A 57,671-nucleotide genomic window follows, 5' to 3' on the forward strand; every position below is an offset into this window, starting at 1 on the left:
GAGCAGCCTGCCTTTCTTTTTCTTCTTCTGGCATCAGTTGCTTATCTCATCGGAGTTTTTGGAGTAACAGTTGCCGGAAATGTCCCTATGAATGACATGCTTGATAAGTTTGATGTCAATGGTTCCACTGCAGATGCAATCAGTGAGATGCGAGGTAATTTTGAAAACCGGTGGAATTTTTTAAATAACATCAGAACAGTATTTTCGGTAATCAGTATTGTTCTGGTGATCTGTGCGTGTATCTGGAACAGATATATTCCGGAATAATCCGGCTATCCGTATAAACACTGAATCGAAAATTCAGTATTTCTACGGATGTGCCATATAGGATTTTATTTGGAAATTTACATCAGTAATTGCACAATGGAATCTTAAGCATTAAAGTCTTACGACAAAAAACTAATAACCACATAAGCTCAAATTCCGCAAGAAGAAAGGTAGTCTCCCAAGGGCTGCCTTTTTCTTTATCGTTGTTTTAATAATTTTCTGATAAATATCTACTTTAATTTTTCTAGGCTGACAGAACCAATATTTTTTAAAGAGGAAAGGCAGCCTTTGGCTGCCTTTCCGTATAGATGTTTAAAATTTCAGATTTTTAAATCTTGAGTAATTCGATTGTTCTTTCCGGGTTTTCTGCAGAAAAAACTGCATTTCCCGCGACAAGAACGTCTGCTCCTGCTTCGAAAAGCTTAGAAGCATTGTCAAGATTTACTCCACCGTCAATTTCAATAAGTGCTGTGGAATTATTGCTTAAAATAAGATCCTTGGTTTCTGCAATCTTTTTATACGTATTTTCAATGAATTTCTGGCCTCCGAATCCGGGGTTTACACTCATTAAAAGAACAAGATCAACATCGGCAATAATATCTTCAAGCATCAGTACCGGAGTAGAGGGATTTAAAACAACACCGGCCTTTGCCCCTTTGCTCTGAATATGATGAATAGTTCTGTGAAGATGCGTGCAGGCCTCATAATGCACAGAAATAAGATCTGCTCCGTGATCGATGAATTCATCTACATACTTTTCCGGCTCTACAATCATCAGGTGGACATCAACAAATTTTTTGGCATGTTGCTGTACCGTTTTCATGACTGGAAAGCCAAATGAAATGTTAGGTACAAATCTCCCGTCCATCACATCGATGTGGAACCAGTCTGCCTGTGAATTGTTCAGCATTTCAATGTCTCTTTGCAGATTCCCGAAGTCTGCGGATAACAGGGATGGAGCAATAAGCTTCGTTTTCATTTTTACTTTTTATACTTTACTTAGATTTTCAGATATCAGATTTCAGACATCAGATTTTACAAAAGATAACAAATACAGTCATTAAAGTCTAATATCTGATGTCTGAAATCTGGAGTCTGAATTGGAATTAATGATACTTCAGTTTCATTTCCGGTTTGATCTTGAGAAGAGTTTCATAGATCAGCTGGATTACATTACCTACATCTTCCTTAGATACCATTTCCACCGTTGTGTGCATGTAGCGCAAAGGTAAGGAAATTAAAGCACTTGGAACTCCGCCGTTGGAATGGGCAAAAGCATCTGTGTCCGTTCCTGTAGCCCTGCTTGCTGCAGCTCTTTGAAACGGAATTTTTTTGCTTTTTGCTGTATCAATGATTAGCTCTCTGATGGTGTGATGAATGCTTGGCGCAAAGAAAACGACAGGCCCGTCACCACATTTCTGGTCACCCTCTTTTTTCTTTTCGATCATTGGGGTGGATGTATCGTGGGTAACGTCGGTTACAATGGCGATATTGGGTTTAATGGTATCAGCGATCATGTCTGCACCATACAGTCCTACTTCTTCCTGCACGGAGTTGGTGATGTACAGCCCAAATGGTATTGTTTTTTTGTTCTCTTTTAAAAGTCTTGCCACTTCTGCAATCATAAAACCACCGATTCTGTTGTCTAAGGCTCTGCATACAAAATACCGATCGTTCATTTCAAAGAATTCATCAGGGTAGGTGATCATGCATCCGACATAAATTCCCATTTCTTCAACTTCTTTTTTGGAAATCGCTCCGCAGTCGATGAATATATTTTCAATTTTCGGAGTCGGTTCATTTTGATTGGTTCTTGTGTGAATGGCTGGCCATCCGAATACTCCTTTTACGATTCCTTTTTCTCCGTGAATATGAACCACTTTTGAAGGAGCAATGGTCTGATCCGAGCCTCCGTTTCTGATAACGTAGATTAATCCGTCATCAGTAATGTAATTCACATACCATGAGATTTCATCTGCATGAGCTTCAATTACTACTTTAAATTCAGCATCGGGATTCACTATCCCATAGCACGTTCCATAATGATCTACTTCTATTTTGTCTACATACGGTCTGATGTAATCCATCCAGATTTCCTGGCCTTTATGTTCGTAACCTGTTGGTGAAGAGGTGTTTAGGTATTTCTCTAAAAATTTCAAAGATTTCTTTTCAAATTTCATAAAAGGGAATGATTTTTGCGGGTAATTTTTGTTATTAGAAGTGTAAAAATAATGAATTTTAGTAAGATTGTCTGTCTTTTCATCCTCTTTTTTGGAATCAGTGTTTTTGGTCAGAAGGATTCTATCATTGCAAAACCCCTCAATCAATACCCCGCTGAATCTTTAAAAACAGATGAGTTCGGTAATAGATACTATTACGATGAGCGTCAGAAGATGAAGGTTTATGAAATTAACGGAGAACCTGTGGTTGTACTGGATGAGCTGGTTCTGGTGAATAAGCCGCGGTTCAATAATCAACTGGACAAAAACTACTACTACTTTCTTAATAAAAAGCTGAACAGGGTATATCCGTTATTTTTAACTGCCCTTCAGCAATACCGAGACATTCAGGCTGATATGACGGATATGGACAGCAAAGCCAAAAGAAAATTTATAAAAGACAGGCAAACTATACTTGCAGATCAATACGAAAAACAGCTTAGAGATCTTACAACAACTGAAGGCCAGGTTTTTGCCAAGCTGATGAACAGGGCAACCGGAAAAAATGTTTATGAAATCATAAAAGAAATGAGAGGCGGGTGGAGCGCTTTTTGGTGGAATGTAAAAGGTAAAATGGCAGACATTGATCTGAAGGACCAATACAATCCCCACAAGAACAGAACGGATGAGTTTATAGAATCCCTTCTTCAGTCCAACTGGAATTCCGGCTACCTGCAGCCTTATCCCGGAGCCGCCGATTTTAAAGTCAGAAAATAAATATAAAATTCCTGTAAGCCAGCTTACAGGAATTTTTCTTTTAATTTATCAAATACAATTTTATCTATCGGCAGGGGAAAAGGATTGTCGGGTCTGTCGATGTCAATCCATTCCGTTTTTTCGATGCAGGGATCAAGGATCAGGAAATCTTCTTCAGTAATAATGTTTACTATATAATATATGGTAAGAAGCTGCTCATTTTCTCTGAAACGTGAAACCAGAAAATCTTCCTGCGTATAAAAGTGCTCTACAATTTCTATTTTTACATTCAGTTCTTCATCGAATTCCCGGTGAAGGCATTCCAAAAGTCCTTCCCCGAATTCCAGTCCTCCTCCCGGAAATTTCATTAAAGGTTCACCGGCATATTCTTCAAACAGGGTCAGTACTTTTTTGTCTTTTACTGCACATGCATATACTCTGATGTTGATCTTATCAATCATATATAATATTTTGTATAGCTAAAATAAGGAAATAAGTGGAATGGGCAAAAGGGCTAAAGAGCAAAAAGGCGAATTGCTGAAAGGCGAAAAGGAGTAAGGAAGAAAGCCAAGAAGGCTAAAAGGCAGATAAAGCTGATAGCGTAAATTAGTGAATAGAGTTTTAATTTACTCTTTAATTATAGCAGTTTTTACTTCTCCCAGTTTTATGTATTCCTAATGCCTTAACTTCTTTGCCTTTTAGCCCTTCCTCTCAATTACTGCTTCACCGCATTAATCATTTCCCGTTTTCCCGGAGGGCCCTGTTTTTTTTCCACTTTAAAATTCAGTTCCTGGAGAATTCTTCTTACGCTTCCTTTGGAAGAGTAGGTTGTTAATAATCCGTTAACGGACATTTTGTCGGAAACCATCTCAAACAGTGGCTTTTCCCACAGGTCCGGCTGTACTCTCGCCCCGAAGCAGTCATAATAAACAAGGTTGATTTCCGGTAAGTCTATGTCTTTCAGGTCAAAGAAGTCGCATTCAATCTTTTTCAGATTAAAGCCTGTAAGAATTTCTGTTGATTTTCCCCAGTCTGCCTGATGAATTTTTTGATAAATATTTTTGAATTCCGGGTTATCAAAATGCTCAAAATAGGCAAGATCATTAATTTCGGATTCATTTATCGGGTATTTTTCAAGGGAAAAGTAATTAATGACATGATTTTTGTCAGTTTTTAAATATTCATTAATTGTCACCAAAACATTCAAACCTGTTCCAAAACCGAGTTCTAAAATATTAATTTCGTAATCATTTATCTGATTTAGTCCATTTTTGATAAACACGTGTTCTGCTTCCTGAAGTGCTCCGTGATGAGAATGGTAGTTTTCATTTAAATCATTGATAAACAATGTTTTACTTCCGTCTTTTGTGGTCTTAATTTCTCTTTTCAAGCTATTTTTTTGTCAAATTTACTCTAAAATTTTTATATTTAGAAAATTATGTTAAATTTGTAGAACATCGTAAAAATTTTAAAAAATGATAATTCAAAAAACCGAGAACTCCAGACTTCCGGACTTCGATCCGAACAATTTTTCATTTGGAAATACTTTTATCGACCATATGGTGATATGTGAGTATGAAAATGGAAAGTGGGGGGATGTAAAATTGGTTCCTTACGGCCCAATACCATTTACACCAGCCATGATGGGTGTAAACTATGGACAAGCTTGTTTTGAAGGTATGAAAGCTTATAAAGACAAAGACGGGCAGGTTTTCCTTTTCAGGCCGGAAAAGAATTTTGAACGTATCAACAAATCAGCGAAGCGTCTGGCAATGCCGGAAGTAACTGAAGAAATGTTTTTGGACGGATTAAAAGCATTAGTGGATATCGACAGAAACTGGATCCCGCAGGGAGAAGGTATGTCATTGTATATCAGACCATTGATTTTTGCTACAGAGGAAGCTCTGAAAGCAAGAGTAGCCAATAAATATATGTTTGCCATCGTTGCAACACCAGCAAAAAGCTATTATTCAGAACCTGTTTCTGTGAAAATTTCAGACCATTATTCAAGAGCAGCCAACGGAGGGGTAGGTTCTGCTAAGGCAGCAGGTAACTATGCTGCTTCTTTCTATCCTACACAGCTTGCTATCGAAGAAGGCTATGAGCAAATTATCTGGACAGATGATGCTACTCACGAATATTTTGAAGAAAGTGGAACAATGAACGTATTTGTAAGAATTAACGATACCATTTATACACCACCTACTTCTGAAAAAATCCTTGACGGGGTAACGAGAGACAGCTTCATCCAGCTTGCTAAAAAGAGAGGAATTGAAGTGAAAATAGAGCCTGTAGCAGTAAAAACTGTTATAGAAGCTCAAAAGAACGGAACCCTGAAAGAAGTTTGGGGAGTAGGTACAGCTGTTGTAACTACTGTATTCCAGGCCTTAGGATACCAGGGCGAGAAGCTTGAACTTCCAAAACTGTCTGATGAGGAAAGCTTTGCAGCAATTCTTAAAAAGGATCTTACAGATCTTCAGAACAACCTTAGCGAAGATCCTTTCGGATGGAGAGTTATGGTTGAAAAAGACGTTCTGGAAACTGTTTAATGTAAGATTATTTCATTCAATAATAGAACCGGCGGAATAAATTTCTGCCGGTTTTTTTATTTTCTCGTTAAATATTGGTAATTTTTCAGAAAATTTAGAATATATGCAATTCGTGAAGTTCAAATTACCTCTTGGCCTGCTTTCTATGATCAGTGTTTTGGCGGTCTCCTCATGCAGCAAAGACGATGACGGAGAAATGCTGGTAAATGATACAGCTACCATAACTGTAGAAAATGTAATTGAAAGTAAACCACTGACACAGTTTGGGACCTTCCAGAACACTGGTTCGTCACCTGTTATTAATCCGGGGGAATCGGCGTCTTTTACTTTTTATGCAGGAAAAGGACAGGCGGTGAGTTTTGCAGCGATGTACGGAAACAGCAACGACCTGTTTTTTGCACCCGCCAATCCGGGAATCAAGCTCTATCAGGATAACGGAAGTCCGGTAACGGGAGATGTATCTTCACAAATCAAGCTCTGGGACAATGGAACACGTGTGAATCAAGTTCCTGGATCTGCAGTTACCCATCCCGGTACAGCAGAAACCAATGTAAAAAATGTTGCTGAAGTTGCAGGAACCGATGATCAGGGACATGCTTATCTGCCTGCTTCACAGTTATTAAAAGCGGAAATAACTCATGAAGGAGGAACAAAATTCACATTAAAATTAACCAATATTTCAGGTGGCACAGCCAATGAAACCCCAATCAGTGCCGGAATCTGGGCCGTTTCCCATATCTCAGGAACAACACTTCTGAAACAGGATCCTATTTTTTCTCCTGGGAAACCTTCTGCCAATGGCTTGACGGATCTTGCTGAAACCGGAAAAACAACACCATTAGAACAATACCTTACGGGCATTACAGGTTCTAATTCTGCATTCTCACCAGTATTAGTCGTAGTATACAGCGGTAATGATAATCCTATATTTAAAACCGGTGAAAATGATCGGGGTGAAGGTTTAAAGGAGCTTTCACAGCAGGGCAATGCCGATGTTCTGGCTGCTTTTCTGAAAACAAAGCCCGGTGTAAAACAAGTATTCGTTCTTAAAGATCCGGCTACAAGTATTTTACAGCCCAGAATAAACGGTAACGATGGCGGTAAAGCCTCACAGGTAATATCTGCCCATAAAGGAGATCGTATTGCTTTGGCAACCATGTATGCACAATCCAATGACTGGTTCATCGCAGCTACAAATAATGGGGTAGATGGTTCCACCAGAGGTGATATCTCTTCCATCATGGCACTTTTTGACAGCGGAACCCTGGAAAGTTCTTTTCCCGGAGCTCATATAGGAGCGGCGCCGGCGCAGGCTGAAAGCCAGCCGGTACAGCAGCTTGCCAACCCGAACCAGTTCAATACACTTCCTTCACTTCCGCAGATGATTAAAGTGACCATTCAATAAGACGGTTATTTAAATATAAAACGTTATATCACTTCGTTATGGGGTGATATTTTATTTTTAGCTGCAAATATTTCTCCAATTGGAAGGATGATGGGTGTAATGATTTAAATAATCTTAAGCACTTAATTAATTCTTGATGGTTAAAAAATTAAAGTTTAAAGTGTCCCCAATTTATCAGTCACCGGGTCGTTCATTTTTAAATATTTAATCTTCCGATTTTTCAATCTTTTTTTCAACCTATTGAACAATATTTCTCCGAAATGCGTATTTTCGCAAAAGTTTATGAAAAAATTACTCTTCATATCAGCAATAACCCTCTTAAGCTGCAACAGAAAAGCTCCTGTGGCCCATCCTCCTGTAGGCGGAGTGTTGAGTCAGAAAGATCTGGATGTTTCCAAGGAAAGGATGAGAAATCTGAATACTATAGAACGGGGCCAGATTCAGAACTGGATCAGCGGTCAGCCCGTAAAGTATTATCCTACACAGCTTAATTACTGGGTAAGTGTTGAAGGTTTTGATCAGAGAGAAAGAAGAGCGGATAATACCCCGATTTCTTATTCTTATGATCTGTATGATTTTGATGAAACCAAGATCTACGACAAACCTTTTGAAAGAAGAGATGCCAGATTCGGACATTTTGATGAACTGAAAGCGGTAGAGAATGCCTTGCGTTTTATGCATGATGGAGAGGAAGTAACGCTTTTGGTCCCTTCTTCACTGGCCTACGGAACCTATGGAGACGAAAAGAATATAGACAACGATATCCCACTAATCATAAAATTAAAAGCGCTATAAATAATGAAATTGTTTAACAAGCATATAATTCTGGCAGCGGCAAGTATTTCGCTGATGAGTTGTACCCCAATCTATAAAAAAATGAACGTAGACAAAGAAACTTACGAAGGTCTTCATGACGGACTTTATGCAAATCTTCAGACTTCCAAAGGAAACCTGATCGTGCAGTTCGAAGACAAAAAAGCACCGGTAACTGTAGCCAATTTTATTGGTCTTGCAGAAGGAAAGATAGACAACAAAGCAAAGGCTAAAGGAGTTCCTTTTTATGACGGAACTATTTTCCACAGAGTGATCAAAGATTTCATGATTCAGGGAGGTGATCCTCAGGGGACAGGAATGGGAGATCCTGGATATAAATTTGAGGACGAGAAAAACGACCTTAAGCATACAGGTAAGGGAATTCTTTCTATGGCTAACTCAGGACCAAACACCAACGGTTCTCAGTTTTTCATCACTGAAGTGGCTACTCCGTGGTTAGACGGAAGACACACGATCTTCGGAAAAGTGGTAAAAGGTAACGATGTGATTGACGCGATTGCTAACGTAGAAAAAGGTGCTCAGGACAAACCTAAAACAGATGTTGTTTTAGAAAAAGTATCTGTATTCAGTAAAGGAGACGAATACAAAAACTACGATGCAGCAAAAACTTTCGCAGAAGGAAAAGCTAAAATTGCAGAAAACAACAAAGCTTATATCGCTAAAGAAGAAGCTGAGAGAAAGAAAAAAGAAGAAGAATTCAAAGCTAACCAGGAAAAAATGGTGGAAAACCTTAAATCTGGAATGCAGAAAACTGAATCCGGATTATATTACAAAATCACTAAAACAGTTGCAGGAGGAAAAGCTCCTAAAGCCGGTGACAATGTATCTGTACACTATGCAGGTAAATTAATCGACGGGACAGAATTCGATTCTTCATTCAAAAGAAACGAGCCTATCGAAATTCCAATCGGAATGGGAAGAGTGATCAAAGGATGGGATGAAGGTATCCTGTTATTAAAAGAAGGTGAAACTGCTACATTACTGATTCCGCCGGCAATGGCTTACGGAGAAAGAGGAGCAGGAGGTGTTATTCCGCCAAATGCATGGTTAGTTTTCGATGTTGAGCTTGTGAAAGTGCAGTAATTGAATTTTAAAATATATTGAAGCCGTCCGCGAGGATGGCTTTTTTATTATTGAAATTAATAGAATAAAAGTTGTATAAATAATAAAAACAGATATTTCTATTTTAGCGCAAATTCCCTATTTTCGTGTAAATTATCCACATGAAAAAAGTCCTCTACACCCTTCTCATTCTATCCACAGCCACTCTTTCCGCCCAGGGAAAGAAGTTCTTCAAAAGCGGTGAGGTTAATCTTCAGAATCCTGTAGAAAAAATCAATCTGAGATTTGCTAATGACCTGCCTTTTGTACAGGTAAGCATTAACGGGAAAACTTATAATTTTTTATTTGATACAGGAGCACCTACAGTAATTTCTACAGCAGTATACACTGAGCTGGGTCTGGAAAAAAAGCATACAGCTAAAGTAAAGGATTCCCAGAAAAACAAACAGGAGCAGATTTTTACTATTCTGCCGGAAATGATTGTTGATCACGCTGTCTTTAAAAATGTAGGGGCAATAGTAATGGACTTCAGTGTTTCTGAACTAAGCTGTTTCAAAATTGACGGTATTATCGGGGCCAACCAAATGGCAAAACTTTCCTGGAAAGTTAATTATGCAGAGAACTCACTTGAAGCTTCAAAAGATCTGGCTCAATTTAATCCTGCAGAATATGATATTGTTATTCCTTTCAGTCCGAGACCACAGAAAACTCCCGTTGTGGAAACTGATCTGCAGGGCAAAAAAATAGATCTTACGTTCGATACAGGATTTTCTGGAAGGCTGAAGGTCACAGACGCTGCATATGACGCGCAAAAGGCATTAAAGAGTATAGAAATCTATGGAACCAACTCCGTGGGTGCTTACGGGGCAGGAAAACCTTTACCGGGATATATTTTCAGAACACCTGCTCTGTCATTGGGAAACAAAAGCTTCGCAAATGAAATAATTGCCACCGGAAATGCAAGCCTGATCGGAAATGATTTCTTTAAAAATTTTATTTTCATCCTCGATTGGTCCGAAAACAAAATCTATATGAAACAGATAAAAAATGAACCCGCTAAACTGGAATCTTTCGGCTTCGGGTATCGTTTTATAGACTCAAAACCAACCGTAGCTTTTGTATTTCAGGAAGAAAATTTCCCGCTAAAGGTGGGAGATGCTATTATCAGTATCAATAACGTAAACCTGGACAGCCTTGATAAAGACGGTGCCTGCCATTATTTTATCAATAGAGTGGAAAACGGGCAGAAATCAATTGATCTAAAGATCAGGAGAGATGGAAAGGAAATGGAGGTGAGGCTTGAAAAGAAGGAGTTTTTAAAAGTTTGAGTGTTTTAGAGAGTAGTGTTTAAGGGTATTGACCATAAGATAGTAAAAAAGCCATTCAATAGACTTGAACGGCTTTCTAGTAAAGTAGAAATTAAAGTTATATGTTTCTTGATTTCTTGCTCATATAAGAAGAATTCATTCTTCCGGTAAGGGAACTGATAAATACAATTCCAAAGCCGATATACGCTGCAAACGCAGTCAGATATACTATTAAGCTGTTAAAATCAGGTTTTGAGGCGTATGCAAAATACACCAATACGGAAAAAACGGCAAAACTGATCAGCAGCATCACGCTCCAGATATTCATTTTTGCGGCATCTTCATTTCTCTTAAAAATCATTTCAAAAAAGTCTCGCATCATTAATCACTTTTTAAGGGTTATACATCTGTTTTCCGTTCTTCTATAGAACGGTCCGGAATCATTTTCCGCTATCATTAATAGTACATAGATCATAGTTAAACTTGGCTAAGGTTATGATCTTATGGCCTTTTGATTCTTTTACATAAGGGTATGCTTTAAGCTGCCCGGAAAGTTTTAATTAAAAAACAGTATTGAATTCCGGAAGGAATTCATGAGCTTTATGACACCGTACACAATCATCATCGTAAATGGAATTGATAAGAGGATTATCTTTTCCGATGCATACGGTATCTAAAGAAAAAGGACCATATAAAATATATACCAATCCTATCCGGCTCAGCAGAAACTGAAGTTTCCGCAGTAACCTTTTCTCATCGTCTGTGTTTTAAATAATTTTTTTTCAATGATTTAGCTTGCGAATTTCATGCCAAAGTGATTTTTTTAGCGTATTTTTCCCGTTAAGTAACTTTAAATTCAGATTTCGGTGATCCTCTCAAAATCTTTACTGTGATAGAAAAATTTGCTTTAAAATATATAAAAGAAAATTTAAAAACTTACTGAATCAACCTATTTTCAGTTTCGGGCTCAGTATTCCCCTCCTCCGGAGGGGTGGCAAATCAAAGATTTGACGGGGTGGTTCCACTAGCCAGAAAAATCGTCCTATCAACGCAGCAACAAAAAAGTCAACAAGTTAATTCCAGAAGCGTACAACTGTACATAGCTTCATCAGAATTAACTTGTTGACGAAATCTTTGCCTCCTAAAGTCAAAGATATTGTGTATAAAACTTTGCGTTAAAGAAACTAAGAATCTACCAATTCTTATCAATCATATAAATAAGCTGGGTCATAGCGGTAGCCCCCAAAAGAAGCTCCCTTCTGTTCACTTTATCAAATGTGTCTTCCTCTGTATGGTGAATATCAAAATATCTCTGGGAATCCGGCACCAGCTCTGCCGTAGGAACACCCATGTCATGAAGAGGATAAATGTCTGTACCTGAATATTTCCCTTCAAAATTGTAAACTCCATAGGGTAAAAATAGACCGGCCCAGCTTTTAATGCGGTTTCTCTTTTCATCATCCATTTCCAGAGCAATTCCTCTCGGGGCAAAACCGCCGGCATCGGATTCTATGGCAAAAAGATGCTTTTCGTTCTTTTCCTTGGCCGTTTTCCCATATTGAATGCCTCCTTTTACGCCGTTTTCTTCATTGGCAAAGCAAACGACCCTGATCGTATGATTATTTTGAATTCCTAATTTTTTAAATGTTCTTAAAACCTCAATACTCTGTACAATTCCTGCTCCGTCGTCATGAGCGCCTTCACCCACATCCCATGAATCGAGATGCCCGCCAACTACAATCACACTTTGATCTTTTCTGCCTGTGATTTCACCAATGACAGAGTGGGAGAGCTTTTCACCTTTCATCCCGCAGTTGGAATTAAGCTTTGCAGCGACTTTCTGAGTCTTTAAAAGCGCTTCAAGTTCATCCGCAGTGGTAGCCCCGATGGCTACGGCCGGAATTTTTGAAGCCTTATCTTCATAACGCATGGCTCCGGTATGCGGAACATCGTCAAAGGCGGAAGAAAGGGATCTTATGATGGCAAATTTACCTCCTTTTTTAGCCGTTAATGCAGCGGCCGTTACCCTGTATTTTGCAGCGTCGCTGTAGCCTCTGAATGTTTCTACAAAAGACTGACTGAAAGGGTAGTTAAAGAATACGATCTTATCCTTTACTTGATCTGCCGGAAGTCTATCATATTCTTCCATCGATTTTACAATAATGATCTCGCCGGAAACATCTTTTCCGCCTGTACCTTCAGAATTTCCGAGAGAAAGCATTTTCAGGTTCTTCCATTTGCCATCAGAGGTTTTGATCTGCAGGGATTCTTTTCCGCGGGTCCAGACAGGAACCATTACTTCCTGAAGCCAGACTTTATCGGCACCGGCTTCGCGAAGCTTCTGTTCTGCCCATTTTACAGATTTTTCATAAGCCGGAGAGCCACTTAAGCGGTGGCCGATATTTTTAGTTAAATCTTTAAGGTCTGTATAGCCTTTTCCGTTGTTCAGGATTTCTGTGGAAATTTTGCTGAACTGGACGGAATCTTCTTTGGACTGGCCAAAAGCAGCCATTCCCAGGAATAATAATGAAGTTCCAATTATCTTTTTCATAGTTTACCAATTTTTATCAATCATATAAATAAGCTGTGTCATTACCGCTGCACCGAGAAGCAATTCTCTGCGGTTGACTTTTTCAAAAGTATCTTCTTCTGTATGGTGAATGTCGAAATAACGTTGCGGATCAGGAACCAGTTCTGCGGTAGGAACACCCATTTCATGCAGCGGAGCAATATCCGACCCTGAATATTTGCCTTCAAAATTGTATACTCCGTAAGGCAGGAAGAGATTCACCCAGCTTTTGATCTGGTTTCTGTTTTTATCATCCATTTCCAGGGAAATACCTCTTGGAGAGAAGCCTCCGGCATCTGTTTCTATAGCGAAAATATGCTTCTCATTCTTTTCTTTCGCTGTTTTTCCATATTGCTTTCCGCCTTTGGTTCCGTTTTCTTCATTGGCAAAACAAACAGCCCTGATGGTATGGTTATTTTTAATTCCAAGTTTTTTAAATGTTCTCAGAACTTCAATACTCTGTACGATTCCGGCACCGTCATCATGAGCACCTTCACCTACATCCCATGAATCCAGATGGCCACCGACAACGATTACGCTCTGATCCGTTTTTCCGGTAATCTCACCAATCACGGAATGGGAGAGCTTTTCACCTTTCATCCCACAGTTGGAATTGAGCTTTGCTGTAATTTTTTTGTTTTTTAATAATGCTTCCAGTTCATCTGCGGTTGTATTTCCGATAGTCACTGCAGGTACTTTGGAAACGTTGTCGTCATATCGCATATTGCCTGTATGGGGAACATCATCAAAAGCGGAAGACAGAGATCTGATGATGGCAAATTTACCTCCTTTCTGGGCAGTCAGATTAGCTGCAGAACGTCTGTATGCTCCTGCTTCCCTGTAAGCAATAAAAGTCTGTATATATGACTGATTAAAAGGGTAGTTAAAGAATACGATCTTATCCTTTACTTGATCTGCCGTAAGCTTATCATATTCCTCTAATGATCTCACCATAATAATCTCGCCGGAGACATCTTTTCCTCCTGTTCCTTCAGAATTTCCGAGAGAAAGCATTTTAAGTTTTTTCCATTGTCCGTCTGCGGTTTTAATCTGCAGGGATTCTTTTCCCCTTACCCAGACCGGAATCATTACTTCCTGCAGCCAAACCTTATCCGCCCCGGCTTCCCGAAGCTTCTGTTCTGCCCATTTCACAGATTTTTCATAGGCTTCGGTACCGCTTAAACGGTTTCCGATGTTTTTGGTAAGGTCTTTCAGTTCATTGTAAGCTTTCCCGTTATTCAGTATTTCCGTAGAGATCTTGCTGAACTGTATCGAATCTTCTTTAGACTGCCCGAAAACAGTCATGCTTGCCATTAAAATTGAAAGGGTGATGGTCTTTTTCATTTTACCAGTTTTTATCAATCATGAAAATAAGTTGTGTCATGGCGACTGCTCCCAAAAGAAGCTCTCTTTTGTTCACCTTATCGAAAGTATCCTGTTCGGAGTGGTGATAATCGAAGTATCTTTGGGTATCTACAACCAGTTCAGCTAAGGGGATATCCAGCTTTTTCAGCGGAGAAATATCCTGAATAGCTTCAGTCTGATCAAAATCATAAATACCATAGGGAAGAAAATAATTCTTCCATTCGAAGATCTGTCTTCGTCTTTGTGGTGGCATATCTAATGAAAATCCTCTCGGAGAATATCCTCCTGCATCTGTTCCTAAAGCAAAAACATGCTTTTCTTCTTTCTTTTTTACATAGGCTGCATACATTTCGCGTCCTTGCCCGCCGTTTTCGCTGTTCGCATACAAAACCACCCTTATCGTATGATTATTTTCAATGCCAAGCGCTTTAAATGTCCTTAAAACTTCAATGCACTGTGCAACACCTGTTCCGTCGTCAATAGCACCTTCACCGAAATCCCATGAGTCTAACTGAGCTCCTAAAACAATCACTTTAGAATCTTTTTTACCCTGAATTTCAGCAATAATATTCGGATTGGTAGTATCGCCTTTTGATTGCGCGGTCATATTGAGCTTAGCAGTAACTTTCTGACTTTTTAATAGTTTTTCCAATTCATCAGCGGATTTTACTCCAATGGACAGGGCAGGAATTCTTATTTTGTCATCAGGCTCGTAATACACCATTTTTGCGTGTGGTGTATCGTCCATTGCGGTTGTTAAAGATCTTATAATTAGAGCTTTTGCTCCCGTCTTAGCAATCACGGAAGCGGAAATTAATTTAGATTTTGCAGTAATTAAATAAGAATCATTTGTATTAATGATCTTGGGATCCATCGGAAGATTAACGAAAACAATTTTATCTTTCAATTGTTTAATGGACATGGCATTAAGCTCAGAAGTTGAACTGATTAAAACAATCTCCCCTGTAAGATCTTTTCCGCCTGTTCCTTCGGAATTCCCGAAAGACAGCATTCTGATATTGGTCCAATCTCCATTTGCTGCTTTTATCTGCAAAGATTCTTTTCCTCTTATCCAGACCGGGGCCTTGGCCTCCATTCGCCAGATCATATCAATGCCAATAGATTTAAGCTTTTTTTCAGTCCATTCCACCGCTTTCATATACCCGGGCGTTGCACTGAAGCGGGAGCCGATTCCTTTGGTAAGTTCGCCAAGATTTTCATAAGCGGTACCATTGGTCATCACTTCGTCGGAGATTCTTCTGAATTCATCATGGTAATTGAATTTAGCCACGGTTGTTTTTTTTACCGGTTTTTTCTGTGGCTTTTTTTGAGAAAATAAAAATCCACTCAAAAAGAGTGGAAGTATAATGAAGATTTTTTTCATTTTTTATTTACCTTTCTTTTTCCGAAGATAAAAGTAGGGAAAATTTAGGAATTTATTAAGGTTTCATATCATACATTAACAGGGCTGTAACCAGTTTCGGTTCAATGAATGTGCATTTTGGAGGCATACTGAGCTTAAGATCCGAAATTTTAATCATATCATTGAAACTCACCGGGTAAATTCCAAAGCCTACTTTACCTTCACCATCGTCTATTTTTTCCTTTAAAAAATTAATCCCCTGAATGTTGGACGTTCCTTTTACATAGGAAATTTTTTCAGAGCTGTCGGAATTTTCTATTTTCAGGATATTCTTGAAAATGTATTTGTCTAAAAGGTGATGGTCAAGGTTATCAAGGGACATTTCTGTGGAACGGAGGTCATGTTTTACGTGTAGGGAGTAAAATTTACTGTCCAGGTACATCGAAATGTGGAATTTCTGTGAAGGGAAATAAGGGGTCTCACCTTTTTCATGGATCAGGAAATACTGATCCAGTTCTTTTAAAAACTCTTCGCTGGAAAGTCCGTTAAGATCGGATAGTATTCTGTTGTAATCGTGGATCTTTATGGATTGGTTGGAAACGATGAAGCTGTACACAAAGTTATAAGCCTCAGTACCGTTATGCCTTTTATTCTTTTCTTTATGATGCTTTGCATTCAATGCTGTGGAACCGATCCTGTGGTGGCCATCGGCGATGTAGAAAGAATCAATCTGGTCAATAACTTCCTTAAACTGCTGAAGCTTCAGGCGGTTGTCTATTCTCCAGATTTTATGTCTGATCCCGATAGAATCAACATGGTTGAAAATAGGAACGTTCTTTTCCTCATGGTTCATCAGAAGCTCAATCTTGGAATTGGAAGGGTAGGTAAGCAGTACCGGTTCAGCCTGCAGGCTTACCTTATCCAGATAATGGGCCAGTTTTTCCTTTTTCTGAGGAATGGTACTTTCATGTCTTTTAATCTTTCCGTTCCAGAAATCCTCAATGTTTGCTAATCCAAGCAATCCTCTGAAAACCTGTTTGTTGGGATAAATTTGCTCATAAAGATAATAAGCAGAACTGTCCTGAACGAGTTTTTTCTCTTCAAGAAGTTCTTCAAATGTTGAACGGATCTTCCTTAAATTCCGGTCAATATCTTTAGATTTACTTACAACATAGGGTTTAATCATATTGATGTAAGTATTTTCAACTTGAGCTTTCTCTGCAATCTCCTCTTGAGTGAAATTGTCCAGAGGATGGGTAGGGAAAGTGCTCTCAAAGTCTTTATGAGGTCTTATTCCACGGAAAGGTTTAAAAACAGGCATAGTTTATCGTATAGTTTCTTTTTGTAGCTTAATAATTTGTTCTGCAAGTTCCGCACCGATTTTCTCCTGTGCATCTACGGTGTTTCCACCCACATGAGGAGAAAGGGATAGCGCAGGATTCATGAGTAAAGGTAACTCAGGAGTCGGTTCGTTCTCGAAAACGTCCAGTGCTGCCCCTGCTACCTTTTCAGATTCGATGAAATCTATAAGGGCTACCTCATTGATCACACCGCCTCTTGCAGTATTCACTATGTAGACTCCGTCCTTCATTTTTTCGAACTGGGGCGTGTCTATAATATATTCATTGGTTTTGGGCGTATTGATGCTGATAAAGTCTGTGTCTTTAAGGAAAGCATCCATATCATTGGTGGAAGTGATTTCAAAGTTTAAGGTCTGCCCATCAAAAAAGTCCAGAGTGAGAACCTTTGTTTTCGGGTTTTTTGTTAATACCTTGATTTTCATTCCTAATGCGATTCCCATTTTTACGACTTCCTGTCCAATACTTCCAAAGCCGATCACTCCAAGTGTTTTTCCTGAAAGTTCATAGGCTTTGCTGAATGACTTTTTCATGGCATCGAAGTGGGTTTCCCCCTCCAAAGGCATCAGGCGGTTCGACTCGTGAAGGAATCTTGCCAGTGCAAAAAAATGCCCGAAAACAAGTTCTGCAACCGATTTTGAAGATGCAGTAGGGGTATTGATCACTTTTATGCCTTTACTTTTAGCATAGTCTACGTCAATATTATCCATTCCGATACCGCCGCGTCCGATAATTTTCAGGCTGGGGCAGGCATCGATCATCTCCTGTCTCACTTTCGTAGCACTTCTTACAAGGAGGATATCTACGTTATTTTCGTTGATGAAATTAATAACATGATCCTGCGCCACTCTGTTGGGCAGGACTTCAAATCCTGCTTCTTTGAGTGCCAGTTCTCCTGTTTTCGAGATTCCGTCGTTTGCTAAAACTTTCATGTATTATTTTAGATTTAAAGATTGAAAAATTCTGCTATTTAAAAATTTTAAATCGGGTCGCAAATTAATAAATTTTAATTAACTGCTCTACAATCTTTCAATCTTTGAATTTTTTAGTGTTTAATTACTTGATTGATCTCATAACATCTACCAGAACCTGAACGCTTTCAATAGGTAAAGCATTGTATAAACTTGCTCTGTAGCCGCCCAGACTTCTGTGTCCGTTTAATCCGCTGATTCCTGCTGCTTTCCATGCATTGTCGAATGCCTCTTTTTTGCTCTCATCTGTCAGTTTGAAGGAAACATTCATTAAAGAACGGTCTTCTTTTACGCAGAAAGTTTCGAAAAGAGGATTGCTGTCGATCTCTTCATATAATAACTTTGCTTTGGCTTCATTTCTGATTTCAGCTGCTGCAATTCCTCCATTCCTTTCAAGATACTGCAGGGTAAGAAGGGAAGCGTATACAGGGAAAACCGGCGGGGTATTGTACATGGATTCTTTTGAAATATGCTGGGAATAATCCAGGATAGAAAGCATGTTCTCTCTGCCGGTTTTTCCAAGGATTTCTTTTTTGATAACTACCAAAGTAACTCCTGCAGGCCCCATATTTTTCTGAGCACCGGCATAGATCAGGTCAAACTTGGAAAAATCCAGCTGTCTTGAGAAAATATCTGAGCTCATGTCACAAACCATCAGAGTGTCCACATCCGGAAAAGATTTCATTTGGGTTCCGTAGATGGTATTGTTGGATGTGCAGTGGAAATAATCATATTCTGAACCTACCGTATAATTTTTTGGAATGAATGAGTAATTTTCTTCTTTGGAAGAGCCTACCACATCTACATTTCCTAATTTTTTTGCTTCTTTAATGGCTCCTGCTGCCCAGGTTCCCGTATCCAGATAAGCTGCTTTACCACCTACTTTCAAAAGGTTGTAAGGAACCATTGCAAACTGCAGGCTTGCACCTCCTCCTAAATAAAGCACTTCATAATCATCGCCAAGGTTCATCAGCCTTTTCACAATAGCGCGGGCTTCGTCCATTACGGCAACAAAGTCTTTACTTCTGTGGGAAATTTCAAGAAGGGATAATCCGATTCCGTTAAAATCTAAAATAGCTTCTGCTGATTTTTCAAAAACCTCCTGAGGTAAGATGCATGGCCCTGCACTGAAGTTGTGTTTTTTGCTCATATTTTTACTTTTTTGGTTGTGCAAGAATGGTAAGGACTTGCTGTTTATTTTTTGATATTTTACTGGATTATTTCAAATTTATAGTTAAAAAAACCGCCTCATTATGCTGAGACGGAGCTTTTATTATTCACCGTGTAAGAATGCTTTTTTGTTAAGCAGGGTTTCTTCAGATTCTACGTGGTCTTCATCTGGTACACAGCAGTCTACCGGGCAAACAGCCGCACACTGAGGTTCTTCGTGGAATCCTTTGCATTCGGTACATTTATCTGTTACAATGAAATATACATCATCACTTACGGGTTCCTGTGGCGAATCTGCATCTACAGTAAGTCCTGACGGCATGGTTACGGTACCTTTAAGAGCTGTGCCTTCAGAAGCTTTCCAATCTACGGCCCCTTCATATATTGCATTATTTGGGCATTCCGGCTCACAGGCTCCGCAATTAATGCATTCATCAGTTATTTTAATAGCCATCGCTAATTTTTTTTAAATTTGCACAAAATTACAAAATATTCCCCAATTTAAAAGTAATTATGAATATCGAAAATCAAGTTTTAGGACTTATTAAGTTAAGTGAGTATATAAAAGAGTTTTTGGCAAAGGATCAGAAGGATTATAATGAGGCGGATAACGAGTTTGAGTTATTGCTTAAAAGATCTGAAATAGAGAATCCTTGGTTTACCATTGAAAATCAGAAATTTGCCCTGAAAGAATGGACGAGTTTACTTACGCAGGAAAATATAAACAACTGGATTGGAAATTATTCTGTTTCCAGGACTCCAAAAAGGGTGGGATTGATCCTGGCCGGAAATATTCCTCTTGTTGGGCTTCATGATGTGATATCGGTTGTTTTAAGCGGTCATATTCCTTTAATCAAGCTGTCTTCCAAAGACAGGCAGATGGTTCCGTTTCTGTTGAAAAAATGGAATGAGCTGTCCGGTGGAGCCGTACAGTCTGAATTTGTTGAAAAACTGGAGAATTTTGATGCCGTGATCGCTACAGGAAGCAACAATACGGCACGTTACCTGGAATATTATTTCAAAGACCATTTGAATATTATCCGTAAAAACAGGACTTCGGTTGCCGTACTGGAAGGTAATGAGACTCCTGAGGAACTTCAGCTTCTGGCCGAAGATATTTTCAGGTATTTCGGGCTTGGATGCAGGAATGTGACCAGGATTTTTATTCCGGAAGATTTCGTGATCGACAGGTTATTTGAAAGCTTTTTAAATTTCCAGGATATTATCAATCATCATAAATATGCTAACAATTATGATTACAACAGGGCAGTTTATCTTCTGAATCAGGATAAATTCTGGGATAATAATTTTGTGATGCTGAAAGAGGATGATAAACTTTTCAGTCCGCTTTCGGTAATCAACTTCAGCAGATACTCGTCATTGGAAGATGTAAAAAAATTCCTTGCTGAAAACGAAGAAAATATTCAGTGTATTGTGGCTAAAAACGAACTGGGATTGGATTCGATTCCTTTTGGCGAAGCACAGCATCCTGCTTTGGATACGTATGCGGATAATGTAGATACGATGAGATTTTTGGAAGTGGTCTGATTTTCGTATCTTAACTCACTTATTTTACCAAATACCAAAAAGATTATGAAAAAAATATTTTTAGGACTTACATTGCTTGCCGCGCAGCTGATGTTTGCTCAGAAAGTGACGGGAGTAAAGGTTGAAAAGGTCCAGAAAGAAGTTCCGGCACAGCTGGACAAGGAAAAGGTTGCTTTGTATAATGAGAACTTCCTGAAGTTCGTTGAAGCGCTTAAGTCTCCGGACCGTACAGCTGTAGACGCACTTTTATCGGATAAAGTGAAGGCAATCGTTACAGATGATGTTCTGAAAAAAGTAAAAGAAGGCTTTGATGTAAATAAAAAGCTGGAAATTCTAAGTACCGGCTACCATAAACTGATGGACGGTTCCAATCTTCCAAGCATTCATTACAAATATGCGGGGGAGTCAAAAGAGGTGATTATGGCTGTATTTGAAGAGGACGGAAAAATCCTTGGTGTAATGCCGGCGAAAAAGACAAAATAATGAATATTCAAAACAAAATTAAAAAATACTAACTATGATGACAGATGTTTTGGTTGCTCATTCCTCAGAAGTGGAAAAGGCAGCTTTTTACAGAAAAACTTACTTGCATGTCGCTTTATCCATCCTCGCATTTATCGGGGTTGAAACTATTTTACTGAAAACTGTTCCGGTAGAGGTTATTGCTATGATGTTCGGGCAGAAATATACCTGGCTGCTCATTATCGGGGTTTTCTGGCTGGCTTCTATGCTGGCTTCCAAGTGGTCGCTTTCACAGAGCAGAACTACACAGTATTTCGGATTAGGATTTTATATCATTCTGGAAGCGGTAATCTTCATGCCTATGATTTATATCGCAGCAGGAATGCAGGGTGGCGGAAACATTATTTTCCAGGCTGCTATGCTTACGATTGCGATGTTTGCAGGACTTTCTGCAGTGGCATTTACTTCTAAAAAAGATTTTTCATTTTTAAGAAATATCATTATTATCGGAGGTTTTCTTTCGATAGGATTAATTGTAGCCGGTGCTATTTTCGGATTCAATTTAGGGCTTTGGTTTTCCGTAGGAATGGTTCTTTTGGCTTCTGCGAGTATTCTGTACGAAACAAGCAAGCTTAAAAATGTATATACTACCGGACAGTATGTAGGTGCTTCTTTACAGCTTTTTGCATCAATTATGCTGTTGTTCTGGTATATCCTGAGAATTTTAATGAGCAGAAGAAGCTAATTTTAAATGAAGAATGAAAAGTGAAGAGTTATAAACTCTGATCTATCAATAATAATTAATTAATCCCGGTGATAATTTCATCGGGATTTTTTATTTTTTAAACACAAATAGCACGAATATTTTCACAAATATTCGTGCTATTTGTGTTTTAATTAAGTAATCAAACCAAAAAAAATCCCGGTAATATTCACCGGGATTTTAATTGGATTCTTTAATTGTATAAACAACGACAACAGCATCAGCAATGGCATATTACAGAAGCTTTAAGACGAATGTTTAAAATTGAAATTAAAGAATTGAGAAAATATAGTATCGAGGAAAGCCTCAGTAGTATTGTGTTTATAATCTTTTAATGATTAAATCTTTTAAATGATTCAATAAGAAAAAAATTATTTATCAATAGATCCTAAGACCTTCTGTGCAAAAGAATTCAGAGCATCTTTTTCGCTCATACCGTTCTGAACGCTGGCGTGTACTTCCAAAGCACCACAGATGTTGGTGATCAGCTCTCCTGCTACATTCAGATCTTCTTCACTGGTTCCTCTGAATTCGCAGAAGCTTTCTAAAACTTCCAGAGTTTTCTCAAGATTCTCCGGAGTCTGGTTCTGATAAAACTGTCTGATTACGGGTAACTTCATTATTGTATTTCTTTAAAAAGATTAATTAAACTCTCGGCCTGGTTGCTCTGTACCTGGTTTACCAATTCACCGTTTTTAAAAACTGCGAAAGTAGGAAGATTGTCAACCGTTGCCAGTTTTCTGCTTTCAGGAAGCTTTTCAGCATCTACATATAAGAAAGGGATATTTTCGTTTTCTGATGCCAGTTTTTTGAATTTTGGCTTCATGATTCTGCAGTTTCCGCACCATGTTGCGCCATATTGAACAACTACTTTTTCATTGTCGTTCACGATATTCTGTAATGTATCTTCTGTTAATTCTGTGTACATAATGATAATTTGAAAATTTATTAATTTGAAAGTGTGTTAATTGGCAAAAACGGAAATTGTTTCCTTGCCATTTTGTGTGAAAAAATAAATAGAAAATGAGATAATTTTTATATAAATCCTGAGATCAATTTTCAAATTATCTCATTTTCAAATTAACACATTATTTTAGTTCTTTGCTAAATATTCTGCGGTAGAATTTCTGTCTGCTTTCATCGCATCTTTTCCTTCTTCCCAGTTGGCAGGACATACTTCACCGTGCTTCTGAACGTGGGTGTAAGCGTCGATTAGTCTTAAATATTCTTTTACGTTTCTTCCTAACGGCATATCGTTTACAGACTCGTGGAAGATTTTTCCGGTTTCGTCAATAAGATAAGTTGCTCTGTAAGTTACGTTAGAACCTGTGAAAGTCTCTTCACCTTCTTCATTGTATTCAAAATCCTGATCTACAATTCCTAAAATGTTAGCCAATTGTCTGTGAGTATCAGCTAGAAGCGGGTAAGTTACCCCTTCGATACCTCCGTTATCTTTTGCAGTATTCAACCATGCAAAGTGTACCTCATTTGTATCACAAGAAGCACCGATTACTTTCGTGTTTCTTTTTTCGAATTCACCTAAAGCATCCTGGAAAGCGTGAAGCTCTGTAGGACATACGAAAGTGAAATCTTTAGGGTACCAGAATAAAAGTACTTTCTGCTGGTTAGAAGTTGCTTCCTCAAGGATGTTGATTCTAAGATCGTCACCCATTTCAGACATTGCATCAATTGTTACATTTGGGAATTTTTTTCCTACTAAAGACATAATTTTCTGTTTTTATATTAAATTTTCTTGTGCAAAGATATAAACATTTCATCTATCAAACAAATCAATATTGATAAATAAAATCTATAATTGTTTTTAATGAATTTAAAGAAAAAAAGCCCTGAAATCAGAGCTTTTTCTTTATGTTATACTCATTTTGATTGAGTCTAATTTATGAATTGAATGGAGTCAATACATCCTTGATTCGTTTCATCGCTTCTCTCAGGTCTTCCTCAGAAGCAGCATAAGAAAATCTGATGCATTCAGGGCTTCCGAAAGAAACGCCACCTACGCATCCGACATGAGCATTTTCCAGTAAGAACATAGCGAAATCATCAGAATCTTTGATTTCCGTGCCGTTCAGTGTTTTTCCAATGTAATAGGAAATATCCGGGAAGAAATAAAAGGCAGCTTTTGGAAGCAGTACTTTAAATCCAGGGATTTCCTTCATCAGGTCATACACCAGATCCCTTCTTTTCTGAAAGGCATCGATCATATATTTATATTCGGAAGGATCTGTTTTCAAAGCAGTGATGGAAGCTCTCTGCGCCATTGTATTTGCGCCGCTGGTCATCTGTCCCTGGATCTTTTCGCAGGCTTTGGCCAACCATTCAGGACATGCGGAATAACCGATTCTCCACCCCGTCATGGCAAATGCTTTAGACATCCCGTTGATTACGGCAGTCTGTTCATACACTTCAGGAAACTGGGCAATGGATGTTGTTTTTGTTTCGTAATTGATGTACTCATAGATTTCATCTGAAATAATCGTCACATGAGGATATTTGGCAATAACTTTCGCCATGGATTTCAGTTCATCATAGGTATAATATCCACCGGACGGGTTACACGGCGAGCTGAAAAGAATTGCTTTTGTTTTATCTGTAATGGCTTCTTCAAGCTGTTCGGCAGTTATTTTAAAATCTGTAACATAAGAAGTAGGAAGCATTACGGAATTTCCTCCCATCATTTTTACCATTTCATCATAGCTTACCCAGTAAGGTGCAGGAAGCAATACTTCATCACCGTCATTAATAACGGAGGCAAGCACATTTAAAATAGCCTGCTTAGCGCCGTTGGAAACACAGATCTGGGAAGGTTTATAGTCAAGGTTGTTGTCCTTTTTTAATTTATAGGCTACCGCTTCACGAAGCTCAAGAAACCCGGGAACAGGAGAGTAGTGGCTGTAATTCTGGTTGATCGCATCAAAAGCGGCCTGTTTGATATTATCCGGAACATCAAAATCCGGTTCGCCAAGAGTAAGACTAATCACGTCAATGCCGGCGGCTTTCATTTCTCTTGCTTTGTTCGACATTACGAAAGTCTGTGAGTAACCTAATCTTTTTACTCTATCTGAAAGTTTATCCATATGATGTTTTTGAATTTAAACAAATATATAATAAAAACGTTTTGCCGGGAAATAAAAATGAGGCTGGAAAAAAGATTTTTGTCAGGTTTTAATTTAATGACTAGATTTGGAAATGATTGATTCAGTCTGTATTCAATAGTGTTTTAACAATATATCATCAAAATGCACAGAATTTTATTTTTACTATTAGCTTCTTTTTTCTCGGCTCAGAGTTACCGTTTTGTTTACGAATACAAAATGAAGCCTGATGCAGCGAAAAAGGATTCCGTGGTGACAGATTATATGAATCTGGATACGGACGGAAAGAAATCTTATTTCTCTAATGCTGTAAAATACGAAAGGGATTCTGCCTACAAAGTCGATAAAAGCTATCCTGCTCTTCTGAAAGGCAAGCATTACGACCGTAATTTTAATTATATCATTGAAAAAGATTATGCTAAAAAAACAATTAATTTTTACGATAAATTTAAAAATGCTGACCTTGTTATAACAGAAAATGAGACTCCAAAATGGTCAATCGAAAATGAATTCAAAAAAATCAATAACATTAACTGCCAGAAAGCCACGGCCGATTATAAAGGAAGAAAGTGGGAAGCCTGGTTCAGTAAAGATTTTCCGGTGAATGATGGCCCTTATAAATTCAGTGGGCTTCCGGGACTCGTGGTGATGGTAAAGGATTCTGAAAATAATCATGCTTTCGACTTGATTCAGATTAAAAAAATAAGCGTTTTAAACACTTTTGTTCCCAAAAAAAATAAATCGATAACTAACGAAGAATACAGGAAATATATCAAAAATTACACATTCTCTTCAGCAGAAGATATTGCAGGAATGAGCATTGATTCCAAAGCAGGAAAAATGGAAATGCAGCTGAAAGATGGCTATATCGCCCAGTTCGATTATAACGAACTTAAAAAGAGCGGAGCCAATATGGATGCCGTGATTGCCAATAAACTCAGATTATCTGATAATCCTATTGAAAAAGAGTAAAAAATAACCAAAGACTGCTTTTTGCAGTCTTTTTTTATCTCAAATCTCAATTGGATTCCAAAATGTTTTATTTCTGTAAAAACAGAGGTGAAAAATAATTCTTACATTTTATGTTTTGTATATTTAAACAATCTAAGACTGACTGTATGAAATATTCTCTCTTTTTATTGCTGGCTCCTTTTGTCGCTTTTTCTCAGACCCGTACAAAAGACAATGAAATAAAGAAATACGTTTCTGAAGTGAGTTCAGATTCTTTAAAATCCTATATCAATAAACTGGTGGGCTTTCATACCAGGCACACTTTAAGTTCTGTGGATGATAAAAGCCAGGGAATTGGAGCGGCAAGAAACTGGGTGTTGAGAAAATTTAAAGAATATGCAGGAAATTCAGGCGGAAGAATGGATGTTTACCTGCAGCAGGAAGATATTCAGCCCGATGGCAAAAGGGTAGACAAAGTGACCAATCTGGGAAATCCTGTAGCATTTCTGAAAGGCACAGACCCAAATGATAAAAGAATTTTCCTGATCTCTGCCCATCTGGATTCAAGGGTCACTGATGTGATGAACAGAACGTCTTTGGCTCCCGGCGCTAATGATGATGGGAGTGGAGTAAGTGCGGTGATAGAAGCGGCTAGAATTCTGAGCAGATCTTCTTTTCCTGCATCTGTTATTTTCGTTACTTTTTCCGGTGAAGAACAGTCGCTGCTTGGGTCTAAGCTCTTTGCAGACAAGGCCCAAAAAGAAAACCTGCAGATAGAAGCAGTCCTGAATAATGATATGATCGGAAATCCTGAAGAAGGAGAAACAGGAAAGATTAATAATCATACACTGAGAGTTTTCAGTGAAGGGATGCCATATGCGGAACTGGATAAAAAAGCAATGAATATAAGGAACCTCGGGTTGGAAAATGATGGGTATTCCAGGCAGCTTGCCCGATATATTAAAGAAATTGCAGAAGAATATGTGAAAGGGCTTGAAGTAAAGCTGATCTACAGAAACGACAGATTCCTCCGCGGAGGGGATCATTCCAGCTTCGTTACCCAGGGGTATCCTTCTGTAAGGCTCACAGAATATTATGAAAATTATGACCGCCAGCACCAGGATATCAGGGTAGAGAATGGCAAACAGTATGGAGATCTTCCCCAATATATAGATTACAATTATCTGAAAAGGAATGTGGCTGCGAATATTGCAGTTCTGGCCAGTCTGGCGAAGGCTCCTTCAAAACCGGAACAGGTAGAAGTACAGGTGAAAGAGCTTACCAATTCCACTACACTGCAATGGAAAAATCCAAAATCGGGTTCGCCGGTTGGGTATTATGTCTTGGTAAGGGAGACTGACAGCTCTTTGTGGCAGAAAAAGATCTTTACTAAAGAACTTTACATTAAAATCCCGCTTTCAAAGGATAATTATATTTTTGCGGTTCAGGCCGTTAATCAAAACGGGAATTTAAGCGTTCCTGTTATTCCTGCTATTGCGCGGTAATGTCACTTTATTGTAGTTGAATTTAAAGTTTCCTGGGAGTAACTTCATTTGAATACAACAGAAATAAAACTTATTTTTGCAGATTATAATAATTCATATGGCAGCATCGTTACTATTAAAATACTTTCCTGATCTTACAGAGAAGCAGATCGAACAGTTTTCCCAACTGGAGAAACTGTATAATGAGTGGAATGAAAAAATCAATGTGATCTCAAGAAAAGATATGGAATCGCTGTATGAGAAGCATGTTCTGCACTCTTTGGGAATTGCGAAAATAATGGAATTTGCGCCAGGAACAAAAGTTCTGGATATTGGAACAGGAGGTGGTTTTCCGGGAATTCCCCTGGCGATCCTTTTTCCGGAAGTTGAATTTACTTTAATTGATTCTATCGGAAAGAAAATCACTGTTGTAAAAGCAGTTGCAGAAGGAATCGGGTTGCAAAACCTCACTGCTATTCACGGAAGAGCTGAGAAAGTGAAAGAAAAGTTTCATTTCGTAGTAAGCCGTGCTGTAACACAGATGCCGGAATTTCTGAGATGGCTGAAAGGAAAGTTTGAAAAAGAACAGTTTAATCCCAAACATAACGGAGTTTTGTATTTAAAAGGTGGCGATCTTGCTGAAGAGCTGGCCGGAATTAAATGTGAAATCTTCAACCTTAAAAACTATTTTGATGAAGAATTTTTTGATACTAAAAAAGTGATTTATGTATCAAAAGGCAATTTTAACTCTTGATTTTTATAATTAAGTGATCATTTTTTGCTGAATTATTATTGATAATCAGTAAATTTAAGGTTATGAAAAAACTTTTAAATATTGGATTTTCTGCATTGTTTTTAGGGTTGGTTTTTATCTCCTGTGAAGATGATGATTACCAGACCGTGCAGTCCATAGAGAGAATCAGGATCGACAGTGTAAAGATCATGAAGGATACTATGGATGTCTATTCAATACAGAGCATTAAGACGTATTCTACATATTCGTCCCAATGTGAGGGGTTTTACGGATATGATTACATCCACGACAGCAGTCTGCAAAGATCTGTTACCGCTTATAAATATATTACTGAAGGACCTTGTACACAGGAAACCCATGTAGGAACCAGCCAGATTAAATTCAGCCCGCGCCAGACAGGAACTTACACCTTCAGATTCTGGAACGGCAGCAACAGCTGGATCACCAAAACAATTGTAGTTAAATAATGAAATGGATTTCGCTTGGCTTATTTCTCTTTACAAATACACTTTTCGGACAAAAAATAATCTGGAAGGAAGATCATAAGCTGGTCTGGGATAATTTTAAAAGCAAAGTAAGCAGAAAAAATAATTCGGATGTGATTGCCTACACCCATTGCGGGTGGGAGTATTCTGTAGTGAAGTCCACCAACCCTAAATCTCCGGTTAAAATTGAGATTACTGCTATTTTCAATGAGGATATGTCTTGGAAAGATGTGAAAAGAATTAACGATTATATCCTTCTGCATGAGCAGAAACATTTTGATATTGCAGAACTATTCGTCAGAAAATTCAGGAAAGAAATAGCAGAAAAGATCAAAACCTCCGGGGATTACAATAAAAACTTTAATGCAGTTTACAGCAGGATATCAAACGATTACAAAAACTTTCAAATGTCCTATGATAAAATCACAGAACATGGGATGAATAAAGAAAAGCAGGCAGAATACAATGCCCTCATTGCTGAAGAACTAGATAACTTAAAAAGCTATAAAGCCTCTTGAAATTTCTCAATAAAATCATCCGCGAACTGTTGGCTCAAAACCCGGATCTTTCGGATTTCAATATTGTTCTGCCCGGAAAACGTCCCATTGTATTCATCAGACAGATCCTGGAAGAAAACAATTATTCCGGATTTCTTCCCAATTTTTTTACCATAGAAGAACTGATCGACAGGATTGCAGGAAAACAGCCGGTCCAGGGAATTTCCCTGTGGCTTTTTGCCTTTGATGTTTACCGGAGCCTTGGACTTATCCCTAAAGATGATTTTTCAGACTTTTTAAAGTGGTTTCCTACCCTGCAGAAAGACTGGGACGATATCCTGAAGTTCTCAGAAAGTGATGAGGCCGTACTGCAGTATATGTTTGATGAGGAAAGGATCAAGGAATGGGCGCAGGATCTTGGCGAAGACGATGATGTTCCCCGTAAAAAATTCCTTAATTTCTGGCAGAATATGAATGTTTTTCTTCCGGCTTTAAAGAAAAAACTGCAGGAGAAGAACTGGGCTACTTCCGGAATGATCCACGAAACGGCGAAAGCGAAGATTGCAGGATTTGCTGAAGGTACTTCCGAGCATTTCGTATTTTGTGGTTTCAATGCCTTTACGCCGGTAGAAGAGAAGCTGGTAAGAAACTTGTTGCGGTGGAATAAAGCGGAGTGTTTCTTTCAGGCGGATCATTATTATTTTGATGATGAAAGACAGGAAGCCGGAAAATTCCTGAGAAATCACAAAATGTGGAAGGAATTTGATGATAACAGGGCTTTTCAGTGGATAGAAGATGATTTTAACCAGCCCAAAAACATCAAAGTCTATGAAGTCTCCGGAAATGTAACGCAGACTAAAGTGTTGCCTGAAATATTCAAGGAAATTGAAAATAAAACCTATTCCAATACAGCTGTGGTTTTATTGGACGAGAATCTTCTTCCTGCAAGCTTAGATGTGATGTACGGTGTTGAAAACCTGAATATTACCATGGGGTTTCCGTTGAAAAACCTGTCGTTTTCCAATGCGGTAAAACAGCTGTTCTATCTTCAGAAACAGCTGGAAAAAAATAAATCCTCCTATTATTACAGAGATATTTTCCCGATCCTTGAAGAGCTTCCGAAATCCGCTGAAGATGAGTTGATTATCAGTAATTTCAGAACAAAAGTAGAAGAGAGGAATATTGTTTATATATCAAAAAAACTTTTAGACGAGCTTCTGGGCGGGCTTTCCTATTACGGACTGCTTAAAAAAGCTGATCATACGAGTGTTTATCTCGATATGCTTATTGAGTTCTGCCGGCAGATTAAATGGCTGGAAATAGATGATATCCAGTATGAAAATGTTTCCCATTTTGAGAATGCATTCAGAATCATTAAAAACCAGCTTAGCCCGTATAATTTTGAGATTAAAATGGAAACGCTGGAGATCCTGATCAACCAGCATGTTAATTCGGAAAGTATCGATTTTCAAGGGGAACCGCTCCGCGGACTTCAGATTATGGGGCTCCTGGAAACCCGTCTTCTAAACTTCGAGAATGTCATTATGCTTTCTGTGAATGAAGGGAAGCTTCCTTTGGGGAATTCTCAGAATACATACATTCCGTTTGATATCAGAAGGTATTTTGACCTTCATACTTTCCTGGAAAACGACAGTATCTATGCTTATCACTTTTACCGGCTGATTCAGGATTCTAAAAACGTCCATCTTCTGTATAATGCACTCAGTTCCGGGGTAAATACCGGGGAAAAAAGCAGGTTTATCACCCAGATCGAAATGGAGAGTTCCCATAAGATAGAACATCTCATTATTGAAAATTCTTCCGAGCCCATTGTTTCACAGCCCATAGAAATTCTTAAGACTCCCATCGTGCTGGAAAGACTTCAGAAATGGAAAGAAAAAGTATCGGCTTCCCACCTCACCAGCTACCTTTACAATCCTATTGATTTTTATCTTTCGAAGATATTAAAGACCTCTGAAACAGATGAAATAGAAGAAGAGCTTTCAGTAAAAAATTACGGGAATCTGGTTCATTATTCACTTCAAGAAGTATATGAAATACTTAAAGGTAAAATTTTAAAAGAAAGAGATTTACAGAATTCAATTAAAGAAATAGATCAATATATAAATATTGCCATTGAAAAGCTGAAGCACCAGCCTGAATTTTATGAAAAAGGGATGAATTACATCCACCGTGCTATTGCTAAAAAAGTGATTGAAAATGTTCTGAACCATGATCTTGAACTGGTGAAAAATGGTCATACTTTAGAGATTCTGGACATTGAAAAAAGGTTTGAAAACGTGGATTTCTATCTTGATGACAATGATAAAATATCCTTCTTTGGGTTTATTGACAGGATAGACCGCCTCGACGGAACACTCAGAATTATCGATTACAAAACTGCAAAAATCAAAAATCTCACGGTAAAAATAGACGAAAACAATGTCGATGAATATTTCCATAACAGTGAAAGGAAACAGGCCCTACAGCTTTGTATTTATCATTATGTGGTTCAGAACCTTCCTGAATTCTGGGGCCTTCCTATAGAAACAGGGATCTGGAGCTTTGCAGAAGCTAAAAAAGGCGTGGTTTCCCTGCAGTTTGAGAAGGGGAACATTGATGATGCCATGCAGTCCGTGAAGAATCTTATCCTGGAAATTTTAAACCCGGATCTCAGTTTTATTGAGAATATAAAACCTTATTCCAATTAAAAATGCACTCCATTACTGAAGTGCATTCAATCAATTTGAAATGAAGAATATATTACTTTGTTATAATTTGACTTTCTTATTGACAGTGTTTCCATCGCTGGTAACCATTTGAACAATGTAAACCCCTGATTCTAGATTATTTGACCTGAATTCAGGTTTATTGATCTCCTGCTGAAGGATCAGGGCACCGGAAATACTGTAAATGCTGATATTTTTGATACCGGTATCTGCTTTTGCAATAATCTGGCGGTTTTGGGTAAATACTTCAGTTTTATTGACTAATAGCCCATCAGTCAATGCTTTTTTGAACTGCAGATTATAAAACTGAGTGACCACTTCAAAAGTATTGTTTTGACTGGCAATGTCTTTCATATCAATTCCATCGTCTTTGCTGTATTGTTCTTTGGAAACTGATTTCAGAAGATTTTTGTTGTCATCAAAAATATTAACCGTCATAAGTTCTTCCTGAGGGATTTTGAGTTTTAGAATATGATTGTTTTCAGACTGTATGATCTCATTCTCAGGAACTTCTATTGGTGTATTCTTAACGTAAGGAATTAATTTTTGATTATTGTTGTCCTGTACTTTTAAAAGATAAACTCCATCTTTTAAGGCAGGTAAGCCGCTTTCCGTCGCTGATCTGCTTGCTGCTTTCTCCTGATTGAAATCTGTTATTCCAATGAGCTCCATATTGCCAAGATCCGGTTTTAGCTGGGAAGAATAAAGTGAATGAGCTTTTGGCTGGCTGCTTTGCTGTTGTTTTGAAGTCAGTATAGCCCATTCGTTCAGAAGTCCTCCGCTTCTAAGGGTGTTGAATTTTGCATTCGATGCCAGTGTGAAAGGGACAATTCCTCCCACATGTCCTAAAGGTCCCCAGTAAAACGAATCCAACTTGTATTTATTCAGGTCCCACCAGGCATAATATCCACGTTGCACGTCAATGGTTTTAGAGGTATTTTCCGGTGGAATAGCTAGATCTACAGTGGAATGTCCTAAAGTCATCGGTGTTTTGTTGTACCAATCGTACACATCTTTAGGTTTCATGCATCTTCTGAGGTTGTTGTTCGGATTATTGGTCACATCATTCACAAAATTCTGAGTGAAAAGATTCCGCCAGATGACCGGGCCCCAGAGAAGGCCTCCATTATCCTGAACCACGTGGTAGTTATACTTATCGAGATATTCCGGTGAAATCACTTCTGAAATGTTGGTGTTATACGTTTTATACCCCGTATTGTTGCAGGTATGGAGAACATTGGCAAGGAAAGAAGTAAACGGGTAAAAATCCTTTTCCAGAACTCCTTTATTCAAAGTGACCCCTGAAAAATCATAAGGTCCGTCCCCCATATAAGCATATTTGAATTTCAGATTGGTGGGGTTGGAGGTATTCAGGCTTTTTAAAGTGGACATGGCGGCATGGGCACCCTGGGAGTAGCCTGCCAGAAAATATTCATCATATCTTTTTATACCTAATTGCCCCAGGACTTTATTGGCTGCCGTTACAAAATCTATTGTTGCCCCGGCTTCCGTAGCTGCATCTACATAAGGATGAACTCCGTCTCCGCTTCCCATTCCCACATAATCAGGAGCCATGAGAATGTATCCGTTGAGGACATAGGATAGTTCCACTACAAATCCGGCTGTTAATGCACCTTTAAAGTTGGAAGGTACGTTATTTCTGCTGTCGGTGGTTCCATGATCAGAGACAACCGTAGACAGTTTAAAATTGACATTAGGATACATCAGCAATCCTGTTGCTTTTACTAAAACATTCTTTTCGTTTTTGGTATAATACGTGATTTTATATCCCTTAAGTCCTACATTGAATCCATTGAGATAACTGACGAAATCCGGAGCGTTTTGGTCACCAAGGTTATTGGCGATAAAATTGGCTACACCTTGCGGAGTGAGATCTAGTTTCTGTTCAAAGCTGGCAACATCTCCTGCCTGCTGGGCAAAAAAGAATGGTGCTGTGAAACTTAATAAAAGAATGGATAATTTTTTCATATCAATATTTTTTAATGTTATTAAGTTATATGTTTTTAATAAAACCTTAATAATATTAATACATCAATAATTATTCACTGAATATAAGTTCCCTGCAAAGTGAGTAAAATAAGGAGTCCGGCCATTCGGCCGGACTCCTCTTAATATATTTTAAACTTTTCTCTAAAAAGCGTTGATACCCGTGATATCTAAACCGGTAATCAGTAAATGAACGTCATGAGTACCCTCATAGGTGATTACAGATTCAAGGTTAGCAGCGTGTCTCATCATTGGGAATTCACCCATGATTCCCATACCGCCAAGGATTTGTCTGGATTCTCTTGCAATATCAATAGCCATTTTCACGTTGTTACGCTTAGCCATTGAGATTTGTGCAGGACTTGCTTTATGAGCATTTTTAAGATTTCCTAACTGAAGGCATAATAACTGTGCCTTTGTGATTTCAGTTAAGAATTCAGCTAATTTTTTCTGTTGAAGCTGGTAAGAACCGATTGGTTTCCCGAACTGCTTTCTTTCCTTGGAATACTGAACAGCTGTACAGTAGCAGTCAATGGCAGCCCCGATTACACCCCATGAAATTCCATATCTGGCTGAATTTAAGCAGGATAAAGGTCCTTTTAACCCTGTTACTCCCGGAAGTAGGTTTTCTTTAGGAACTTTTACGTCATTAAATACCAGTTCTCCTGTTTTTGATGCTCTTAAGCTCCATTTGTTATGTGTTTCAGGGGTTGTAAAACCTTCCATACCTCTTTCAACGATCAGTCCCTGCACTTTTCCTTCTTCATTTTTTGCCCAAACTACTGCGATGTCGCACAGTGGAGAATTGGTAATCCACATTTTGGCACCATTTAGAAGGTAGTGATCGCCCATATCTTTAAAATAGGTTTCCATAGAACTTGGATCAGAACCGTGGTTAGGTTCGGTCAGTCCGAAAGAACCAATCATTTCTCCTGCAGCAAGATGAGGAAGATATTTTTTCTTCTGCTCCTCAGATCCGAATTCATTGATCGGGAACATCACCAGCGAGCTCTGTACCGAAGCGGCAGAACGTACTGCAGAATCTCCTCTTTCCAGTTCCTGCATAATCAAACCGTAAGAAATCTGATCTAACCCTGAACCACCATATTCAACAGGAATATATGGACCCAAAGCTCCAATTTTTCCCAATTCTTTCATTAAGCCCGGAATATCTGTATGATTTTGTGCGGCCTGATCAATCTGCGGCATTACAAAACTTTCCACCCAATCTCTTACCGATTGACGGATCAGTTTGTGTTCTTCAGTAAGTAAAGCATCAATTCCGTAATAGTCTGGAATGCTTGTAAGAGGATAATATGACATGATTTTTTGATTTGCCTAAAAGTAATACTTTTCGCTGGTTTGAAAAATTTTTTTGCAAATCTTTATTGCCTTTGATTTTCAGGAAGATAAATGAAAACAGGCAGGTTTTAAGTAAAAACAGGTTTTTTTAAGCCTCCTCATCATTGGAGATAGGATACTGGTTGGCAGCATTGTGTATTTTACTTTTGAATTTATACAGATACGGAGCTTTGTTTGCAGATCCGTCGTACAGTTTTTCCAGTCTGTCCAGGATGTTTAAGCTTAATATCTTGCGTTGGAAATTGTTTCTCCTGAATTTTTCCCCTAAAATAGTTTCATACAAGGATTGAAGATCTTTCATGGTGAATTTTTCAGGAAGAAGATTGCTGGCAGCAACCTCAGTATTGATATTCATACGCAGGTATTCAAGACCGGTCTCTATAATCCTGTCGTGGTCAAAAGCCATCTTGGGTAGATTATTTACTTCAAACCATTCACAGCTTTCGTTAAATGCATCAGGAAAAGTATTGGCAATGGAAAAATCAATAAGGCTGCAGTAAGCTACTGTAATGAATCTCTGAAAAATCCAGTGATCTTTCGGAACTTCAATTCCTTTATTATTGAGAAGAATCTGGTGTACATTATTCTCCGTACGGTCTATTCTCCCGAATGTGTGAAATTGCTTCAGGAAAAGATCTTTCAGATGAGTTCTTTCATATAAGACCCTGGCTGCCGCTTCACGGAGATCTTCATCATTGAAAACAAAACCTCCTGGCAGAGACCACAAATCCAGATCATGATATTTCAAAAGAAGAACCTTCAAAATATTATTGTGAAAACCAAATATGGTACAGTCAACAGATACATGTGCTACAAAGTCTTTTGTATCAATAAGTTCCTGAAGCGTTTCTTTGTTTTTGGTTTCTTTGATTTTCATGGCATAAAAATAAAATTATTTTCTATAATTTCTTTGCTGTCAGCCTAAAATATATCAAACTGACTGTAAACAGCACACAAACAGCCAGTAATGTGTACATCGGATAGTAATTCAACAGCCGTTTTTCAAACAGGACAGCCATGATAATAGAGCTCAGAGAACTTCCCAATGAAGAGAAAATAACAATAAGTGAAGTAAACAGATTGATTTTTTCTTTGTCAATCTGTGCAATCATCTTTGAATTGATAACAGGGTAGAGCGGTGCCAGAAAAAGCCCGATGACAGGGAATAAAAACAAAATAATGCTGGAATTTACAGAATCAAAATACTGAATTCCTAAAATGATGATCAGCACCCCTATAATTAAAAAAAGACACAAAATATAATACCTTGACAACGAAAACCTCTGAATGATATTAGCGGTAAGTGTTCTTCCTGCATAAGAGAAAAGGGCGAGAAAGGAAGTGGCTTGTAAAGCAAAAAAAGAATTGACGTTCAGGTGATTTTTATAAAATGAAGGCAGCCATGAATTAAATCCCTGTTCCACAAATACAATGAAAAAGATAACAAAGAGAAATACAATCGTTGCCGGTTTTACAAATACTGAGAGTTCAGAAATAAGATTTTTACTGTCCGTTTTTTGAGTTTCCGAAATATTCAGCTTTGAAAATAAAAATATCGTTACTGCACAAAGTACCGATATAGACAGGAATCCAAATTTCCAGTATTCTGAATAACGGCTGGAGATCAGCCATCCGAAACCGGTATTAACTATAAAAATTCCGATCATGAATGATGCCTCTACACTGTTCATCATTTTGGCAAGAGACTTTTCATCTGAAATATTATTACGGATAATCCCGAAAACACAAATTTTACCCACTGCAAAACACGTCCCGATAATGGCAAACCATACCTTATAAAACCAGAAATCTTCTACAAACGGCAGCAGGCAGGAGCAGACTCCTACGATGATAAGGGCGGAGATCAACGCTCTTTTTGTTCCGGTTTTACTGATGAAATTCACAGCAAAAAGAGAAATAAAAGCAATGGGAAGATCCTTGAACGATTCCAGAAAACCTAGCTTTTCATAAGTGATGTTTGCCTCCGAAAGCTGAAGAATAACAATGCCCATGCAGTTTAGGACCATTGAAAAAATAAGAAAGGTCAGTTTTAAAGGAAGTGAGATTCTGGAAAGCTTGGCTGTCATTTTGGGGATTTTTTTTATTGTTTTTTTATGATTTTTTTATGAATTATGAAGATAAAATAGAGCTTTCAGCCCCCAAAAATAAACGAAAAATTAAAATAATTGTGAATACAATGTTAAATAATTAAAAAAAAATATATTTTTATTGTCTCAATTTGAGAATTAAAAAACTAACTGTATATGAATCGAAGAATATCAAGAAGTCTGGGATTGGTTGCCGTGCTGTATTTTACAGCCAATTTTAGTGCACAGACCAGCGTAAAGGACACTGTTCCGAAAGAGAATAAAATTGAAGAGGTTATCGTGATCGGTTACGGAACACAGAAAAAAAGTAATGTGACCGGAGCTATTGCAAGTATTAAAGCAAGCGATATAGAAAACATTCCGGCAGGGAAGCCTGAGCAGGTTTTGCAGGGTAGAGCCGCAGGTGTTTCCGTTGTGACCAATTCCGGGCAGCCCGGTGCTGCTGCAACAGTAAGGGTGCGTGGGATTACCAGTTTTGGAGCTGGGAGTAACAGCCCTTTATGGGTAGTGGATGGTATTGTGGTGGATAATATCGGATGGCTGAACCAGTCGGACATAGAAAGTATGGAAGTACTGAAAGATGGAGCATCATCGGCTATCTATGGGGTTTCTGCTGCAAAAGGGGTAATTCTGGTAACAACAAAAAAAGGAAAAAAGGGAAAACTCAGTCTTTCCTATAATGGGTTTTATGGATTTTCAAACACTTCCAAAAAACTAGATCTTTTAGATGCCACCCAGTATGCGAACATCATCAATGAAGGTTTCATCAATGACGGGCAGGCACCGAGATATGCCAACCCAGCCTCTTTTGGAAAGGGAACAAACTGGCAGGATGCGATCTTCGGAACCGGCGAAAAATCTTCTCATGAGGTAAGTATTACCGGAGGTAACGAGAAATCAACCTATTATACATCGTTCGGGTATTTTGATCAGACGGGTATTGTAATGAGTGATATTTCCTATTACAAAAGAATCAATGCCAGATTCAACTCAACACATAAGGTAACGGATTATTTAACCATAGGACAAACCTTTGCCTATACGAGAACAAAATCCCAGGGAATCAGTGCCAATGAAGAATATGGTGGGCCATTAGCTTCAGCTGTAAACTTAGATCCAACCACTCCGGTAGTTGTTACAGATTGGTCTACAGTAGATCCTAGTGGCTATACCAACCCCTATATCATCCGTGATGAGAATGGTAATCCGTACGGAATTTCCCGTTACGTTAACCAGGAAATGACCAATCCGCAAGCCTTCAAGCATATTCAGCAGGGAAATTACAACTGGTCTGATGATTTTGTAGGAAATGTTTTTGCTGAGCTTAAATTTCTTAAAAACTTTACCTTCAAAACGAGTCTTAACGGCAAAAAATCCTATTGGGGAAGCCGCACTTTTACACCGAAATACTATTTAAGTCCCAATTATAGCAATACCAGCTTTAACAGCCTGAATAAGGTAGACGAAAATAAGTTCGAATGGAGTATGGAAAATACACTGACTTATCAGAATAAATTCGGTAACCATAATTTGAGTGTATTGATCGGACAAGGGGTATACCGGTATAATATTTCCGGAGGGACAAGTTTGACGTACACTAATTTACCTATTGATAACTGGCAGGATGCCTCTTTCAATTTTAATATTCCTCAGGATGATATTACAGCTACGGGATGGGACGGAATTCAAACCCGTAAGGCATCTTATTTCGGAAGGATCATTTATGATTATGCTGATAAATATTTATTTACAGGAACAATCCGTAGAGATGGTTCATCAAAATTTGCCACCAATCAGCACTGGGGAACTTTTCCATCGATGTCTTTAGGCTGGAATGTTCACAAAGAAAACTTCTGGCCACAAAATAAAGTGGTTAATAACTTAAAATTAAGAGGAGGTTACGGAGTTTTAGGAAATGATGAAATGGAGAACTTCAGGTTTGCAAGTTTCATGGTTTCCGGAAGCAATTATACCAATGCCGGAAACAATATTATCATAGGCTATGCACCAAGTACACTGGAGAATCCGAACCTGAAATGGGAAGAGACCAGCCAGCTGAATATTGCTGCGGATTTAAAGCTTTTCAATAACTTCACTTTTACGGCAGACTGGTACAAAAAGAAAACATCCGATATCTTAAGACAGGTAAATATCCCGGGTTATGTAGGCGTTCCTAATTTACCTTGGGCAAACGTTGGAGATATGGAAAACACAGGTCTTGAATTGGAATTAGGTTACAAAAAGAACTGGGAGGATTTCAGCATATCAGTTAATGGAAACTTTGCTACTATTAAAAACAAAGTTTTGAGATTGGAAGATGATATAGACTATTTCAACCTTGCTTCTTTCCAGACTATGGGAGCGGTGTCCAGGGTAGCAGTAGGGCAGCCTTACGGTTCGTTTTACGGATACACATATAGTGGTGTTTTCCAGAATCAGGCACAGATTGATTCCTATGTTAATGCCAATGGAACCAAATTATTGGCCAATGCCCAACCAGGAGACTTTATCTGGCAGGACAATAATGGCGACGGTAAAATTGATGACAATGATAAAGTAAACTTAGGAAGTTCTATCCCGAAATATACTTTTGGACTTACAGTCAATTTAAATTACAAGAATTTCGATTTCATGATGTTTGCACAGGGACAGGCAGGAAATAAAATTTTCCAGGGCTTAAGAAGATTGGATATGCTGGATGCCAATTATCAGACAAAAGTTTTAGATCGATGGACTGGGGAAGGTTCTACCAATGATAACCCGAGAATTACAAGGAACGATCCTAACCATAATTATTCCTGGATGTCCAGTTATTATCTTCAGAAAGGAGATTATGTCCGTTTGAAAATCATTCAGTTAGGATATACACTTCCTCAGGAAGTTACCAACCGTTTTGGAATGAATAAAGTAAGGCTGTACATAACGGGAGAAAATGTCTTCACTTTCACCAAATATACAGGCTACGATCCGGAAATTGCAGGAAGAAACAATTCCGAACAAGATATAATAGGAGTTGACAGAGCTTACTATCCACAAGCAAGAACATTTTTGCTAGGTGCTAATATCCAATTTTAATAAATGAATAAAATGAAAAATAAGAATTTTATATATAAAGGGCTTGCTATTACTTTTCTTACAGGCCTGAGTTTTAGCAATATTGCCTGTAGTGACTCATATCTGGATGATGTAAAGAATTCGGGTTCTTTTAATACCGACCTGTATTTTCAGAATGAACAACAGTCTTTTAGCGCATTGGTTTCCGTATATGATATTTTAAGAAAATATTCAGGAGGATTCGAAAATACAGTTACATTTTTTAATGCAGGATCTGATGACTTTTATTCCGGTGGTGGAAATTCCAACGATGGAGCCGGAATCCAGGGAATGAATAATTATACCATTAATCCCAATACTATGCCTGCAAGTTACTGGAAAGATTTTTATCAAGGGATAGCACGTGCTAATCTCTTAATAGAAAAAGTTCCGGGAGCTACTATGGGTGAAGATATTAAAAAAAGATATATTGCAGAGGCCAAAGTACTCCGGTCCCTATACTATTTCGAATTGGTAAGAATGTTTGGAAATATTCCTTTAGTGCTCAAAACTATTCAGTTTGGTGATGATTACTGGAATATACCACAGGCGCTACCAAGTGATGTATATGCGCAGATAGAAAGTGACATCAATGCAGCCATTCCAGATTTAATGATGACGTCTAGCGGTAATGATAAGGGTAGAATTACACAAGGAACAGCCAGAGCAATATTAGGTAAAATTTATCTTTATGATAAAAAAATGCCCGAAGCCGCAACACAGTTTGCAGCTGTGAATGGTACACCGGGAGGAATCAGCCAATACGGATATAAGCTTGTAGCCAACTATGCTGATCTATTCAAAGTGGGGCCGGAAACGGCAGATCCATATAAATTTTCAACAGAATCCATCCTGGAAGTCATGCATACCAACAAAGGAAACTCCGACTGGGGCTTCTGGGGACAGGGAAAAGATGAAGGGAACTCTATCAATGTAATGGTGGGACCCCGTTCTTACTCTTTAAAAAATGTTCCGAATAATAACGCACCGGATATCTATTCCGGATGGGCTTTCAATACAGTAACGGATAACTTCGTTAATTTCATGCAGGGGGATCCCAGATTAAACGTAACCGTTTTCAATGCGAAACAACTGGTTACTGATGGTAAAATTTCTTACAGCCCTGCCTTTGCAGATACCGGATATTTCTTAAATAAATATTTACCTACGAACGATTTAAAAAGCTCACTTCCAGGACCGGCAGAACTTAACTTTAGGCAGAATTATGTCGCTATAAGGCTGGCGGACACTTATTTGATGGAAGCAGAAGCCTTAGGTGGCGCCGGAGGAAGAGCCCAGGCTCTTTTAGATGCAGTAAGAGCAAGAGTAGGTTTAGCGTCAGTTCCTGTTTCTTTACAGGCTATTAAAGACGAAAGAAGAAGAGAGCTTGCCGGAGAAGGACACCGATGGTTTGATCTTGTCAGATGGGGTGATGCTCCTTCAAAACTTGCCTTCAAAGGATTTAAAGCAAATAAAAATGAAATTCTTCCAATTCCGTTCAATGAATTGCCGAATACTGCTTTAAAACAAAACCCAGGCTACTAAAAATGAAGTTTCACAACTTATATAGTTTCTTTTTTAAAGGTACTGCGCTGCTTTGCGGCGTGGTACTTTTTCCTCTATCATGCGCTTCGGTAAATGGAAATAAAGAAAATGAAGTTCAGTCTTGGCTGACGAAAGGTAATGAAAGTGTAAAATTACAAAAGCAAGCTCCTGTTAAATTTACTAAAAATCCTAATGGCTGGCAGAATATTGAAATTGATGACACTCAAAAATTTCAATATGTTGACGGTTTTGGATATACATTGACAGGAGGCAGTGTTGAGGTGATCAACCGGCTTTCACCCTCAAAAAGGAAAGCGCTTCTGAATGAACTCTTCGGAAAAGATGAAAATTCAATTTCCATAAGCTATCTTCGTCTCAGTATCGGAGCTTCCGATCTTGACGGGGAAGTTTTTTCCTATGATGATCTGCCGGAAGGTCAGACAGACCCCACGCTATCCAAATTCAGTCTGGAAAGGGATAAAGATCTGATCGCCATACTGAAAGAAATCCTTACGATTAATCCTAAAATTAAAATCATTGCAGCTCCTTGGTCATCACCGGTTTGGATGAAAGCTAACGGAAAATCCAAAGGAGGAAGCCTCAAACCGGAATTTTATAAAGTGTATGCAGAATACTTTGTAAAATACATCCAGGGAATGAGAAAAGAAGGCATTGCTATCGATGCCATTACGCCTCAGAACGAACCCCTTCACCCCGGAAACAATCCGAGTCTGTATATGCCGTCCGAACAGCAGAGAGATTTTATTAAAGGTCATTTGGGTCCTGTTTTTAAAGCCAACAACATCAAAACAAAAATTGTGGTTTATGACCATAACTGCAACAAACCGGAATATGCCCTTGATATTCTGAAAGATGCGGAAGCCTATCAGTATATTGACGGGTCAGCTTTCCATTTGTACGAAGGAGATATTTCCGCTTTAAGTACGGTGCATAATGCTTTTCCTGATAAAAATTTGTATTTTACCGAACAGTGGACCGGTTCAAAGGGAACTTTTAATGAAGATCTCAACTGGCATGTTAAAAACGTTATCATCGGTTCTATGAGAAACTGGAGCAGTATTGCTTTAGAATGGAATTTAGCAAATGACCCTGAGTACAAACCTCATACAGATGGAGGATGTACAGAATGTAAAGGAGCAATAACAGTTTCCGGCCGTGAAAATTTCACCAGGAATGTTTCCTACTACATCATTGCACACGCTTCCAGGTTTGTGCCTGCAGGCTCACAGCGTATTGCCTCTACACAAACGGAAACCATTTCTACTGCAGCATTTAAAACCCCTGCCGGAAAAACAGTGCTTATCGTTCAGAACGCAAACTCTGCCGATGAAAACTTTAATATCAAATATAACGGAAAGACTGCTCCCATAACCTTATCAGGAAATTCGGCAGCGACTTTTGTTTTTTAATTTAATATCATGAAAAAAGCTTATTTCTTACTTGCAGTTGCAGCATTGGGAATCAATGTCTGCGGGCAGAAAACTATCGATCAGAAGGTGGCAGAACTCCTGTCTAAAATGACATTGGAAGAAAAAGTAGGGCAGATGGTGCAGTACAGCGGCTTCGAATATGCTACCGGACCCCAGCAGTCCAATTCTGCAGCGGTATTGGAAGAAATAAAAAAAGGAAAAGTAGGTTCTATGCTTAATGTAGCCGGAGCCGGGGAAACCAGGGCCTTCCAGAAGCTGGCCCAGCAGTCCAGACTGAAAATTCCTTTACTGTTTGGCCAGGATGTGATCCATGGATACAGAACAACCTTTCCTGTCAATTTAGGGCAGGCCGCAAGCTGGGATCTGGATATGATAGAAAAATCAGAAAGAATTGCAGCTACGGAGGCTTCTGCTTACGGTATTCACTGGACTTTCGCGCCAATGGTAGATATTGCAAGAGACCCGAGATGGGGAAGGGTAATGGAAGGTTCCGGAGAAGACACCTATCTGGGCACCCGGATTGGTCTGGCAAGGATTAAAGGATTTCAGGGTAAAGGTTTGGGAAGTCTTGATGCTGTAATGGCCTGTGCGAAACATTTTGCAGCGTATGGAGCAGCTGTGGGCGGAAGAGATTACAATTCTGTGGATATGAGCCTAAGACAGCTGAACGAAACCTATCTGCCTCCTTTCAAAGCCGCAGCTGAAGCAGGAGTAGCCACATTCATGAATTCATTTAATGACATCAACGGAATCCCTGCTACAGCAAACCAATATATTCAAAGAGAGTTGTTAAAAGGAAAATGGAACTATAAAGGTTTTGTAGTGTCAGATTGGGGAAGTATTGGGGAAATGATTCCTCACGGCTATGCCAAAGATGCCGGTGAAGCTGCTCAAAGAGCCATTTTAGGCGGAAGCGATATGGATATGGAAAGCCGTGTTTATATGGCAGAACTTCCAAAACTGATAAAAGAAGGAAAAGTAGATGCAAAACTTGTAGATGATGCGGCAGGAAGAATTTTAACCAAAAAATTCGAGATGGGCCTTTTCGATGATCCTTTCAGGTTCAGTGATGAAAAAAGACAGAAAGAACAGACTGATAATCAGAAAAACAGACAATTCGGAAGAGAGTTCGGTTCAAAAAGCATTGTTCTTTTAAAGAATAAAGGAAATATCCTTCCTCTTTCAAAAAATATTAATACGGTGGCTCTCATCGGGCCTTTCGGGAAAGAAACTGTTGCCAATCACGGTTTCTGGTCTGTTGCGTTTAAAGACGACAGTCAAAGAATTGTTTCTCAGTTTGACGGAATTAAAAATCAGCTTGATAAAAATTCAACCTTACTGTATGCAAAAGGCTGTAATGTAGATGATCAGGACAAATCCATGTTTGCAGAGGCAATAGAAACAGCTAAAAAAGCGGATGTGGTGATCATGACTTTAGGCGAAGGCCATGCCATGAGCGGGGAAGCTAAAAGCAGGAGCAGTATCGGCTTTTCAGGAGTTCAGGAGGAACTGTTGAAAGAAATTGCTAAAACAGGAAAGCCAATCGTTCTAATGATCAACGCCGGAAGACCTTTGATTTTTAACTGGGCAGCAGATAATATTCCGGCAATAGCTTATACATGGTGGCTGGGAACTGAAGCCGGAAACTCCATCGCCGATGTTCTTTTCGGAACGGTAAACCCTGGCGGAAAACTTCCGATGACCTTTCCAAGGACTGAAGGCCAGATTCCTGTTTATTATAATCATTACAATACAGGAAGGCCTGCAAAAAATAATACGGACAGAAATTATGTTTCTGCTTATATCGATTTAGATAATGACCCTAAATTTCCTTTCGGATATGGATTAAGTTATACGGATTTTAAATATTCCGATATGATTTTAAGCTCCGCCAATCTTAAAGGAAATCAGACTTTAAATATCAGCGTAACGGTTTCCAATACCGGAAAATATGACGGAGAAGAAGTCGTACAGCTTTATATCAGAGACCTTTTTGGAAAAGTAGTAAGACCGGTTAAAGAACTGAAAGGTTTTCAGAAAATATTCATCAAAAAAGGAGAGAGCAAGAAAGTGGATTTTAAACTGACTCCGGAAGACCTGAAATTCTTTGATAATGATCTGAATTATGATTGGGAAGGAGGAGAATTCGACATTATGGTAGGAACCAACTCTCAGGATGTTCAGACCAAAAGAATCAATTGGAATAAATAATTCAATAGGAGCGGGCTTTAGCCCGCTTAATGAAAAATATAACAACGGCTTTAGCCAAACCTAATAATCATATTGTTCATGAAAATAAAATCCCGAAATATCATCCGGTTCTGTGCAGCAGGAATATTACTTTTTTCTGTGGCAGGCTGTGCCTCAAACAAAGCTGAACCGGGCAAAAAACTGATCTGGAGCGATGAGTTTAACGGTAAAGATCTTCCGGATTCTTCAAAATGGAACTATGATGTGGGAGGAGATGGCTATGGAAATAAGGAAGCCCAGTTTTATACAAAGAACAGGCTTGAAAATGCCAGAATGGAAGGCGGAAATCTTGTTATTGAAGCCAGAAAAGAAAACTGGGAAAAGAATAAATATACTTCTGCAAGGCTTTTAACCAAAGGGAAATTTTCTTTTCAATATGGAACAGTAGAAGTAAGGGCAAAGCTTCCCAAGGGCCGGGGAACCTGGCCCGCCATCTGGATGATGAGCGAAAATATGAAACAATGGCCAGATGACGGCGAGCTGGATATTATGGAACATGTAGGGTTCAATCAGGAGTATATTCATGCTTCGGTTCACACGAAAAAATATAATCATATTCAGGGAACACAGAAAACAGATACGATGATTGTAAAAGACGTAAGTGAAAAATTCCATATATATAAGGCAGACTGGACACCGGAGAAAATAGAGGTTTCCATTGACGGGCAGAAGTTCTTTACTTATGAAAATAAGGAGAAAACTTATGAAGCATGGCCTTTCGATCAGCCCTATTTTATTATTTTAAATCTGGCAGTTGGCGGTTTCTGGGGCGGAAAAGAAGGAATAGATGACCATATATTTCCGCAAAAATATTATATAGACTATGTAAGGGTTTATCAAAATAAATAATGAAGAGAGGGCTTTTGCCCAAAAACAGAAAGAAAAAAATTATGAAAAAACTAATTGTGAGCTGTTTGACAGTAGGAGTGTTTCTGAATGCTAATGCACAAAACTATTGGAAAAAGAATGCGGGGAAAACAGCGAAAGTCATTTTAACAAGTTCCAAGACCAATGAAAAAATGGCCGACAAAGGAATTGTTAAGTTTGAGAAATTCGGCCAGCCGAAGGAAACGGATGCATGTATTTTTGTAGATCCGGATTTTAAATACCAGAAACTGATCGGGATAGGCGGTGCCATAACAGATGCCTCCGCAGAAACTTTTTATAAACTGCCCAAGAACAAGCAGAAAGAAATTATAGAAGCTTACTTTGGAAAAAACGGATTAGGCTACACGGTAGTCCGTACCAATATGAACTCCTGTGATTTTTCCAGTGATTCCTATACCTATGTGCAGGATAATGATACGGCTTTAAAGACTTTCAATATTGCTCACGACGAGAAGTATAAAATCCCGATGATCAAAGAAGCTCAGAAAGCAATCGGGAAAGATTTTACATTTTACTTTTCTCCATGGAGTCCGCCGGCATGGATGAAATCCAATAAAAGCCTTTATAAAGGGGGAAGACTTGAAAATCAGTATTACCAGACCTGGGCAGATTATTATATTAAATTCATCAAAGAATACGAAAAAAGAGGAATTAATATCTGGGGTTTAACCGTACAAAATGAACCCATGGCCACTCAGACCTGGGAATCCTGTATTTATTCTGCAGAGGAAGAAGGTGAATTTCTTAAGAACAATTTAGGGCCAACCCTTTGGAAAAATGGCTACAAAGACAAGAAAGTGATGATCTGGGATCACAACAGGGATCTGATTTACCAAAGAGCAACTACCACTTTAAGTGATCCTGAAACCTCAAAATATGCCAGCGGCATCGGCTACCACTGGTACGAAACCTGGAACAACAAAACCCAGCTTTTCGATAACTTATCGGAAACCCAGAGAGCTTTCCCGGATAAATTCCTGGCTTTCACAGAAGGCTGTAAAGAGCAATTCAAAATGTCCGGAATTTATGATGTGAGCCTGGGAGAATTATATGGAAGAAATATGCTGAATGATTTCAACAAAGGAACTGCCTTATGGACCGACTGGAATGTATTGCTTGATGAAACCGGAGGACCTAATCATGTTGGCAATTTCTGTTTTGCCCCTATCATTGCCGATACCAAAACAGGAGAAGTACATTACACCTACGAATATTATTATGTAGGTCACGTATCGAAATTCATCAAGCCCAATGCACAGAGAATAGGAAACTCTTCCAACAGAGCTGCCCTTACATCCACCACTTTCATGAATGAAAACGGCCAGCTGGTGACCGTGATTATGAATGATTCCGAAAATGATATTGAAACCAATCTCTGGATTGAAGGAATGTCCGCCAAATTATCTGCGCCGGCCCATTCTATCCAGACTGTTATCCTGTAACTTCATATTGATTATTTTTATAGAACCTGCGGCCTCGAAGAGGCCGCAGGTTTCGGTTAGATTTCTAATCTTATTATTTTAAAAAGGGACCTCGTAGAAAGGTCTGCAGTATTTATCATAAAATTATTTTTAATTTATGTATGAAGTTTTTCACTATTTTTGGCAAAATTTTAACCATGAAAAAATATTTACTGTTTTCTTTATTGGCATTTTCGAATATTGATGCTGCAGTTCTTTATGTTAATTCATCTGCGACAGGTTCAAACAACGGTCTTTCGTGGACTAATGCTTATACAGATTTACAGACAGCAATGAGTAATGCTATTTTTGGAGATGAGATTTGGGTAGCATCAGGAGTATACAAAGCCACTTCCACTACGGACAGGACCATATCATTTAATATGAAAAACGGAGTCAACTTGTATGGTGGATTCAGTGGAACGGAAACTTCTGTAGGCCAAAGAAACATCAGTCAAAACCCAACAACACTTTCTGGAGATATAGGAGCTATTGGAGACAACACAGATAATACAAATACAATATTAAAAATTATTAGCACAACATCCGGGATAACAGTGGACGGCTTTAGAATAATTTCCGGTAGAGGAGGAGGTTCTGCAGGCATATCATTAAACAACAATACAGGAATTATCAATATAAAGAACTGTTATTTCTATGATAACTTCGGAAGTACGGCAGGAGCTATATTCCAGGCTTACCAGGGAAATTATACAGTTAATGTTTCCAACTGTGATTTTATCAGCAATATAGCTGTTAATGGAGTTATTTTCTCTGACCAGTCAAGCAATAATAACCTTAATATTACCAACAGCAGATTTAAAGGCTCTGTAGCAGGAGGAATTGCCGTATTGAGCTTTGAAGCAGCCAATTTTACTATGGACAGATGTATTGTTACAAATAATACTTCCACCCAATCCAGTATTGTGCATATTGCTGCGAAGGCTTCTTCCAGGATAAGCAATTCTCTTTTTGCAGGGAATTCATACAGCGAAAATGCTCTGGCATTGTATAGTCTCAGCGGTATTTCACAGATTTTGGAAAATATTACCGTTGCTCATAATAAAAAAGTATTTCTGACCAACACATTCGAAACCGCTGTTTACAGTGTAAATGGCCAGGTTAAAGTATATAATTCTATTATTTACGGAAATACCAACTCTTCGAATAATGATCAGATTGATGCAGGAAATACTGTATCCCATTCTATTGTAGAAAATGGATACGCTACCGGTACAGGTATTTTGAATGCTAATCCTATGTTTGTTAATCCTAATACTTTAAGTGCTGCCCCATTCGATTGTACTTCCTATAATTACCAGTTGCTGGCCGGTTCGCCTGCAATTAATACAGGAAACAATACTTTTGTTACGCAAAGTCAGGATTTGCTTGGTAACGGCAGAACATCAGGATCTAATGTGGACATGGGGGCTTATGAAAAAACAGGAAACATGAGCGTGGATGAAGCTGTAAATAAGACGAAAAGCTTATTTTATGATTTTAAGAATGAAAATATTATAGTAAAGAATGGGAGAAACAATAATGTAATTGTTATTTACGACCAGTCAGGAAGAGCTGTTTTAAAAGCAGGTGTTAATAATTCTTTTTCTTTATCTCAGCTCTCGTCAGGAGTTTATTATGTAAATCTTCAGGATACAAAAGAAAATATAAAAATTATAAAGAAATAAACCGCCAGGAAACCAATCAGATAAACTTTAAATTCTGAACAATAAAAAAGAGACAGTATCATTTTTTTGAACTGTCTCTTTTGTTTAAACTGAGTTTGTACTTTTGAGATATCCAGTTGCCTGATTAATTTTCTTCTTAAGGTAAATAATAAAGGTTAGTAAGCCGCTGCATTAATGAAATTTCCTTAAAATAAAAATGCGATGAACCTGTGTACATCGCATTAATTTTATTTGAACTGATCTTAAATTAATTTTCAAGATCATATTTACTGATCACTTTCTGCGTAACTCCTGAACTGCTGAAACCACCATCATGGAAAAGGTTCTGCATCGTTACTTTCTTGGTAAGATCAGAGAACAGAGTAACACAATAGTCTGCACACTCTAAAGCGGTAGCATTTCCTAGCGGAGACATATCTTCAGCATACCCAAGGAATCCTCCGAAACCTTTCACACCGCTACCTGCAGTGGTCATAGTTGGAGATTGGGAAACGGTATTCACACGCACTTTTCTTTCTCCCCAATAGTTTCCGAAAGTTCTTGCAATACTTTCAAGATAAGCTTTGTTATCGGACATATCGTTATAATCCGGGAATGTTCTCTGAGCTGCAATATAAGTAAGGGCCAAAATACTTCCCCATTCGTTCATACAGTCTTTCTCCCAAGCCACGCGCATTACTTTATGGAAAGAAACAGCTGAGATATCCCAACCTTTTTCCAACCAGTCGTAATTCATTTCTGTATAATGTTTTCCTTTTCTAACGTTGATAGACATTCCGATGGAGTGAAGGATAAAGTCGATTTTGCCAAATTTTGCAACAGCGGCATCAAAAAGTTTTTCAAGATCTTCTATCGAAGTAGCATCTGCAGCTATCACCTCAGATCCTGTTTTTTCCGCTAAACCATTAAGTTCTCCCATTCTCAAAGCAATAGGGGCATTTGATAAGATAAATTCAGCACCTTCTTCATGACATCTTTCTGCAACTTTCCATGCGATAGATTGCTCATTAAGGGCTCCAAAAATAATTCCCTTTTTGCCTTTAAGTAAACCGTATGACATAATTTTTTAATGTTTATTTAAATACAAATGTAGCAATAATTTGTGTTTGCGACATAATAAAAATGGAGCCTTATTGATTTAAGACTCCATTTTCTTGAAAATATTTATATAACTGAAATTCTAATTGGTTTTCTTATTCCATTCTGCTTTTACATCCTCTGCAGCATCTTTGGTTTTTTCCCAGGCTTCATTTGCTTTATCTTTAATATCATCCCAGGCATCAGCTGCATTGTTTTTTACTTTTTCAAACCAATCTTCCTGTTGGGCTTCCTCATCATTGTTTCTTTTTTCATTGATATACTCTTTAGCTCTGTCTGCAAGATCTTCAATTTTCCATTTCGCATTGTCTGCTGCATTCTTTAAAGAGTTTTCTGTGTTGTTTACTGCATTTTCCGCTTTGTTGTATTCTGAATTGTTCATAATGTAATATTTTATTGTTGTGTACCAGTAAATAAACAATAACTATTCCTAAAATCCGGGACTACTGTTAAAGTTTTCTTAATCTTTTGTTATACTTTTCCAAATCACCCTTATCTTTATTCTAAAAATTAACCATAATGGAAAAGATACGCTGCGGCTGGTGCGAGAAAGATGACCTGTACCGGAAATATCATGATGAAGAGTGGGGACGTCCCACGTACGATGATAATATCATTTTTGAATTCCTGATTCTTGAAAGCTTCCAGGCAGGACTGAGTTGGTACACTATTCTTTCTAAAAGAGAGAATTTCAGAAAAGCTTTTGATCATTTTAATTATAAAAAAATTGCTCTGTATACGGAAGAGAAAATTGAGGAGCTCATGAATGATCCCGGAATTATCAGGAACCGCCTTAAAATAAAAGCAACAGTAAACAATGCGCAGAAATTTCAGGAAGTGCAGAAAGAGTTTGGAAGCTTTTCAAAATACATCTGGGGTTTTGTTGGAGGAAAGCCAGTGGATAACCGGCCTAAAGCGTTAAGTGATGTTCCGGCCGTTACTGAAATTTCAGATGCCCTGTCTAAGGATCTTAAGAAACGAGGATTTAAATTTATGGGATCTACCGTTGTTTATGCTCACATGCAGGCAACCGGAATGGTAAATGATCATATTGAAAGCTGTTTTATTAGAAGTTAGTTAATTTTATTTTATTCAATTTTTAGGGATGTTTTTTGATTAAAATATAATTTGATAATTGTTTTTGGAAAGCTTAAGGCTTGTTATATGAGAGCAGTAAAGGGTTGTAGCTCATTCAATAAGAAATAATGTTTCAATTAATAGTGATTAAATAAGTACTTATTCACTGTTAAGTATGTTTATTGTGAATTTAATAAAATAAAAACCTGTTTTTAAATAAATTAGTATATTTGCAGCCTCAAAAAATAACTATTTGTAATAGGCAATGCATAACATCAGCAGACTTCAACTGTTCCTTCTTTTTTTACTCTTTAATCAATTTGTGTACGCACAGGTGGGGATCGGAACTTCTAATCCTGATTCTTCTGCCATGCTGGAAATCAGTTCAAAAAACAAGGGGGTACTTTTTCCAAGCGTACCTTTACGATCAGTTACAGATCAGGTAACCATTCAAAATCCAGCTGAAGGACTGATGGTATGGAACAACGGTACAGGATCATTAACAGATGCAGGTATTTATTACTGGAGTAAATCGAGATGGAATATGCTGTCTACCGATACAAACAATGGAACAAACGGCGGAAATATCGCTCCGTTTTCGGGATGGAATACTTCAGCCACCAACAGTGGTAATTATGGAGGAGTTAATACCAATCTTTCTTTAGGGACCAATACTTTGGATGATCTTGTTTTCAAAGTTAATTCTATTACAATGGGAAGGCTAGGAGTGAACAACTCAATAAGTTTTGGAACAGGAGCCAAGGCAGAACAAAACGGGATTGCTCTTGGTAGTTCCAGCAGTGCCTATCAGGGAATAGCAATCGGAATGAATACTTCTGTAACAGCTAATGAATCGGTAGCGGTGGGAGCAAATACTCAAATTTCCGGTTATCAGTCAACAGCAGTAGGATTTAATGCTAAAGTGACGGTAAATGAGGCTATGGCTGTAGGGAACAATGCTGAAGCAGCAGGCTTTCAGTCAATTGCATTAGGATTTAATGCCAAAACAACTATGAATGATGCAACGGCATTGGGAAAGAATTCTACAGCGTCTGGGTTCCAGTCTACGGCAGTAGGTTATAATGCAAAAACAAATTCCAATAGCGAAACAGCAATAGGGTATAATGCACTCACCAATAACCAGAATTCTACCGCAGTAGGATCGGGTGCAAATGCTGCCGGTCAGTTTTCTACAGCAATAGGCTATGAAGCAGCAACTTCTCAGGCCAATGCAATTATCCTCGGGAACAATAATGCCAATATTGGAATAGGTACACCAACTCCCAATACTTCTACTAAATTAGATGTAAACGGGCAATATAAATTAGGTGAAAAGGGGAGTGTACAGAAAAACCAGATCAGCTTTGAAGCCTGGACATCGGTTTCTGTCAATAATCTGGCGCCCGGAAAATCTGTTACGCTTGAAATCCCTGTTCCTGCGAATATGCAACCAGGTTCTGTAAGAGCAGCAATTGTAGTTTCTCCGGCAGGCGATTTTGCCGGGAATACTTCTTTTTCGGTATCCAATCCAAGAATGACTTCTATTACGAAAGTTACGATCAATCTCACCAATATCTCAGGCGGACCTGAAAGCTTGTATTCCGGACATTTTTATGTGATGATTAATGAGTTTTAGGGGGTTAACAAAATTTTTATAATTTTTAAGTTTCCAGCGAATTTTTTTAGATTGACAAGTAATTTTTTTTGCCAAGTATGATTTATCATTAATAAATAATCAGAGACTTTATAGAGAATCCGGATGAAAAAATTATTATATGGAATAATAGAGCACGGAAAATAGGTATATAATACGACTCATTGGCCAAATATTATAATAATCAATTGAAGATAAGTGATTTACTACATTTGATAGTCTAACATTTATACACAGCTCCCTATACTTTATAAAATATAGGGAGCTGTGTATGAGATTTAGAATGGTATTTCGTAAAATTTGCTAAATTTAGCATAATCTAAAAAATTGTATTTATTTTTCAATTGGAGGAAGTCCCTGTAAAGCCCTGATTCTGTTAACTTGAGTGAGGTCCTCACCTGAAAATTGTTTTAGTTTATTTTCGTCTTGAAATTTATTCCAACTATTTGATTCTTCAATCTCTTCTCCATATAATTCTGTTAAAACTTCAGTGAAACTGTTTGCAACAAAATCCAAATTATAATAATCTGATTCTTTTTCGTGATCTTCAATAATTATTTCTTTGTCTTCAACAATGAACTTTTGTTCGTGATCCCATCTTACAATGGTTGGATTATTTTCATTACTTCTGAAGTCATAACAAAGGAAGTTACCACCAGGATCCATTGTAATAGGATATACTTTTTCAGGAATTTTATTTTTTAATTCTTGATATAGAGAAATAATGTTTTCTTCGGAATCTAAATTGAAGTTCAAAAGTTCCCCGAATGCTTTTCCAACCTGTCTGTTTGTATCAATTGTATTAGGAGACGGCGTAGCAGCATTATTTTCTAAAACTACATTTATGTAATCTGAAGGAAATTTGATTCCTAAAATTTCTTCAACTTTTTGAATTGAATTGGTATCCTTTAATTCTTTTTTATATAACCATTTCATAAATTAAATATTTTGACTTATCAATTATTTTTTTATCTAACTCCTCCTCCCCAAATGCTATTTCCTCCAGTATGGCCGGTACTTCCATGAATACTTCTATCAACAAGCTCCATTACTCCTGTTTGCTCATTGTGATGCCATGTAAGTCCAGCAGGACGAGGTTTATGATTCATAATATCCAACAATTGTTGATCTGTAAATTTGCTTGCAAGAGCTGGGTTTGCAGCAATCTCATCTGCTAATTTTTTTGTACAGTGAGTGAATTGGCTAGGATCACTTGCTACTAACAAATTATTTGGAAGTGTCGTTGTAAATTTAGAATCAAATACAGGAAATACTCCATCTACTTTTTGACCATTTACTATAACTTCAGTTTTTGCAAAGGGAACTCCTGTAACGGGATGTACACTTCCATCTAATGATTGATTAATAGTTTTTAGGCTGCCATCAGCATTAAAATTACATCCATTATGTACCAGAATTCCATCTTCTGTTACATAATAGTTCTCATTGGCCTCAATATCAAAATTATAAACTTTTTCGTAATGTGGCAATACTTCAATACTAATTATAGTGGTATAATTTCCTCCTTTAAGATGGAGAATGTCGCCTGCACTCAAATCTTTGGCTTCTATCCATTCATCATTACAGAAGAAACGGTGCTCGGGAGTTACTCTCACAAATTCTCCTGTAGGAAGTTCTATAGAAAGCATCTGTAGGGTAAACCGTTCGTGTTTTTTTAAAATGGGCTGGTACTCCTGTTCTTTGGTGAGCTCATTATAAGTAAGCACCAGATCACCTTCATACAGATCCTCAATATTCTGCAATCCGTTTGGAGTATGAACCTTGGTGCCTGCAGGAAAACATACCTGTGTAGCTCCATGAGCGGCAAAAATTCCAAGAATAAGGCTTATGCCGCTTTCTTTCAGTTTTTCAAGAGTATCTTTATCGCTGCTCCATATATTGTACTGGTCATAATAGGCACCACCAATTCCCAATCCTCTCAGCCACTTACAGGCGGCCGGAAGGTTTTTAAATCCCTTGAATGTAAATTGCTCTATGAGTTCCTTTCTGGCTGTATTCATAAACTGTTGTCCAAAGGTGGTGGCAAATCTGCTGGCTCCCTCTCTCAAAGTTGTGGCACCTGCCGCCGCAGAACCTGCACCTGCAACCATTGACGTTGCTCCTCTTCCGGCAAGAAATCCAAAGGCAAAATTGGCTACATGCCCCAAGTTGGTAAGTGCGGCACTTCCCCAGGCTTCCCAAACTGTTTCTTTGGGAGTAATAGTTCCTCCTTCTACCGGACATACCATAACAGAAGAAAGGGTTAGGGTTTTGTGATCCTGGATGGAGAATTTTTGTGAAGTATTCGTCCACTTTCTTTGTTCAGCAGCAGCTTTACATTTTATCAGACCTATGGCAACTGCTGCCAAGATCGCAGCAGCAATAATTGCGGCGGCCAGCCATCCGGGGCCCGGAATCATGGCGCATACTCCTACGGCAATCCCTGCTGCAGCTCCTGCCATGAAAGCTATGCTGCCCAGACAGACAAAATTATTCCCTTTGAGGGTATCCAGTTCTGTGGCAGCTTTGTCTCCACTAAAGGTTACAAAATCCTGACTTGTGACCTTCATTTTTTTTGGTGCAACGCCTTTATCACAGACTAAATAATGTTTTTCGGTAAGATACTGTTCTTCTTCCATGATATTACAGTTCTAAATGAGTGTCCATAAAGCAATGATAATAGAAAAATTCACCCAGCTTTTCAGTAATGGTAAAATCAGATTTTAACAATATCCGGTCGTCATAAAGGTATTTTCCATTTACTTTGTATTCGGGATGCATATAATTATCTTTTGCAAATTCCCGTAATCTTCTGATCATTTTTTCATCCCGAATCATCATTCCCTCCACATTCCATTCATCAAATTCCTGTTCTGTAGTTTTTTTTGATACGGAGAGATTGACGGGAATGACAACTCCGGCTCCGAATCGGTCCATATCTTCCCGCTTTACATAGCTTTTAGAACCTTCTTCAATGGGCTCTTTTCCAAATATGTAAAAAAACTGATACAGAAAATGGATATATCTGATGCTCTTTATCTCCATCTCTTCATTAGTGAGTTCGTATTCTTTAGCTCTGATAATTTCATAGGCTTCAATTGGGTGTGCATTGGTGAGCCATTCTTTAATCTTTGCCCATTTTTTCCGAATCATGTCGCCATTGTAAATTTTAGCAATTTCTCCTTTTTTATTGATTCCTACTTCCAAAGTGCTGTAGATACTGCATATTTTATTGGTCATTTCAGTAATCTGTACGATGAGTGGATCTTCATACATTTCCAGGTTATACTCCGTTTCGGTAATTTCAAATATATGGTAATCTTCGTCAGGATCTTTTCCCTTATATGTAACAGATGTTTTAATATTTATCTTGTAATTACTGTCCATACTGTGAACTTTGGTTTTGCCTATAATATCTGTATTATATTGATATTCTTTGCCGATCTCCATTTTTGATTACTTATTAATATTTACTTTATTACCGTTGATCTGAACTTCTGAGCTTCCGGAAATATTTATTTTTTTGCTGCCTATTTTAGTTTCATCTGTAGAGGAAAGATTGATGTTTTTCTTAGCATCTATAATAATTTCTTTCCCATTGATAGTTATTTTTCCTTCTTTATCGATAATAATAGTGCTGGCTCCGACTACGATTTTAAATTCTGTATTGGCAGTCAGAGAAACCTTTCCTGTTTTATCCATTTGAAGTACTGAAGCATCCCCGACATTGATCATATTTGTATTTCCTGCTTTTACTGTATTATTATTTCCAACAGTTACCGTTTTGTCATTATTAGCATTGGTCAGTGCATTCCCTGCACCGTCAAATTTCATATTGGCTCCTCCCTGGTCGGTTAAGAATACTGAACCTTCACCATCATTAAGTTCCAGTTTATTACCGCTTCTGCTGCTCAGGCTTTTCACATTATTTCCTGTTCCGCCACCGCCGCCAACTCCTCCATGAAACATACCGCCCATAACGAAAGGACGGTCAGGGTGCTGATGAACAAAATTAACGACTACCTGGTCACCAACTTCTGGAATGGCCATAAATCCACGGTTTTTACTG

The 57,671-nt window shown here is 38.2% G+C and carries 51 protein-coding genes (2 of these 51 cut by a window edge); 25 read left to right on the forward strand and 26 right to left on the reverse strand.

Features of this window, described 5'->3' with window-relative positions; all coding sequences use genetic code 11:
* A protein-coding gene (locus ACM40_RS16460; RefSeq protein WP_165579320.1) for a DUF1772 domain-containing protein crosses the window boundary here: on the forward strand, positions 1-267 show its 3' portion. 225 nt of this gene lie to the left of the window's left edge; 267 of the gene's 492 nt are visible here — the last part of the coding sequence; its start codon lies beyond the left edge, outside the window; it ends in the stop codon at positions 265-267.
* 328 nt (positions 268-595) lie between these two features.
* Here the strand turns inward: ACM40_RS16460 and rpe are convergent, their stop codons facing one another.
* Together rpe and ACM40_RS16470 are read right to left on the reverse strand one after the other, a co-directional pair.
* Positions 596-1,246, reverse strand: coding sequence for a ribulose-phosphate 3-epimerase (rpe, locus tag ACM40_RS16465; RefSeq protein WP_048503895.1), 651 nt, complete (start codon positions 1,244-1,246; stop codon positions 596-598).
* A 127-nt stretch (positions 1,247-1,373) separates the two neighbouring features.
* Positions 1,374-2,447 (reverse strand): M42 family metallopeptidase, encoded by a 1,074-nt coding sequence (locus ACM40_RS16470; protein WP_048503896.1) that lies wholly within the window; start codon positions 2,445-2,447, stop codon positions 1,374-1,376.
* 51 nt (positions 2,448-2,498) lie between these two features.
* On the opposite strand from ACM40_RS16470, the gene ACM40_RS16475 reads away from it, so the two are divergent.
* Positions 2,499-3,203: a DUF4294 domain-containing protein gene (locus tag ACM40_RS16475; protein WP_048503897.1), complete on the forward strand. Its 705-nt coding sequence runs from the start codon at positions 2,499-2,501 to the stop codon at positions 3,201-3,203.
* 23 nt (positions 3,204-3,226) lie between these two features.
* Here ACM40_RS16475 and ACM40_RS16480 read toward each other — a convergent pair whose 3' ends face one another.
* On the reverse strand, positions 3,227-3,643 hold the full coding sequence (locus tag ACM40_RS16480; RefSeq protein ID WP_048503898.1) for an NUDIX domain-containing protein: 417 nt from the start codon (positions 3,641-3,643) through the stop codon (positions 3,227-3,229).
* 254 nt (positions 3,644-3,897) lie between these two features.
* Positions 3,898-4,572: a tRNA (5-methylaminomethyl-2-thiouridine)(34)-methyltransferase MnmD gene (mnmD, locus tag ACM40_RS16485; protein WP_048503899.1), complete on the reverse strand. Its 675-nt coding sequence runs from the start codon at positions 4,570-4,572 to the stop codon at positions 3,898-3,900.
* Positions 4,573-4,657: 85 nt separating this feature from the next.
* On the opposite strand from mnmD, the gene ACM40_RS16490 reads away from it, so the two are divergent.
* The 5 genes from ACM40_RS16490 (at position 4,658) to ACM40_RS16510 (ending at position 10,360) form a co-directional block, all read left to right on the forward strand.
* On the forward strand, positions 4,658-5,731 hold the full coding sequence (locus ACM40_RS16490; RefSeq protein ID WP_048503900.1) for a branched-chain amino acid aminotransferase: 1,074 nt from the start codon (positions 4,658-4,660) through the stop codon (positions 5,729-5,731).
* Positions 5,732-5,834: 103 nt separating this feature from the next.
* Positions 5,835-7,136 (forward strand): spondin domain-containing protein, encoded by a 1,302-nt coding sequence (locus tag ACM40_RS16495; RefSeq protein ID WP_048503901.1) that lies wholly within the window; start codon positions 5,835-5,837, stop codon positions 7,134-7,136.
* Between the two features lie 282 nt (positions 7,137-7,418).
* Positions 7,419-7,931, forward strand: a complete 513-nt coding sequence (locus ACM40_RS16500) for an FKBP-type peptidyl-prolyl cis-trans isomerase (protein ID WP_048503902.1) — start codon at positions 7,419-7,421, stop codon at positions 7,929-7,931.
* A gap of 81 nt (positions 7,932-8,012) precedes the next feature.
* The gene (locus ACM40_RS16505; protein WP_185097202.1) at positions 8,013-9,053 is read left to right on the forward strand and encodes a peptidylprolyl isomerase; all 1,041 of its coding nucleotides are present in this window, start codon (positions 8,013-8,015) and stop codon (positions 9,051-9,053) included.
* Between the two features lie 140 nt (positions 9,054-9,193).
* The gene (locus ACM40_RS16510; protein ID WP_048503904.1) at positions 9,194-10,360 is read left to right on the forward strand and encodes a retropepsin-like aspartic protease; all 1,167 of its coding nucleotides are present in this window, start codon (positions 9,194-9,196) and stop codon (positions 10,358-10,360) included.
* A gap of 97 nt (positions 10,361-10,457) precedes the next feature.
* Here the strand turns inward: ACM40_RS16510 and ACM40_RS16515 are convergent, their stop codons facing one another.
* The 8 genes from ACM40_RS16515 to ACM40_RS16550 all read right to left on the reverse strand — a co-directional run bounded on the left by ACM40_RS16515 (position 10,458) and on the right by ACM40_RS16550 (position 19,589).
* A complete protein-coding gene (locus ACM40_RS16515) occupies positions 10,458-10,721 on the reverse strand; it encodes a hypothetical protein (RefSeq protein ID WP_131705383.1) in 264 nt (87 codons plus the stop codon).
* An 810-nt stretch (positions 10,722-11,531) separates the two neighbouring features.
* Positions 11,532-12,890, reverse strand: coding sequence for a M20/M25/M40 family metallo-hydrolase (locus tag ACM40_RS16520; protein ID WP_048503906.1), 1,359 nt, complete (start codon positions 12,888-12,890; stop codon positions 11,532-11,534).
* A 3-nt stretch (positions 12,891-12,893) separates the two neighbouring features.
* Positions 12,894-14,252: a M20/M25/M40 family metallo-hydrolase gene (locus tag ACM40_RS16525; protein WP_048503907.1), complete on the reverse strand. Its 1,359-nt coding sequence runs from the start codon at positions 14,250-14,252 to the stop codon at positions 12,894-12,896.
* A 1-nt stretch (position 14,253) separates the two neighbouring features.
* On the reverse strand, positions 14,254-15,657 hold the full coding sequence (locus tag ACM40_RS16530; protein WP_053077125.1) for a M28 family peptidase: 1,404 nt from the start codon (positions 15,655-15,657) through the stop codon (positions 14,254-14,256).
* A 55-nt stretch (positions 15,658-15,712) separates the two neighbouring features.
* On the reverse strand, positions 15,713-16,957 hold the full coding sequence (locus tag ACM40_RS16535) for a DUF1015 domain-containing protein (RefSeq protein ID WP_048503908.1): 1,245 nt from the start codon (positions 16,955-16,957) through the stop codon (positions 15,713-15,715).
* Positions 16,958-16,960: 3 nt separating this feature from the next.
* Complete coding sequence (locus ACM40_RS16540) at positions 16,961-17,926, reverse strand: D-2-hydroxyacid dehydrogenase (protein ID WP_048503909.1); 966 nt, start codon at positions 17,924-17,926, stop codon at positions 16,961-16,963.
* Between the two features lie 124 nt (positions 17,927-18,050).
* Positions 18,051-19,115 carry a 3-phosphoserine/phosphohydroxythreonine transaminase gene (gene serC, locus ACM40_RS16545; protein WP_048503910.1) on the reverse strand — a complete coding sequence of 355 codons (1,065 nt, stop codon included), beginning with the start codon at positions 19,113-19,115 and terminating at the stop codon, positions 18,051-18,053.
* 123 nt (positions 19,116-19,238) lie between these two features.
* Positions 19,239-19,589, reverse strand: a complete 351-nt coding sequence (locus ACM40_RS16550) for a 4Fe-4S binding protein (protein WP_048503911.1) — start codon at positions 19,587-19,589, stop codon at positions 19,239-19,241.
* Between the two features lie 59 nt (positions 19,590-19,648).
* Here ACM40_RS16550 and ACM40_RS16555 point away from each other — a divergent pair, with 59 nt between their 5' ends.
* Genes ACM40_RS16555 through ACM40_RS16565 form a run of 3 tightly spaced genes read left to right on the forward strand, consistent with a single transcriptional unit; the run spans position 19,649 to position 21,890 of the window.
* The gene (locus ACM40_RS16555) at positions 19,649-20,683 is read left to right on the forward strand and encodes an acyl-CoA reductase (RefSeq protein WP_048503912.1); all 1,035 of its coding nucleotides are present in this window, start codon (positions 19,649-19,651) and stop codon (positions 20,681-20,683) included.
* A gap of 45 nt (positions 20,684-20,728) precedes the next feature.
* Positions 20,729-21,166 carry a hypothetical protein gene (locus ACM40_RS16560; protein WP_048503913.1) on the forward strand — a complete coding sequence of 146 codons (438 nt, stop codon included), beginning with the start codon at positions 20,729-20,731 and terminating at the stop codon, positions 21,164-21,166.
* A gap of 34 nt (positions 21,167-21,200) precedes the next feature.
* Positions 21,201-21,890: a Bax inhibitor-1 family protein gene (locus ACM40_RS16565; protein WP_048503914.1), complete on the forward strand. Its 690-nt coding sequence runs from the start codon at positions 21,201-21,203 to the stop codon at positions 21,888-21,890.
* A 389-nt stretch (positions 21,891-22,279) separates the two neighbouring features.
* On the opposite strand, the gene ACM40_RS16570 is transcribed toward ACM40_RS16565, so the two are convergent.
* The 4 genes from ACM40_RS16570 to ACM40_RS16585 form a co-directional block, all read right to left on the reverse strand.
* On the reverse strand, positions 22,280-22,528 hold the full coding sequence (locus ACM40_RS16570) for a DUF6952 family protein (RefSeq protein WP_034727575.1): 249 nt from the start codon (positions 22,526-22,528) through the stop codon (positions 22,280-22,282).
* Entirely contained in the window at positions 22,528-22,836 is a 309-nt protein-coding gene (locus ACM40_RS16575) for a thioredoxin family protein (RefSeq protein ID WP_048503915.1), read from the reverse strand. The genes ACM40_RS16570 and ACM40_RS16575 overlap by 1 nt, the downstream gene beginning before the upstream one ends.
* A gap of 165 nt (positions 22,837-23,001) precedes the next feature.
* Positions 23,002-23,634, reverse strand: a complete 633-nt coding sequence (locus ACM40_RS16580; protein ID WP_040999047.1) for a peroxiredoxin — start codon at positions 23,632-23,634, stop codon at positions 23,002-23,004.
* A gap of 172 nt (positions 23,635-23,806) precedes the next feature.
* Positions 23,807-25,003, reverse strand: coding sequence for a pyridoxal phosphate-dependent aminotransferase (locus ACM40_RS16585; RefSeq protein ID WP_048503916.1), 1,197 nt, complete (start codon positions 25,001-25,003; stop codon positions 23,807-23,809).
* 162 nt (positions 25,004-25,165) lie between these two features.
* Between ACM40_RS16585 and ACM40_RS16590 the strand changes: the two genes are divergently transcribed.
* The 6 genes from ACM40_RS16590 (at position 25,166) to ACM40_RS16615 (ending at position 31,903) form a co-directional block, all read left to right on the forward strand.
* Positions 25,166-25,993: a GLPGLI family protein gene (locus ACM40_RS16590; protein ID WP_048503917.1), complete on the forward strand. Its 828-nt coding sequence runs from the start codon at positions 25,166-25,168 to the stop codon at positions 25,991-25,993.
* A gap of 146 nt (positions 25,994-26,139) precedes the next feature.
* On the forward strand, positions 26,140-27,477 hold the full coding sequence (locus tag ACM40_RS16595) for a M28 family metallopeptidase (protein ID WP_048503918.1): 1,338 nt from the start codon (positions 26,140-26,142) through the stop codon (positions 27,475-27,477).
* A 97-nt stretch (positions 27,478-27,574) separates the two neighbouring features.
* On the forward strand, positions 27,575-28,210 hold the full coding sequence (gene rsmG / locus ACM40_RS16600) for a 16S rRNA (guanine(527)-N(7))-methyltransferase RsmG (protein WP_048503919.1): 636 nt from the start codon (positions 27,575-27,577) through the stop codon (positions 28,208-28,210).
* Positions 28,211-28,272: 62 nt separating this feature from the next.
* Positions 28,273-28,677, forward strand: coding sequence for a hypothetical protein (locus tag ACM40_RS16605; RefSeq protein ID WP_048503920.1), 405 nt, complete (start codon positions 28,273-28,275; stop codon positions 28,675-28,677).
* The gene (locus ACM40_RS16610) at positions 28,677-29,213 is read left to right on the forward strand and encodes a DUF922 domain-containing protein (RefSeq protein ID WP_048503921.1); all 537 of its coding nucleotides are present in this window, start codon (positions 28,677-28,679) and stop codon (positions 29,211-29,213) included. The genes ACM40_RS16605 and ACM40_RS16610 overlap by 1 nt, the downstream gene beginning before the upstream one ends.
* Entirely contained in the window at positions 29,210-31,903 is a 2,694-nt protein-coding gene (locus tag ACM40_RS16615) for a PD-(D/E)XK nuclease family protein (protein WP_048503922.1), read from the forward strand. The genes ACM40_RS16610 and ACM40_RS16615 overlap by 4 nt, the downstream gene beginning before the upstream one ends.
* A gap of 60 nt (positions 31,904-31,963) precedes the next feature.
* On the opposite strand, the gene ACM40_RS16620 is transcribed toward ACM40_RS16615, so the two are convergent.
* From ACM40_RS16620 to ACM40_RS16635, 4 genes are all read right to left on the reverse strand, one after another.
* Positions 31,964-33,910, reverse strand: a complete 1,947-nt coding sequence (locus ACM40_RS16620; RefSeq protein WP_048503923.1) for a T9SS type A sorting domain-containing protein — start codon at positions 33,908-33,910, stop codon at positions 31,964-31,966.
* 162 nt (positions 33,911-34,072) lie between these two features.
* Positions 34,073-35,251 (reverse strand): acyl-CoA dehydrogenase family protein, encoded by a 1,179-nt coding sequence (locus tag ACM40_RS16625; protein WP_048503924.1) that lies wholly within the window; start codon positions 35,249-35,251, stop codon positions 34,073-34,075.
* Between the two features lie 127 nt (positions 35,252-35,378).
* A complete protein-coding gene (locus ACM40_RS16630) occupies positions 35,379-36,167 on the reverse strand; it encodes an NUDIX hydrolase (protein ID WP_048503925.1) in 789 nt (262 codons plus the stop codon).
* 22 nt (positions 36,168-36,189) lie between these two features.
* Positions 36,190-37,377, reverse strand: a complete 1,188-nt coding sequence (locus tag ACM40_RS16635) for an MFS transporter (protein ID WP_048503926.1) — start codon at positions 37,375-37,377, stop codon at positions 36,190-36,192.
* A gap of 177 nt (positions 37,378-37,554) precedes the next feature.
* Between ACM40_RS16635 and ACM40_RS16640 the strand changes: the two genes are divergently transcribed.
* The 7 genes from ACM40_RS16640 (at position 37,555) to ACM40_RS20655 (ending at position 49,773) form a co-directional block, all read left to right on the forward strand.
* The gene (locus tag ACM40_RS16640; RefSeq protein ID WP_048503927.1) at positions 37,555-40,473 is read left to right on the forward strand and encodes a SusC/RagA family TonB-linked outer membrane protein; all 2,919 of its coding nucleotides are present in this window, start codon (positions 37,555-37,557) and stop codon (positions 40,471-40,473) included.
* 12 nt (positions 40,474-40,485) lie between these two features.
* The gene (locus tag ACM40_RS16645; RefSeq protein ID WP_048504034.1) at positions 40,486-42,036 is read left to right on the forward strand and encodes a RagB/SusD family nutrient uptake outer membrane protein; all 1,551 of its coding nucleotides are present in this window, start codon (positions 40,486-40,488) and stop codon (positions 42,034-42,036) included.
* Positions 42,037-42,038: 2 nt separating this feature from the next.
* Positions 42,039-43,466 carry a glycoside hydrolase family 30 protein gene (locus tag ACM40_RS16650; RefSeq protein ID WP_048503928.1) on the forward strand — a complete coding sequence of 476 codons (1,428 nt, stop codon included), beginning with the start codon at positions 42,039-42,041 and terminating at the stop codon, positions 43,464-43,466.
* Positions 43,467-43,475: 9 nt separating this feature from the next.
* Positions 43,476-45,698, forward strand: coding sequence for a beta-glucosidase BglX (gene bglX, locus ACM40_RS16655; RefSeq protein ID WP_048503929.1), 2,223 nt, complete (start codon positions 43,476-43,478; stop codon positions 45,696-45,698).
* Between the two features lie 78 nt (positions 45,699-45,776).
* Complete coding sequence (locus ACM40_RS16660; RefSeq protein ID WP_048503930.1) at positions 45,777-46,586, forward strand: family 16 glycosylhydrolase; 810 nt, start codon at positions 45,777-45,779, stop codon at positions 46,584-46,586.
* A 41-nt stretch (positions 46,587-46,627) separates the two neighbouring features.
* Positions 46,628-48,067, forward strand: a complete 1,440-nt coding sequence (locus ACM40_RS16665) for a glycoside hydrolase family 30 protein (RefSeq protein ID WP_048504035.1) — start codon at positions 46,628-46,630, stop codon at positions 48,065-48,067.
* A 176-nt stretch (positions 48,068-48,243) separates the two neighbouring features.
* A complete protein-coding gene (locus ACM40_RS20655) occupies positions 48,244-49,773 on the forward strand; it encodes a T9SS type A sorting domain-containing protein (RefSeq protein ID WP_165579321.1) in 1,530 nt (509 codons plus the stop codon).
* A gap of 247 nt (positions 49,774-50,020) precedes the next feature.
* On the opposite strand, the gene ACM40_RS16675 is transcribed toward ACM40_RS20655, so the two are convergent.
* Positions 50,021-50,833, reverse strand: a complete 813-nt coding sequence (locus tag ACM40_RS16675; protein ID WP_040999074.1) for an enoyl-ACP reductase — start codon at positions 50,831-50,833, stop codon at positions 50,021-50,023.
* A gap of 120 nt (positions 50,834-50,953) precedes the next feature.
* The gene (locus ACM40_RS16680) at positions 50,954-51,253 is read right to left on the reverse strand and encodes a hypothetical protein (protein ID WP_083996893.1); all 300 of its coding nucleotides are present in this window, start codon (positions 51,251-51,253) and stop codon (positions 50,954-50,956) included.
* Positions 51,254-51,390: 137 nt separating this feature from the next.
* Between ACM40_RS16680 and ACM40_RS16685 the strand changes: the two genes are divergently transcribed.
* Both ACM40_RS16685 and ACM40_RS16690 read left to right on the forward strand, forming a co-directional pair.
* Positions 51,391-51,948 (forward strand): DNA-3-methyladenine glycosylase I, encoded by a 558-nt coding sequence (locus ACM40_RS16685; RefSeq protein WP_048503932.1) that lies wholly within the window; start codon positions 51,391-51,393, stop codon positions 51,946-51,948.
* A gap of 265 nt (positions 51,949-52,213) precedes the next feature.
* Positions 52,214-53,584, forward strand: coding sequence for a hypothetical protein (locus ACM40_RS16690; protein ID WP_048503933.1), 1,371 nt, complete (start codon positions 52,214-52,216; stop codon positions 53,582-53,584).
* Between the two features lie 351 nt (positions 53,585-53,935).
* Here ACM40_RS16690 and ACM40_RS16695 read toward each other — a convergent pair whose 3' ends face one another.
* The 4 genes in view from ACM40_RS16695 to ACM40_RS16710 are tightly spaced (at most 32 nt apart) and all read right to left on the reverse strand, a layout consistent with a single transcriptional unit that may run on beyond the window.
* A complete protein-coding gene (locus ACM40_RS16695; RefSeq protein ID WP_048503934.1) occupies positions 53,936-54,538 on the reverse strand; it encodes an SMI1/KNR4 family protein in 603 nt (200 codons plus the stop codon).
* A 32-nt stretch (positions 54,539-54,570) separates the two neighbouring features.
* Positions 54,571-56,241: an HNH endonuclease gene (locus ACM40_RS16700; protein WP_048503935.1), complete on the reverse strand. Its 1,671-nt coding sequence runs from the start codon at positions 56,239-56,241 to the stop codon at positions 54,571-54,573.
* A 4-nt stretch (positions 56,242-56,245) separates the two neighbouring features.
* Positions 56,246-57,052, reverse strand: a complete 807-nt coding sequence (locus tag ACM40_RS16705; RefSeq protein ID WP_048503936.1) for a hypothetical protein — start codon at positions 57,050-57,052, stop codon at positions 56,246-56,248.
* Between the two features lie 6 nt (positions 57,053-57,058).
* On the reverse strand, positions 57,059-57,671 hold the end of the coding sequence (locus tag ACM40_RS16710) for a type VI secretion system Vgr family protein (RefSeq protein ID WP_048503937.1). It continues 1,532 nt past the right edge of the window; only the last 613 of its 2,145 coding nucleotides appear in the window; its start codon lies beyond the right edge, outside the window — the gene reads right to left on this strand; the stop codon is at positions 57,059-57,061.

Source organism: Chryseobacterium sp. BLS98 (assembly GCF_001045445.1).
In the GTDB taxonomy this organism is placed as follows: domain Bacteria; phylum Bacteroidota; class Bacteroidia; order Flavobacteriales; family Weeksellaceae; genus Chryseobacterium.

Bases quoted from the DNA above. Each gene is read 5' to 3' on its own strand.
- ACM40_RS16685 (WP_048503932.1), top strand. From the start codon at position 51,391: ATGGAAAAGATACGCTGCGGCTGGTGCGAGAAAGATGACCTGTACCGG.
- ACM40_RS16555 (WP_048503912.1), top strand. From the start codon at position 19,649: ATGAATATCGAAAATCAAGTTTTAGGACTTATTAAGTTAAGTGAGTAT.
- ACM40_RS16585 (WP_048503916.1), bottom strand. From the start codon at position 25,003: ATGGATAAACTTTCAGATAGAGTAAAAAGATTAGGTTACTCACAGACT.
- ACM40_RS16575 (WP_048503915.1), bottom strand. From the start codon at position 22,836: ATGTACACAGAATTAACAGAAGATACATTACAGAATATCGTGAACGAC.
- ACM40_RS16475 (WP_048503897.1), top strand. From the start codon at position 2,499: ATGAATTTTAGTAAGATTGTCTGTCTTTTCATCCTCTTTTTTGGAATC.
- ACM40_RS16625 (WP_048503924.1), bottom strand. From the start codon at position 35,251: ATGTCATATTATCCTCTTACAAGCATTCCAGACTATTACGGAATTGAT.
- ACM40_RS16580 (WP_040999047.1), bottom strand. From the start codon at position 23,634: ATGTCTTTAGTAGGAAAAAAATTCCCAAATGTAACAATTGATGCAATG.
- ACM40_RS16680 (WP_083996893.1), bottom strand. From the start codon at position 51,253: ATGAACAATTCAGAATACAACAAAGCGGAAAATGCAGTAAACAACACA.
- ACM40_RS16645 (WP_048504034.1), top strand. From the start codon at position 40,486: ATGAAAAATAAGAATTTTATATATAAAGGGCTTGCTATTACTTTTCTT.
- bglX (WP_048503929.1), top strand. From the start codon at position 43,476: ATGAAAAAAGCTTATTTCTTACTTGCAGTTGCAGCATTGGGAATCAAT.
- ACM40_RS16540 (WP_048503909.1), bottom strand. From the start codon at position 17,926: ATGAAAGTTTTAGCAAACGACGGAATCTCGAAAACAGGAGAACTGGCA.
- ACM40_RS16480 (WP_048503898.1), bottom strand. From the start codon at position 3,643: ATGATTGATAAGATCAACATCAGAGTATATGCATGTGCAGTAAAAGAC.
- ACM40_RS16510 (WP_048503904.1), top strand. From the start codon at position 9,194: ATGAAAAAAGTCCTCTACACCCTTCTCATTCTATCCACAGCCACTCTT.
- ACM40_RS16595 (WP_048503918.1), top strand. From the start codon at position 26,140: ATGAAATATTCTCTCTTTTTATTGCTGGCTCCTTTTGTCGCTTTTTCT.
- ACM40_RS16630 (WP_048503925.1), bottom strand. From the start codon at position 36,167: ATGAAAATCAAAGAAACCAAAAACAAAGAAACGCTTCAGGAACTTATT.
- ACM40_RS16525 (WP_048503907.1), bottom strand. From the start codon at position 14,252: ATGAAAAAGACCATCACCCTTTCAATTTTAATGGCAAGCATGACTGTT.
- ACM40_RS16505 (WP_185097202.1), top strand. From the start codon at position 8,013: ATGAACGTAGACAAAGAAACTTACGAAGGTCTTCATGACGGACTTTAT.
- ACM40_RS16590 (WP_048503917.1), top strand. From the start codon at position 25,166: ATGCACAGAATTTTATTTTTACTATTAGCTTCTTTTTTCTCGGCTCAG.
- ACM40_RS16675 (WP_040999074.1), bottom strand. From the start codon at position 50,833: ATGTCATACGGTTTACTTAAAGGCAAAAAGGGAATTATTTTTGGAGCC.
- rsmG (WP_048503919.1), top strand. From the start codon at position 27,575: ATGGCAGCATCGTTACTATTAAAATACTTTCCTGATCTTACAGAGAAG.
- ACM40_RS16470 (WP_048503896.1), bottom strand. From the start codon at position 2,447: ATGAAATTTGAAAAGAAATCTTTGAAATTTTTAGAGAAATACCTAAAC.
- ACM40_RS16660 (WP_048503930.1), top strand. From the start codon at position 45,777: ATGAAAATAAAATCCCGAAATATCATCCGGTTCTGTGCAGCAGGAATA.
- ACM40_RS16610 (WP_048503921.1), top strand. From the start codon at position 28,677: ATGAAATGGATTTCGCTTGGCTTATTTCTCTTTACAAATACACTTTTC.
- ACM40_RS16635 (WP_048503926.1), bottom strand. From the start codon at position 37,377: ATGACAGCCAAGCTTTCCAGAATCTCACTTCCTTTAAAACTGACCTTT.
- serC (WP_048503910.1), bottom strand. From the start codon at position 19,115: ATGAGCAAAAAACACAACTTCAGTGCAGGGCCATGCATCTTACCTCAG.
- ACM40_RS16490 (WP_048503900.1), top strand. From the start codon at position 4,658: ATGATAATTCAAAAAACCGAGAACTCCAGACTTCCGGACTTCGATCCG.
- ACM40_RS20655 (WP_165579321.1), top strand. From the start codon at position 48,244: ATGAAAAAATATTTACTGTTTTCTTTATTGGCATTTTCGAATATTGAT.
- ACM40_RS16705 (WP_048503936.1), bottom strand. From the start codon at position 57,052: ATGGAGATCGGCAAAGAATATCAATATAATACAGATATTATAGGCAAA.
- ACM40_RS16620 (WP_048503923.1), bottom strand. From the start codon at position 33,910: ATGAAAAAATTATCCATTCTTTTATTAAGTTTCACAGCACCATTCTTT.
- ACM40_RS16535 (WP_048503908.1), bottom strand. From the start codon at position 16,957: ATGCCTGTTTTTAAACCTTTCCGTGGAATAAGACCTCATAAAGACTTT.
- ACM40_RS16515 (WP_131705383.1), bottom strand. From the start codon at position 10,721: ATGATGCGAGACTTTTTTGAAATGATTTTTAAGAGAAATGAAGATGCC.
- ACM40_RS16530 (WP_053077125.1), bottom strand. From the start codon at position 15,657: ATGAAAAAAATCTTCATTATACTTCCACTCTTTTTGAGTGGATTTTTA.
- ACM40_RS16700 (WP_048503935.1), bottom strand. From the start codon at position 56,241: ATGGAAGAAGAACAGTATCTTACCGAAAAACATTATTTAGTCTGTGAT.
- ACM40_RS16695 (WP_048503934.1), bottom strand. From the start codon at position 54,538: ATGAAATGGTTATATAAAAAAGAATTAAAGGATACCAATTCAATTCAA.
- ACM40_RS16565 (WP_048503914.1), top strand. From the start codon at position 21,201: ATGATGACAGATGTTTTGGTTGCTCATTCCTCAGAAGTGGAAAAGGCA.
- ACM40_RS16640 (WP_048503927.1), top strand. From the start codon at position 37,555: ATGAATCGAAGAATATCAAGAAGTCTGGGATTGGTTGCCGTGCTGTAT.
- ACM40_RS16495 (WP_048503901.1), top strand. From the start codon at position 5,835: ATGCAATTCGTGAAGTTCAAATTACCTCTTGGCCTGCTTTCTATGATC.
- ACM40_RS16520 (WP_048503906.1), bottom strand. From the start codon at position 12,890: ATGAAAAAGATAATTGGAACTTCATTATTATTCCTGGGAATGGCTGCT.
- ACM40_RS16605 (WP_048503920.1), top strand. From the start codon at position 28,273: ATGAAAAAACTTTTAAATATTGGATTTTCTGCATTGTTTTTAGGGTTG.
- ACM40_RS16650 (WP_048503928.1), top strand. From the start codon at position 42,039: ATGAAGTTTCACAACTTATATAGTTTCTTTTTTAAAGGTACTGCGCTG.
- rpe (WP_048503895.1), bottom strand. From the start codon at position 1,246: ATGAAAACGAAGCTTATTGCTCCATCCCTGTTATCCGCAGACTTCGGG.
- ACM40_RS16690 (WP_048503933.1), top strand. From the start codon at position 52,214: ATGCATAACATCAGCAGACTTCAACTGTTCCTTCTTTTTTTACTCTTT.
- ACM40_RS16560 (WP_048503913.1), top strand. From the start codon at position 20,729: ATGAAAAAAATATTTTTAGGACTTACATTGCTTGCCGCGCAGCTGATG.
- ACM40_RS16500 (WP_048503902.1), top strand. From the start codon at position 7,419: ATGAAAAAATTACTCTTCATATCAGCAATAACCCTCTTAAGCTGCAAC.
- ACM40_RS16550 (WP_048503911.1), bottom strand. From the start codon at position 19,589: ATGGCTATTAAAATAACTGATGAATGCATTAATTGCGGAGCCTGTGAG.
- ACM40_RS16665 (WP_048504035.1), top strand. From the start codon at position 46,628: ATGAAAAAACTAATTGTGAGCTGTTTGACAGTAGGAGTGTTTCTGAAT.
- ACM40_RS16570 (WP_034727575.1), bottom strand. From the start codon at position 22,528: ATGAAGTTACCCGTAATCAGACAGTTTTATCAGAACCAGACTCCGGAG.